The organism is Cytobacillus sp. FSL R5-0377 (assembly GCF_038004385.1).
Taxonomy (GTDB): Bacteria; Bacillota; Bacilli; order Bacillales; family Cytobacillaceae; genus Cytobacillus.
In genome coordinates this window covers 288,358-346,028 of the sequence record NZ_JBBORA010000002.1, presented here as the reverse complement: position 1 = coordinate 346,028, position 57,671 = coordinate 288,358, and the positions used below count along the sequence as shown (strand labels likewise).

Genomic DNA, 57,671 nt, shown 5'->3' with positions numbered 1-57,671 from the left:
GAATGCGGTAGAGGAACCATTAATTCTAAAACCAGCATTAAATGAGGAATCAGAAGAATTATTTATACAGATTGAAAAAGAGATAACAGCTGTTGATGAAGGTGATATTTGTCACCTCCAATATGAATCTGGTGAATTACTATTAGGTGGTGTCAGCCAAGAAGCAGAACAAGAAGAAATTTTCGTTTCTGAATGGATAGAGGACGACGACCTGGATGAAGATTGTATTCATATGAATGACTTAATGATTGAACAGGCAACACCCTCACAAAATGGTTTTGAATCATTTGCCTCTGCAAAAATTATGGATTGCCTAGAAGGTGCACAACAATGGGTAGTTTCTGTAGTTGGTATTGAAGAAAACTATATCCATATTTCAGACGGAAAAAGGCTTTGGGTAAATGTGGGGGAAAAAGCAAAAAAAATAGGCAATGGGGATATTCTCATTCTAGATGTAGTAAGGACTGGTAAGGAAATCAGTGTACAAAACCTAGTAAGAGTTGAAGCATCTGTGTCAGAGGAGTACATGATTCCAGATGAAGAGCATCTTATTCAAGACGATAGAGTACTAGCAATATAAGAACTCCAAAAGAGCGACTTTTGTCGCCTTTTGGTCCAAGCCTGGGTGCAAAACCTTGGTTTGGACCAAAAGAATAATTCTTTTGGTAATAAAGACCCTCATATTTTACATTTTTAGATAAGATAATCAGATTTTCGACACTTTTCGACAGAGAGGATGAGTCTATTGTAATATAATAATGGCAGTTTTAGTTTTACTTGGAAATGTTTTCATTAATAGCTTTTTTTATCCAAAATATAGAGATTGAGAATATATGGAGATTTATAAAGGATTTTAAATTAAGGCTTAGCTACAATAAATGAGAGGAGATTTATCCAATGATAATTCAACGGTTAGGCGAAAAGCAAATTATAGAAATAAAGCAAGAAATTAAGAAAAAACAAATTGGACTAAATAAACTGCATATCAATTTCAGGTTTGTCAAAGGGGAGTTATACATCAATGCGATGGGGGTAGAAGGAATACCTCAAACAGAAGAATATTATGAATCAATTGAAGATAACCTAACCTATGTAGATTTAGCCTGGTTGACCCCACTAAGTAACCATTTAAATGTAAACCTGGATGCTTCTATAGCAGTTAACCCGGATGGATCCTTTGAACATAATAGTATTGATTTAGAATTACATACAGCTCTTCCAAGTGAAGTTCAAGATAATCATAGAATACTAAGTTATATTACGCCACTGTTTAAGAAACTAATTCCATTTAGAGCGTTTCTTACCCAGATTGAATTTGGATGGCATAATTACCGATTAAGCAATATTCGATTTAAGTTGAACTTGGATGGTAAAAAGGTTAATACCATTTTAAGCAATGAGCAAACTGTTAACACACAGGTTCTTGGTCAATGGCTATCTTCTCTTTCTCAAGTGCTGGATTACAATCAAGGAAGGTACAAGCACTTAGTGGACCTTCCAATCATTAATGGCCGAATTAGTACAGCAACTTTTGAAACGGGCCTTTGCTTCCGCTTTGATGGAAAAGGGAAAAGAAGATGGTCTTAAAATTTCGTTTCCTATTACTACTCTTTGCTTTAGTGATTTTGATACCCTCTGCTGCAAGCGCAAGTCCGTTGCAGCAGGGTAACGGTATCACATTAAATGAACAGCTCAATGTTTGGTCTACAAATCTAAATAATACTGCACCAAAAATATCCTTTTTGTTCTCTGCCATATTTACAATAATGTTTCTATTTGGAGTGGTTAGGCTAGGTTACTCAATTGTTACTAAGACTGGCCAGGTGATGAAAGGATCCACCGGGCTTTTAATCTGGGTTCCAATCACTTTCTTTTTCATCAGAATTTTAATACTATTATTATTTACAACAAATAGTGAAAATGTTACACTACTCGCAAGTGATTTTATTCAGTTAATCTCTGCTGCCAGTCACTCTACTGTTGATTGGATGATATCAATTGGATTAGTATTTTATCTACTTTATCGCTTGATAAAACATCCTGAATTCGGCAGGTGGAGCAAAAGAATGTGGGTCTTTGCTGGCGGATTAACCTTATTGACGTTTATTTCTCCAATTGTATTAGGTGCTGTATAACAAGCTATTAGGAAAAGGGTGAATGCCATGTTAAAACTTGTAATAGATAATAGTAAAAAGCAAGTAAATCCTGCAGCGGTATCATGCCGGACATCGTGTGACCTATTTGATGAACTTACAGAAACTTGTTCGATCAGTCAAAACGTAAATGTCGATAGTTCTTACGAGGCAGCAAGGTGCGGCTTTTTCTTATCTAGAGATATAATGGCCTCTCCCCCGCTAAACAATAATCATATTGGCTTTAAATTCTCACTAATAGAAGAAGAAGCTGATTATTTATTGGACGATCCGAATGTGTTTCATGAATTAATCGGAAAGCCGGTACAAAAGGAAAAGTATACATATCCAAATGAGCCTGACTTTCCAGCTCAAAGAGAAGACGCCAGATGGTATGTATCTTCTTGTGGTACTTACGGTTGCTGGATAGTCAATTTGTGCAAAAAACCATTGCTACATCCAAAAAGCCTTGAAAATGCAGTAAAAGGCTGGACTTCAAAAGTATATAAGTCCCCAATTCCACTGCACGATCACAAATCTTCTCTCACATTGGCCTCCAAAGTCGCGTGGATAATAGACGCAGAAGGATACGGGCAGTATGGATTACTAATTAATGGCCAAATTTCTTCAATTTCCTCTCCTAAACCGGTAAATTGGACGAAGTGATATTGATAATTATGCAAAAGTATTGATATAATTAAATCAAACAAAATATATAAAGGGACCACCCTGTTGTAAATGCATACTTCTACTTGTATGCACTTTTACAGCAGGGTTTTTTTATGTAGGAGGGGAGATAGTGAACAGAGATACCATTATGGTGATACATGAAAAGTCACCGTTTCAGGATGGGTTGGTTAAGCTAATTGATCTGAAGTTTGGACATTTGTTCAAAGTTATTAAAACGGAGACTAGTAAATTACAACTTTATGAAAATGGTTGTGTTCCCAAACTAATTATTCTCGAGAAAGTAATTAATCCAAAGACAGTTGAGTTTCTTATCAAAATGAGGAATATGGGTTCCAAATTAATTTTAGTTACCTTAGATGCTTCAGAAATAACTGAATTAGAGTTAAACCTTTTTAACGCGTTTCTTGTTAAGAATATGCGTACTTTAGAAATGCTGAAAGTCATGGAAGATTTACTGGATTATAAAGAAAGCTATGTGCACCCAGACTTTGGTGATATATTTTTGAAGAAGTTAATAAACGCCTAATTAAATTGGAAAAATATATAAGAAAATACTTGTTTTTAGTGTAATATATGTTATATTTATTTGTAATTCAAACACTAGATATGAGGGATTTTTAATGAGAAAAACTGTCGCAATTTTCGGAGGATCTCAAGAGGCTACGTACAAGCGAATAGGACAAAAAAATAACGTAAATATTATCTTCCATAGTGGTAAAACAAGAAACGGAGGTAACAAAAAGGAGTTCAAAACGCTAGTAAAGAAGGCAGATTGTGTAGTCGTATTACTAGGGGCAGTTGGACACGTAAGTATGGATATTATAAAAGAAGTTTGTAAAGATCTTGGTAAAGATGTGCTTTATCATAATGGGTTTGGTGCTTCTGGCGCTATTCAAAGGTGTGTAGAACACTTAAACACCGCAGCTTAAGAGGAGACATGACTAGTATGATTTCAGTAAATGTTAAAGAGCTAACTCAAGGAGAATTATTGTTGATTGAAACTTTGCGGAATCTTGAAGATCCTGATGAGTTGGTTCGCGCCTGTTGTGATGTTCAATCAATCAATATCAAGAATTGCTTGTTAAATATAGCTGCAGAAAAACTTAAAGGCATTTGTTGAATAAATGATTAACCGGAGGATTTGCTAATGTCTGATAAAAGTGGGAAAAAGGCTTACATAGTTTTAGGGGTTTTATTAGGAGCCTTAATCATTACCGGATGTGGTAGTCAAGAAATTATGCCTGGAACAGAATTTAATGATAACCATAAAGCATTTTCAAATACGGCTTAACTTAATAAAAATATAGCTTATTCTTCGTATATTAGGGGGGAGAGAAAATTGGATCAGCTTCAGTATCAAAAGAAAATTATAAGAGAGGAATATGGAGACCTAAAAAAGCCGACTGAAGAAGAAACAGTTAAAAAAGAATCCCTTATTTCCAGGCCAAAAAGGAGTAATAATCAATTTCTTTTTAGGAAGGGAGGAAGGGTCTGATGGGGAAAGCACTCATTTGCGCTGAAAAGCCCAGTCAAGCAAAAGCGCTTGCTGCTCCATTTCCTAATAAGAATATGAAAACACATATAGCCATTGCACCTTGTGTCATGTTCCCCGAAGGTGCAGTGGTTATTTGGGCTGTGGGACATATTCTAGAACTTTATCGTCCTGAAGACTACTCAAAAGCGTACCAGGAATGGAGTTTAGATAACTTGCCTATTATTCCAAAAGAGTACAAGTTAAAGGTTATTGAAAGTAAAAGAAGCATTTTCAATAATTTTAAGAAGTTCTTAAAGGACCCCGACATTTCAGTTATCATACATGCTGCTGATCCTGGAATTGAGGGATGTTTATTATTAGATGAGATTTTCTACTATTTGAATAATAGAAAGCCAGTAAAAAGATTGTGGACTAGTAGCCTGACCAAAGATAGTGTGGTTGAAGCATTTCGTAGCATGAAGGACAATAGGCATTATCAGCATTATTATTATGCGGGATTAGCCCGACAAAGAGCCGATTGGTTAGTGGGCATGTCTGCTAGCCGAGCCTTAACTTGTCTGCTTAATCAAAAAGGAATTGAAAAAACATTTAGTGCGGGACGAGTACAGACCGCCTTAATGAGTATTATTTATCAGCGTGAAAAGGAAATTGAGAACTTTATTAGTAAACCATATTTCGACCTAATCGGTGAATTTCAATTTGGAGAGGCCAAATTAAATGCCAAATGGTTTAGTAATGAATCAGAGCACATCTTTGACATGGATGAAGATATGCTTGAAGCCTTTTCTAAGTATTGTCAAAGTCAACCAGCTATTGTTAATACCATTAAAAAAGAAGAAAAAAAGAAACGACCTCCTATGTTCTACAACTTATCTTCCCTTCAAATGCATGCTAATCGTTTATATGGAATGACTCCCGCTAATGTTTTAGGTTTTGCTCAAGCATTATATGATAAATCCCTGATTACATATCCACGTTCCGACAGTCAGCACTTAACTCCTGGGGAAGCAGCTTGGATGCCAGTCATAATAAAAAATTTGGGAGAGCTGGAGAGCTATCAAGATTTAATAAAGGGAGCAACTCGAGATATTTCTCAAGATAAAAGATATGTGGATTCTGAAAAAGTAAGTGATCATTATGCAATCATATTGACGGAAGAAAAGGTAAACCCGCTTACTTTGCCAAAAGGGGAACAACAAATATATGACCTAATTGCTAAATCCATTATTGCCGCACACTATCAAGACTACATATACGATACTACTGGAATCATTATTACGGTTGCAGATAAATTTGGTTTTAGAAGCAGCGGGACCCTTGTTAAAGAAGAAGGGTGGAAAAAGATATATATGGGCCTTTCGACAAATTCGGGGGAGGAAGAGAACCAGTTACCAGATATAAAAGAAGGGGAAGTCGGAACAATGCTTTCAGGCCAAATTAAAGCTGGATCAACAAATCCCCCTTCTCGTTTTTCACTAGGAGACTTGATCAAAATTATGTGTAATCCCGCCCCATATTGCGCTGATAAAGAAGATTTTAAGAACTCTGAGTTGCAGCTGGGAACGGAAGCAACCAGGAGCGGCATCGTATCTATTATCACCAAGCGGTATGTAAATGTAAGCAAAAACCTAGTTTATATGCTGCCCGAGGGCCGTGTCTTAATTGAAGCATTAGGGGAAAACAACTATCTAACTTCTGTATTAACCAGCGGTAGGATGGAACGTTATCTAAAACAAATCCAAAAAGGAGAAGGTTCTGTTTCCTCCTTCGTTAAGAGAACGGAAGACATAACGAAAGAAATAGTTGAAAAACTTATTAAGGATGCCGCTTCTTGGAATTTTGTTGAATATGCCAAAGATATTCAAAAAGCTGAAGAAGTAGGTCTATGTAAAAAGTGCGGTGCACCAGTTTTAGAGCGTGAAACGTTTTACAGTTGTAGCAACTTTAAAAAGACAAACTGTGATTTCAGAATAAGCAAGGTTGTCGCGGGAAAACCGATCAGTAAGGAGAACATAAAGAAATTGTTTACTACTGGTCAAACCTCTTTAATAAAGGGATTTAAAAGTCAGAAGAAACCAGATAAAATGTTCGAAGCCTTTTTAGGTTGGGATGAGGATAAAAACAAACTTATATTTAAATTTCCGCAATAAAGAGAATAGGAGGAATAAAAATGAATTCAGCCCTGCTTCACAATGGCCAAATTATTACCGCAGCTGAGTACAATCCAGATAAGAATGGCCAACGAATTAGATGCATTGATAAAAGTTGTCATACCGACCTAATTTTTGTTCCTGGAACAGATTCATCTGTGCCTTACTTTAAAACAACCGGCAAGAACGATCATTCAAAACACAATGAAAAATGCGGATTTTATAGAATATTAACTTTTGAGGAAAGTATAAAAAAGGTAGAAGAATATCAATCTGACTTAATGGAGAAAGGCATAAAAGAAACCCTAATTCGGCTAAATTTAAAAAAATTAGATCCTGATTATGTTGCAAGAACAGTTGAAAAAGAGGAGAGTATAAAAAAGGCGAAAGATCCAAATGAGGTAAAAGTGAAGCAGGAAAGCAAGACGCCTAACAGTATTGGTACTTTAAAGGCTATAGTTAAACTCCTTACTTCATATGAACCAGATACTTTGGCAACAATATTGGTTAGCATTAATGGGCGAAAAATTCCTCTTTCCCAGATTGTCATTAGCCATGATAAAGCACATGAATTAGCATGGTACGACCGAGCAGACCCTAACCTTAGTTATTTTGTATACGGGGTTATCCAGAATGTTGTAAGAAGAGAGTCAGTGTATTATATTAACTTCGAGCCAATTAATGGGGTGGTTTTTAGTTTGGTTATATTCTCAAAATACTTTAAACACTTCACTTATAAAGATGAACAACTTATAGGAAGAAAAGTTTTAGCTTACGGTTCCCGATTAAAAAAGAATGAGTATAAGGGAAAAAATACGTCAGAACTTGTAATAAAATCAAATCAATACATAGAATTCTTAGGAAAGAACTAAATAGCTTATAGAGGTAGATGAAATTATGAATTATCCAATGGTAATAAGAAGAGAGCCTTTGTTTACAGGCTGGTTAATCGTTGTTTTCGCATTATTATTTTATAAATTACTTACACTACACCTTATTATAGGGCTGGCTATGGGAGCAATTTTTGCTGGTATATTATACTTAATGCTACAACACAAAATCATTGTTAAAGATGATCATTTTATTTACAAAGATTTTTCGCGAAACCGTGTTCAGTACCAGGAAATAAATAAAATATTTTTAAGGGTAGACAAGCACTATGGTAACAATAATTTAAGAAAATTTTGGATTGATGTAATCTTGACTGATGGTAATCAATTCTGTATTCCTTCCTACCTATTTACAAACGAAGAAATCTAAAGATTTTTTCAATGTGGCTCTAAGTAAAAACACTGATATTATAATCAATTCGAGTTTAATCGACTATATTTCCTCTAAGCAAACAAGTATAAAAAAGATAGGAAGCATACTTATAATGACCTTGTTTACATTAATGGTGATATTTTATTTGGTTAATGCTAATTAGTGTTCTAACAATCACATTTGGTTCAAGACATCTAGTGTTTCCCCAATAATAAAAGTGAAGAAATTCTTCACATTTTTAAGTATAATTGGAGTTATTGTCTTAGGGCATTAATTCTAGAGGCATATATACAGGGGGCAACCATGGAAAAAACAACTGAAGTTTTTATAGACTTTGATTTCGACAAAATTTATGACTATAAAGAAATGCCAGATAAGAATAGCGGTCGATGTGATAACTGCAATAGTGCTCACTTCAAGAGTTCAGTGGGTGAAGGTAAATTTATTAGAGAATGCTCAAGTTGTGGATTAAAGAAGTCAATTTAATTTATTAAACGTATACTTATTAATTTTAGTCCATATGAACCCTTGGCACTTTAGCCAGGGGTTCAATTTTTATCCCCAAAACGGCTCCCTATTCATATTATTGAACTACTAAATGATATTTGTGGCTGTCATAATGAATATATCAATAAAACAGTGCTATTATTTGAATATTTCAATAAAATGCCAGTTTAGCATGACAATTCTACTATAATGATAGATGTATCTATAGATAAACAAGGAGGGTTAGAAAGGAAATATTTTAAATTTATGATTAAGGATGTGTTTGCAGAATGAAAAAGTGGTTAAAGCCTGGTTTTTCAATTTTTCTAGCAAGTTTATTAGTTTTGAGTTTGGCTCTTCCTGGATATGCTGCAGGGAAAGATGGTAAAAGTAAAACTAGCAATTTAGCTTTAGAAAAAATAAGTGAAATGCCTAAAGAAAAAAAACAAAGGGTTGAAGCAGCTCTTGATAATCCTAGCTTCAAAAACCGATCTGAACTATCAAAATCAGAAGCTGGTTTAGTAAATAAGGTTACTAAGTCACCTTCTACTTACCTAAAAGATGCAGATATTGTTAAGGATGAATCTGTTTTAATTTACGGAACAGAAAATCCAAATGTTGTAGTTTCGAATACAGATGGTTATGTTGAAGTGATTGAAAAAGTAGACGAAAACTCCTTTACTATAAATGGAGAGGTACATAAAATACAAGTCACTTCAGAAGAAGATCAAGTGAAGAATAAAGAAGAAGAACAAAATGCTATCGAAGCATATAGCAGTAGCAGTTGGGTTTCAGGTGGTAATCCAGGAGGTAATTGGTCTGTTATATGGTCAGGGTGGCGAAATCTTCATTTTGAGAACACTATAGGGACTTACACAGTAGGTGCCCTTGCAACAATTATTGGTCTGTTTACTTTACCAGTATTAACCTCTGCAATGATAGGCATTGCTTCAATCTTGTTAGGTTCTATATATACAAACTCGAGCGCAGCGCGACTTTACCAAATCAACTACAAACATCAATATCCGATTTACAAAAGAGAATATTATCAAGCTTATGCAGTTTGGGAAGGTAAGCAAATATATTTGGGTTACAAAAATATTTATTATCATAGAACTCCAGGTGTTTAAAAACCTAAGCTGATAAAATATGGGAGAGGAAACCCTTTCCCATATTTTTAATAATTTGAATATTAATACCAATAGAATCCACTTTTTATGCTACAATTTAGAAATACAACTGGGGAGGAGATTTTAACATGTATGTTTACGCAGTGTTAGTATTTCTAGCCTATTTAATTACGTACTTTATTTTAAAAAATAAGCTTGATATTAAAAGTAACGAAGGAAAATTACACCTTAATAAAACACATAAAATTACTGAAATAATAGTTGCTGCAATTGCATTAATAATTTTATTTTTAATTGGCTTTGTATTTGAATATGGTTTAAAACCACATTATCCTGTTGTTATCCTTTCAGCTATTTTGCTTGTTCGTGCATTGTTTGAAAGAAAGTATTTGAAGGAATCTAAACGGCATATCTTAAGCATTTTAACTAGTTCAGCGTTATTTATTATGTTTATAGGGATTGAATTATTTTTTATATAAAACTGCTTTTGATAAACACTAATTATAAAGAGGCTGGGACAGAACTAAATTGTCCGTTGTTAAAGCCGAATGATTTCTATTTTAAAAAGTAATAAAAATAAAAAAAACGAACTATTACGAAACTCTAAATCAGAATTTCGAATAATAGTTCGTTTTTTTCTTTGGTCGAAATGCTTTTGTCCCAGCCCCTTAATCTTTATCTTTTTCCACCGGTCTATACTTACCCTCTGAAAGTTTCTCAACTAAATTAAACTCGATCAACTTCTTCAAGGATAAATTACAGTAAGCAGCTGCATCGTATTTATCTCTTCCTACTTTAAGTCCTATCTCAGATGGTCCTACACCTGACTGCTTTTCTTTGTATAACTCACATAACGCTTTAAGGATATTCTTATCTTTTTCAGTAATTTGTTTTTTGGACTGTTGTGACAAAATATACCTCCCTAGATATGGTTATAAAGGAAAAGTAAAACAATAAGGGCTTATAAATCAAGTCATTTAGCAGATCTACATCAAATTGGGGAGGTTCGACTTACAACCTTTCCAATATATTCAAAAGGAAATATAATGATATCTAGTTAAAAATTATAAATCTTTCCAAAGGAGTGTTAAGAATGAGTAACAGAAATAGCAAATACGAACCGCTACAAAATTTTTTAAAGTCCCAAAAGACCAAGAGTACTAAAATGACCTTTTAGAGGTGGAAGACATTCTTGGATTCACACTCCCAAAATCAGCCTATGAACGTGAAGCATGGTGGGATAGATCTGACACACACTCAGTCCTTCGCTTGGAAAAATGCTGATTTTATTGCAAAACCAAACTTGAAAGAAAAAAAGGTAGAGTTTATTAAGCACATAGAAGATTAGTTTTATAAAATAAGCTTCGTTAATTAGGCTACAATCACAAATAACAGTAGGGGCGAACAATGATTAGAATAAAAAGTATAAATGAATTTAATGAATATAGAAAAAATAAAATTGGTTATTTCCTTATAGAGGATAAACCAACGAAAATTAAAACATTACATAATGTAAGTTGTCCTCATATTAACATTAGATTTTTTGAACAAAAGGTCATCAATAATCAAGAAAAGAATGGAAGTTACTACTGGTGCGGAGGTTTTAAGGGAATCATAAGTGAAGAGGGCATACGTGAGTGCCTAGTTTGTAAGAAGTAATTATGCGACTACATACATCTTCAACGAAATGATCCCCTTAAATGGTATAAAAGTAGAAGACACAAAAATCATCCAGAAGAAACTGCGCAATTTAAAGAATTTTTTTAAATACGCGAATCCGATAAGAGGCAAATTTTAAGAACAGCTACCAAACAAGGTAGCTTCTTTTTTTGAGCAAGGGTATGTCTGGAATACGTATACCAGTAGCAATTGTATATTTAGATCTATATTATCATAATAATTTAGACTAAAAGATGGTGGTGATTATTAGTTTCTCTGTAGTTCGAACTAGATACATTGGTACTATTAGTACTATATCAATAAAGGTTTATGTTAAAATTAAATTATAATGGTAAATATTAGGTATTTCATTTTCGTAAATACACGAATTGCTTGTTCTAATTAGTCAAAAAAAACTATGCCATATTCAATGTAAAATGTGAAATCCTGGAACTCAAATATAAAATTATTAGTAGGTGATTTAATTGAATTTTGGTCAAGTATTAAAACTACATAGGATCAAGCTCAAAATGACTCAGGCAGAAGTAGCTTCAGATATATGCTCAATTCCTCATTTAAGTAAAATAGAGAATGGTTCTAAGGAAGTAAATAAAGAAACACTTTTTCTTTTGCTGAAAAAGGTTGGTCTTAAATATGAGGATATAATAATAGACCAAAAGTTAGCTGTGGAAAAAATTAAACATTTGTCAAAAGAAATTTATTTCTGCAATTATAATGAGGCAAAAACTATATTAGATAATATTCGTCTTAAAGAAGAGCAGTACGTTAGTTATGGTCTTGGACCAAAAATATATTTGGAAATGTGTAGATACTTTATTCATGAAAATAATATCGAGTCGGCAAATAAATATTATAAATTATTAACAAAAATGAAAAAATCCCTATTACCAGAAGAATTAGAATCCTTAACATTTATACAAGGGCTTTTAGCTTTAAAACAAGGTAACTTGATAGAATCCTTAAGGTATTTCAATAAATGCTTGGATTATAACTCCTTAGACCAGGGTGATGTACAATATTATTTTGGGCTTGTAAGTGGTAGGACCGGAAACTTTGGTGAAGCTATAGAGGCAGCGATTAAAGCAAAGGGATTATTCATGCAGACTTACAACTATAAGCGAATTAACCACGTAAAGTTACTACTTGGAATAACATTAGCGGAATTAGGGACTTACAATAAAGCAGAGTTATATTTTAAAGAAGTAATTTATAACTCGAAGATATTAAAAGATAAAGAAATAGAGTCTATAGCTAGTCATAATTATGGACTTATTTTGAAAAAAAAGGGCGACTATAAGCTAGCTAAAGAAATATTAAATGAAAGTTTAAATTTTCATAAAGATAATAACAAACAAGAGAGATACCTGGATAACCTAACCGAACTGGCTGAAATATATATTATAGAAAAAGAAGATATTAGCAATTCTTTAATTGAAGAAATACTTTTATTATCTGATCTTCACAAGAAAGATGAGTATTTTCATATTTTTTATATCTACAAACTTTTATTAAAAAAAGAATATGAGAAGATGGAGGAATATATCCTCAAAGAAGCGATTCCCTACTTTGAACTACACAATCAAAAAAAACACTTAATATTTTGCTATAGAAAACTAGAAAAATATTGTATAGATAGTTTTACACTCAGTGAAATTAAGAGCTTATTTAAAAATTCAATTTCTTTATTCGAATGAAGACAAATATATCTCTGCCCTAATTAAAATTTTCCCAATATGAAAATTCATAATTTTCTATTATTCTCAAGTTATTAATAGTATTAATATTAAGGAGGGAAAAATTTGCAATTTGAGTTAGAGAATGATGAACACGACCTTTTTAAACATTATGTGACGGTATTACCATTTAATAAAGAATTTGAATTATGTCTTGCTGGACCAGCCAAATTACCGGTTGAAATAGAAGGAGATGTATATGTATTTAACTGGTACACATGGTTCAAACAGCCGCAAGAGAATAATAAATCCTATAAAAAAGTATCTGATCAATACCCTTTTAATAGAATATGTTCTTCTATACTAACCTATGGAGATTTTAAAGATTCAAATGAAGCTTTTGTGAGACTTCATAGTGTCTGCCAAACTGGAGATATATTTCATAGTCAAAAGTGCGATTGTGGGTATCAGTTGAATGCTTCTTTAAAAGAAATAGTAAAAACAGGAACAGGAGCTCTATTTTATATTGGTTATCAAGAGGGTAGGGGTATTGGATTATTCAACAAAAACTTAGCTTATATTTTACAAGAAAGAGGTTTTGATACTGTAGAAGCTAACAATACCTTAGGTTTAGAAGATGATTACAGAGACTACAATGAACCGATAATAATCTTAAAACACCTAAGGACCAAACCAATTTCTCTTCTTACCAATAACCCACTAAAGGTTGAAGCCTTAAAAAAATATGGGGTTACTATTAGCCAAAGAATTCCTCTGTGGGGTGGAGAAAATTCTTTTAATAGTAAATATCTTACTACCAAAAGGGTTAAGAATAATCATTATAAACAGGAGCTGATAGTAAAATGACACTTCTTATTAAAGAAAATGAAACAATCCTTAGACATCGTGGTCCGGTAACAAGTGTGGTTATTAATGAGGAAATTTCTCGCGTTTTTACTGCTGGTTATGATGGAGCAGTTGGAGAATTTAATTTTACGACAGGCGAATTCAAACTATTAGGAGTACATAACCATCTAGTAAATAAAGTGGTTTCAAATGGGAAAACTCTATTAGCAACTTGTTCTTCCGATTACTCAATTATAATTTGGGACGTTGAAAAACAACAAAAGAAGAGTACCTTACTGGGACATAATGATGATGTGGAAGATTTTGTTTTTATTAACCATAACAAAGGTATAAGCACATCCCGCGATAAGAGAATTATAATTTGGAATTTAAACAATGGTTCGATCGAAAGAATTATCTATGGTCATGATAAAGATATTTTATCTATTGCAGCCTTTGAAGACAAATTTGTTACTACAGGAGATGATAAGACCCTTAAACTATGGAGTGTAAAAACTGGGGACTTACTAAAATCTTGGGGCCCTTTTGACGTTGAAACAGATACTTGTGCAATAGATATAAAGAATAAAAGAGCAGTTTTAGGGTGTGATGACGGGGTTATAAGGATTTTTTGCTTAAATTCAGGAGAACTATTAAAAGAGATACATGCACATAAATCGGCAATAAAGAAAGTAGCAGTGTCGCCTGTTAATGGTAATATTTTATCAGCAGCATATGATCAAAAAATATATTTATGGAATTCTAAATCATTTGATATGGAAGTGAGCTTTGAAAATATTAATACTAAATGGGAAAGATCCTTGACTTTCTCTCCTTCCGGTAAATATGTTTTAGCGGGTTCTTTTGATGGTACAGTCATTCTTTGGGATTCGCTAACAGGAAGAAAATTAAAGGAATTTGGAGATATCGACAACTCAGGAAACCCCTGTTTTAACCAGGTTTCTGTGAATGATAACCTACTTGCTACTGTCAGTGATGATGGGTATGTAAGGCTAGGAGACATAAGTTCAAATGATTTTGCAAACAAGTTTGAACCCCAAAGTGGTAGATATCTAATGAATGCTGTCCATTTTACCCAAAATAAAATCTTTACGGGTTCGCATAACCAAAAACTTCATATATTCAACTTAAATCAAAACTGTAACAAAAATTGTACAAAGACATCTCATTCTTGTATTAACCACCATGAAGTCCTTATAAACGAAGGCCCCATTAATATAATTAAGTCTATTGGGTCAGGAGAAGATGAATTAATTTTTATAGGTTGCTATAGCGGCAAAATTATTATTACAGATTCAAACGGAACAAAACGTAATGCTATAAAAATTCATGACGGAGCTGTTAAATCACTAGTGTTGCATCCAAATGAGCAATTTGGTATAAGCTGCTCAGCCGGAGGAGAATTAATCTCATGGGATTTCAATGGAAAGATACTAGATAATTTTATAGGTCATTCAGCCATTATCAATGATATTGATATCGATCCAACCGGAAATTATTTAGCGAGTGTATCACGGGATTTCACCCTTAAAATTTTTGAAATTAATACAGGGAGAATATCTGCGATCTTTGATTTAGGTAATAAATCATTAAAATCTGTGAAGTTTATAGATGAGAAAAATCTAGTTGTGGGAGATTATTGGGGCAACCTTGTAAAAGTTGATCATATTTCAGGATTATCTAAAAAGAAAAGTATTGCTCAAAACGGTATAAGTAGTATAGATGTTTCTAATGGTCATATTGCAGCTAGTTCTTATGATGGCAGTATTTATATCTTGGATACAGAGCTTAATTTAACAAACAGAATTAAGGCTATGGAACAGAAATTTACTAATGATTCTACATGGGAGAGATAGTGATGAAGAAAGTACAAAGAATTGTGGTCTTAATAGTTTTTGTAACATTTCTAAGTGGTGGAGTAAACACGCATAATATAGTTCAGGCGGAGAGTATAAATAGTGATCCTAATGGTCCTATTTGGCCACCTGCACCTGAAGAAATAAGATAGATAATGATTATATATTTTTGAACCCTCCAACTTGTAGACAAAGCCTAGTTACTAGGTCGGTCTACAAGTTTTTTTATTATTACTTGGCAGTTTAATTCACTCTATTTCATAAATTTAAAAATTTTCCCAATTGTTAAAAGTATAAATCTAAATCACAATAAAGTTGTGCTAGCATACAAATTTTTTACAGGGGGTGAAATCATGAAGAGAAAGCCTTTCAAAAAACCAAGTCGTTCAATCGCAGTTGCTGAGAAATAAGAAATGATTCTTTTAACATCTTAAGATTAAAAAACTCGGATGAGATAGGGTTATTACTCTATCTCATTTGATAATTGAGGAGGAGAATTGTGAATATATCTGATAGACTTACTAAATTACTTTATGTTAAAGAACTTGATTTAATCTTATGTGCAGATATTAAAGGGAGACTTCACTATCTTAATAAGGATTTATCCGTAGTAAAGTCATCACCTTCTACTCATTACAATAACATGATTAATGCTATAACTTTTGATAATGGATATGTATTCACCAAAGATATTAGAGGGGTAATAGGAAAGTGGGACTTAGCAACGTTAAAACCACTTGATTTCCATGATGACTATTCTTTGAGAAGTGAGGAATACCTTTTGACACTTGATGAGGAACCATCGCCAAGTCTTTCTAGAGGAATTGGTACTTTTAATGGAAAGTTATACACAAATAATGGGTACTCACAATTTGTCGTCTTAGATCAAGAAACTTTTGAGCCTTTAGATATACTTCCTCCATTCAATGAAAAATCATTTATTGATTGCATATGCACTGAAAACGAAAGTATTCAAGCCATTTCGGAAACTTGTGGAATACTTCATTTAGGTACTATCGATAATCTTAATTTTGATAAAAAAGTTCCTATCGATAGTGGAAATGTTCACATCATAAAATACGACCAGCTGCACAATCGTTTTGTTGCTACTCAGGATTATGGGCTGGACGCTGATAGAAATGTAAGAAATGGAATAGTGACCATAAATCCAGATAACTTAGAGAAAAAGGAATATCATTTCACAACAGACGATGTGGAGTTCCTTTTGTTTTCTGAAGACTACAAAAAGATAATAACTGGTGGTTTTGATGGAAGATTATATATTTATGATAATACAAATGAGGAAATAAAGTTAGTTGATGTTATAGGTCCATTTAGGTACCAATTTGTAAGTGCCACTATAATTCAAAATGAAATTTTCTTATTGATGCAAAGTGGAGAGCTTGTTAAAGTGGATTTTTCCGGAAAAATTTTGTCAAATGCTATCTTTGACTATTCTTGTATTTGGTCTATTGAACAACATCCTGAAGATAAACAAACACTTTACTTAGCTACTGGTAAAGGCGTTAGCATAATAAATTTCGAATCAACTAAATACAATAGTGTGACAGTTAAAAAGATAAAACAAAATGTACATTCCCTTGGTATCACTTTTAGGGTTTGTCCTCTCAAAGCGGGGTCTTATTTAGCTGTCACCAGGGATAATATAGTTTATAAAGCGGATATGGATGGAACAATCATATGGTATAAAGACTTTGGTGACCTTACTAGATATATTTCAATAAATGAAAACTTTGAAACCGCGTTGCTAGGGCTAGAAAATGGAGATGTTTACGAATTAGATGTTTCTACAGGAAGCACATTAAATAAATTAACTTTCAATGCACCAATTTATGTAACAGGTTATAGAACGAATGGAAATAAAATCATTGGTTTAAAAACCGGTGAAATTATTCAATATAATAGCAGCTTTGAAAAACTCAATGCATTTACACTAGATGGATATCCAAAGCGCATTGTCCAAAATGAGAAAAAGGAATTTATTACAGGTACCTTTGGTTTCATTGAAATCGATTTTGATTCGGGAGAATCTAAAAAAGTCTTTACTGAGTTATTATGGAATACCAATGAGAATGGAACAAAGATTAACGATCATGTATTTGTTATTAGTTATGGTAAGCAAATAGGAGCCTATGATTATGCAACTGGTGACATGGTTGACCTGGTTGAACCACTATATGATTATCCTAAAGGATTATATGGTGTTTCATTAGAAGGAGAAGAAATTCTTTTTGTAGGTGGTAATGGAGGGTTTGTAAACATCTATAGAATAGTCGATGGATCACCTATAAAAGTTCGTGAGTTTTATGCTTAGTAATAAGCAGCAACATGACGGAGGACTGAAAATGAATTCGTGCTTTTACGATATAAATTGGATATACATACCAGGGGGCAAAGCCAGAATAGGGAGTTCTTTGGAAGAAATTGAAGAAGCACATGACTATTGGAGGACTCGTTTGTTATCAGATTCATACAAAGATGAATTTAAAAACTGGTTACTCAAGGAATATCCAATAAATGAGGTTTATTTAAAACCCTATAAAATTAGTGATATCCCTGTCACAAATGGATTGTATTTAGAATACTGCGAACAAACTAGTCAGCCTTTCCCAGAAAGTATTTCTGATCAAGTCTTGGGAGGTGGCCATGAAAATCCAGTCTGGGGTGTCACCATCGAAGAGGCTCTAAGTTTCTGTGAATGGTTGAGCTCAACAATCAATAAGAATATTACAATTCCTACTGAAGCTCAGTGGGAATTTGCAGCCAGGGGGGAAACCCGGCGAATATATCCATGGGGAAATAATTTTTCTCAAGAATTTTGTAATACTTATGAATCAAAGATAGAGAAAACCACTCCTGTGCGAAAATACGAAAAAGGAAAATCATATTATGGGCTTTATGATATGGGTGGAAATATTGAGGAATGGGTTCACACCAAATATGATGCATATCCTAATGGGGTTGTTATAGATGATGACCTTTTACAGATTCTCGGAAAGGATTATTTTATCCTAAAAGGGGGTTCCTTTGCTCGAGGTGGAGATTTGTGCAGGGTTGCTAGAAGACACGGGAGACATCCAAATCCCGAATTTCGCTTTACAGGTTTTAGATTAGCTATAAGTCTATAGACTATGGTGGTGAAAAATGTCACAAAATCGCAAAATGAGTTTGCTATTACTAGCAAATATAATTAGTGCCATCGGGAGTGGAATATCAGCTTTTACTATCCCTTGGCTAATTATTAATATGAATGAAGGCGAAAAAATATATGGACTACTTTTCATTTCAGTTACAATAACAATTTTTTTCTTAAGCCCATATATTGGAGTCATAATTGATAATTTTCCTCGAAAAAAAATATTATTATATTGTGAAATCTTGGCAGCTATAATATTTGGTGTATTATTAACTAATTATTTTTTTTCAGGTGAATTCAGTTTATGGATCCTAATAATAATGACGATTGTTAGCTCTTTATATAATGCTATACAGATTCCGACATTAATGGCATTTACCCAGAGTATATTCACTCAAAAAGAATACAAGAAAGTAAATAGTTTAATGGAAGTACAAGGTCAAACAGCCACTTTTTTAAGTGCCGGCCTTGTAGCTTTGCTTTTAGGCAAAGTTGATATATGGTTAATATTTCTATTGGATATTTTCACATTTATCCTAGCATTTTCAATACTGTTATTTATTCCCTACCAAAATAATTCAACCTCTAGAGAAGCTGTTATTAATGAAGATAAACCTATTTTAAAAATGTATAAAGACATAAAAGTAGCATTAAAATATATACGAGAAAATACAGCTCTAATGATTTTCATATTATGTACTTTCCTTCCTTTTATAATGGTCATAACTGGAAATTACATAAATCCTGTGTATGTATATAAAGAGTTAGAAAAAGGTCCAGAAATAGTTGGTTATTCCAGTGTTATATATGCATTAAGCGCTATGACGGGAGGAGTAGTAGTAGCCTATCTATCAAAACGATTCGGTGATTACTCATCGACATATATTACTTATTCTATTTTTATTATTGGAATAGTTGGAATAGTGATGTTTCCTTTCGTATCCGCATTTTTATTAATGAGAGTGTTTGCAGGAGTCGGTAATGCAGGGACTAGAGTCTTGAGAAGAAATATTATGATGGATAAAATCCCTAATGAGATTATGGGGAGAGTTAATAGTTTTATTAACTCCTTCAGTCTTTTAATGCAGTCTATTATAGTTGGATTTTTTAGTTTTTCTATTGGTAGTTTTGGTGCTTCAACCTCCTTTATTACGATTATTTTTATATTATTAATAGGTTTAATTCTTATGATATCCTCTCATCATTACTATAAGAGGAAAAGTTCAGTTTTACAGCATCAAAATAGTGTGGTTCAGCATAAGAACTAATTCATTATAAGGTGGCTATAAATCTATGGGGAACGCTAGAACAATAACAATAAACAGACAGAAAATTATAGAAAATTTCAAAAAAGGCTTAGGTAATACCTCTGTTCTTGAAATAAAAAATAATAATGGAGGAAAAATATTTGCTAAATGCGAATGGGAAAACCCCACAGGGTCAATAAAGGATCGAGCTGCATTAAATATGCTAGAAAAAGTAATAAATGAACATTCGTCAAATAATGAAGAAATGCATATTTTAGAATATAGCGGTGGAAACTTAGCCATTTCCTTAGCTCACCTTTGTAATTTACTTGAATTAAAACTAGATTTGGTCTTAAGCGATTCAACTAGCAATAGTATTATTCAAAAAATCAACCAGTTAGGAGCAAATATACATCTTGTAGATAAAAATCTAGGCTTCTGGGGCGTTATAGAATTTGCTAGAAAACTACATGAAGAAAATGATAAATTTACTTTTTTATATCAACACGAAAATAGCGCAAATATTGAAGCGCATAGAAATGGCACTGGCGAAGAAATTGTTGAATTTATGAAGTTGAATAATATTAGTAAAATTGATGCATGGGTTAGTGCTGCTGGAACAGGAGGAAGTTTAGTAGGCGTATATAAAAAGTTGTCGGAAAAATTAGATGATTTTGAAGTGCATCTTGTAATGCCCGCCGAAGCACCTTACGGTAGTGAAAACCCACCAAGCCCAGGGAAGAGGTTAGCTGGTACTGGAGGGTTTGGGTTAGGCAGAAAACAGAGTTTCTTAAAGAGTATTGAGCACCTCATTAAAGAGCAATCATTATGTTCATATGAGGAGGCTCTTTCAGAGATGAAAGATTTTTATTCTGAAACAGGAATAAAGATAGGAAGTTCGGCCGCTGGAAATTTAAAAGCAGCAAAAAAAATTAGCGAAAAATTAGGAGAGAATTCAACTGTTTTTACCATTTTTCCTGATAGTGGAACTACTGAGGAGTGGGAGACAATATTGGGGGAAAAATTAAATGAGTGATTCACAATATATGAAGTTCGCTATGGAATTAACAAAATACACAGTGGGTCAGACTAGTCCGAACCCAGTGGTTGGAGCAGTATTAGTTAAAAATGGAAGAATTATTGGGGTAGGATCCCACCTGAAAAAAGGTGAACCACATGCCGAAGTACATGCAATAAAGATGGCTGGAGAGGAAGCAAAAGGTGCAACATTATATGTAACCCTTGAACCGTGTTGTCACTACAATAGAACCCCGCCTTGTACAGATTTAATTATAGAAAGTAATATAAAAAAAGTAGTGATTGGAATTTTAGATCCAAATCCACGAGTTAATGGTAAAGGTATAGATAAACTGAGAACAGCTGGGATAGAAGTAGATAGTGGGTACTATGAAAAAGATATATCAGATATAAATAGGTTTTACCTGCACTTTATTAAAAATAAGATACCGTACGTTACCATTAAATCTGCTACTAGCTTAGATGGCAAAATCGCAACAGCTAATTACGAAAGTAAGTGGATCACATCTGAGAAATCAAGGTTGAACAGTCATAGCTATAGAAGTAGTCATGATGCAATACTTGTTGGCGTAAATACAATATTAAAGGACGATCCCTATCTTACAGATAGGGTTAATGGTTTAAATCCTATTAGAATAGTTCTAGATAACAATCTAAGAACCCCTACAGATGCAAAAATAATAAAAGATAACTCTACAAGGACAATAATTTTTATAAGTTCCAAAGTGACTAAAGAAAGAATGGATGAGTATTCAACAAATAACAAGGTGGAAATTATTCAAGTTAATAATCCTAGGATAGTAATCAGAGATGTGCTAGAGAGGTTAGGTAACCTAGGTATAATTTCAATCCTTGTAGAAGGGGGCGGTACAGTTATTGAAAGCTTTTTACAAGAGAAGTTAGTCAATGAGGTAGTTAGTTATATCGCTCCTTTAATTATAGGAGGAGAAAAAGCTCCAACATTTGTAGAAGGGAATGGCTTTAGAACATTAAACAATGCAATAAAGCTTCAATTTAGAAGCATAGAAAGATTGGAAGAAGATATTAAAATTGTTTCAAAAGTAATTTATTAAAAAGATAAATGGGGATAATTCTTATGTTATTTGTATGCAAGAATCACGTTAAACATGCAGTGAATATGTTGAAAACCCCACATGTAAGTTATAACTCTATTTATATAAAGTGTTTATTTTGTAACGCAGAATCGCTATATAAAATTTTTTATTACGACATTGATATAAGCCGAAGAAACAGAACAATTTACAAAAATGTAAAACACCTTAGACAATTAACGAAAAGCGGAGGGGAAATATGAAAGATATTCCTAATTTAGGTGTTGGACTAATGCTAAAAGAAACATCAATGTCTTCATACCTTAAAAACCAAGAAAAGATTGATGAGATTTGTGATATATATGAGATTTTGGTGAGTAAATACTTTTTAGGACAGAATTCCAGCCTGGATGAAATAAAAGGTAAAATTACTAAACCTTTATTACTACACGCCACATGGAGTTCATTAGGTACCGATGAAGAAATAGAAAAAAAAAATTTAGAAGAATTAAGAAATAAATTAAATTCATTAGTCCCGCTATGGTGGAGTGATCACCTGTGCTTCAATGGTGTAAAAGGTATTCAAACAGGCACTCTGCTGCCCCCAATTTTAACTAGTCACTCTAAAGAGATTTTTATAAAAAAAATTAAATTTCTCAAAAAGGAATTCAAAATCCCTTTCTTAATAGAAAATGTACCATTCTTATTTAATCCAATCGGAGAAATAGACTACTTTAGTTTTATAACAGATATAATTTCTGAAACTAATAGTGGAATTGTATTAGGAATTGATAATTTAGTTGAAAGTAAGAAATTCTATAATATTGATCCCTTTAATTTTATAGATAATCTCCCATTGGAAAATATTATACAAATTCATTGCCCTCTTGAAGAAAATAAGAGTACTCAATATGATGAGATTCTGGAATATATTTCTACAAAGAAAGAGATTAAACCTAGGGCTTTAATTTGGCAGCCAAAAGATGAAGTACTGCTGGATTTTAACGATGAAGTTGTAGATAAATTAAAGTGGAGTAAAAATATCTTTTTTGAAGAGAGGGAAAGTATTGGATACAATCATTAATATTCAAAGCTTCATTTCCCATTACCTACGAAATTACGAAATAAGAAAAACATGTAAATTTAAAGAAAAAAGTGTATTATTTTCAAAATTCAACTTCAGTGAGATAGAAATAAAATTATTTAATCAGATAGACTTTATACTCTTAGAGAGACTTGCAAATAAGTTGCAAAAAGAAAGGATAAATAATCTAAAAAACAATTTCCATGAATTCTATAATTACTTGAAAGAACAAAATAAAGAAGATATTTTTAGGAATTTTGTAAATAATGATACGGGAAGTTTAAATCCAGTAAAGGAAATTGATAGGTTTTATACTTATGCCAAAGATTATTTAAATAAAACCGAAAGTACTAAGTATATAAAAGATCTATTAGATTACACCTATAATTTTACATTGGTTTCAAAAAGCAAGTTAACAGATTCTAATAATGTTATAGAATTAGATTTTGCGGCTCCCATATATATAAAAAAACCTTATAAGGTTTTTAGCTTAAATTACGATGTAGAATCTTTTTCGATGAATAATATGTCTAAAGAAAAACCAACTTATCAAAAAACATATAAAATGCTTATTCAAAAGAACTATTTAGAGCCTACCGAAATTCATTTTTTTGAAATAGAAGACGATGACAATTTTTTTGTATTTTTAGAACAAGGCATAACACCAATTGATTTAATACATAAAGCTTATACCTCCGAACAAGGTAATGAGTGGAGAGAACAAATCATTGAATTATACGAGTTAAATGTGATTGGACATTGATACAGGCAAGGAGGGATTTTAGGTGGAATATAGGCTCGTTGGAAATAGTGGATTAGAAATTAGTGAAATAGGGTTAGGTACTTGGCTAACTTTTGGCGGTTCACTAAATGAGAGTGAGGCAACCAATTTAGTTACTGCAGCCATGAATATGGGTATTAATTACTTTGATACTGCAAATGTTTATCCACTAGGTATGCCTTCTAATAATTCAACACTTACAACCCAAGCTGCAGAGATAATATTAGGCAAAGCATTAAAAAGGTTTTCTAGAGATTCATATGTTGTATCGACTAAAGCCTATTTCTCTATGGGAACGGGACCTAACAGAGAAGGGCTATCAAGAAAACATCTAATCGAGCAGTGCAACGAAAGTCTAAGACGGTTAAATTTAGAGTATATAGATATATATTATTGTCATAGATTTGATCCCTACACCCCCATTGAAGAAACTTTAATGGCATTAGATTATCTTATTAGAAGTGGAAAAGTTTTATATGTAGGGGTGTGCAACTGGGACCAAAATCAATTAGCAGAAGCTAATGAAATAATTAAAACTAGAGGACTACACCCAATAATAACCAATCAATTAAAATATAATATGTTTGACAGAGATATCGAAGAGGAATTACTGCCTTTTTGCGAAGAGGTAGGTATAGGAATCACAGCATATTCCCCATTAGCAAATGGAGTATTGTCTGGTAAATATAAATCGTTTCAAAAACCACCTCTTAACTCGAGAGCATCCAGACCCGAAACACAAAGTATGATGCAAAGGTATCTCGAATTGGAATACCTAAGAAAAGTTGAAAAACTTAATGAATTTGCCATTCAAAATGGAATGACTCTACCTCAATTAGCGTTAGCTTGGAATTTAAGAATGAAGAATATTTCTAGCTGCATAGTTGGTGCTACCTCAGCAGAACAATTATCTGAAAACACAAAAGGTTCGGATATCGATTTGTCAGACGAAGACATAAATGAAATTAATTTATTTCTTATGAATGAAAAACAATATATTTAATATAAGTTAGGGGAGAAAGTTAATGATATTGGTTATTTCAGGTAGTTCAAGGAAAAAATCTAATAATAGAGGATTTGCTAAATATATTTTCGAACAATTAGAGAAAAAAGGTGAAAATGTGGCTTATTTTGATCTTTTTGAGAATCCTTTGCCGATATATTCAGACGATATAAATTTATATAAAAATGAAAATGTAGAAAAATTGTATAATCTAGCTTATGACGCAGACGGATTTTATATTTGTACTCCTGAATACCACAATGGAATGAGTGGAGCTCTAAAGAATGCCCTTGATTTCTTAAATAAGGATCAGTTTATTCATAAACCAATCGCTATTTCTTCTGCAGCAGGATCTGGAAAGGGCGGTGTTAATGCATTAAATAACCTTAGGTTAGTACTGAGAGGGCTGCACGGAATAGTCCTCCCACGCCAGCATATATCGGATAAGATATCTTTTGAAAATAACATTTTGGTGAGTGGGCAATGTAAAGAATCAATTAACCAAATAATTGATGATTTAATATTAGAATCAAATATCAGAATGGCATATTCCTAAAAACTTTTTAAATGAAATAATAATAAATTAATACTTAAGTATTATACAACATCATTCAAAAAGCTGACGTGTCCTCCTTATCATTAATATATCTTATAATTATAAGGAGGTTATTGAAATGATAAAGGGGTTATATGAAGCACATCTTCCGGTAAGTAATATTGAAAAGTCTATAATATTTTATGAAAAATTGGGTCTTCAGTTAGCAATAAAATATGAACAAACAGCTTTTTTATGGATAGTTAAAAATGAAAGTTGGCTAGGCTTATGGGAGTGTGAAAAATATAAAAGTCCTTTCCATCCTTCAATAAGACATGTTGCATTTCAGGTGGATTTTAATGATATAAAAAATGCAAAAATTTGGTTAGAAGAACGAGGGGTTAAAATAAAAGGAGAATTTGGATTTGATGCCACCGAACCCATTGTAATGCCAGATCAAGCTCATGCAATGATTTATTTTAATGATCCAGATGGTAATTCGCTAGAATTTATTAGTAAATTGCCGGCAGATCCAGAGAATAAAGCTGACATGTATTTGAGTGAGTGGGAAAAATATAAGTATGGATCAAATAATAAATGAATCTTAGAGCCAGAGATAACTTCAACTCGGTAACAAGAAGAGCGATTGGCAAAACAGAACTCACCCGATCTGCCACTGCTGAGTTTCTTGAGTCATGTACCTATAGAGCGATAAGGCATACATTAAAACAAAAACATGAAATTCTATGACCTGATAAGGAGAAACTTATCAGGTTTTATTTTTTATGAGACAGCTACAGAGTACACATATAATCACTCCAATATTCCTATTCAAACAAATCCATAAGTCTTTTAAGATGATAGTAGAAAAAAATGGAACTAAAAAAAAGTAGGCAGATGGAGCTGATAAGGTTGAAAGTATTAGATGTGAATGAACTGATAACAAGTACTCAACAGATAAGAAATCAACTGAATATATTTAAGGACCAAATAACACAAATTAGAATAGCCATCGAGGAATTAATTTCTCTTGAAGATTCTTTCAAAGGAGAAGGTGGGCGGTCAATACGGACCTATTATCAGGAATGCCATCTGCCCTTTTTACTTTTTTTTGAATCCTGGATTAAAGACTATCAATCATACTTGGACCGACTAGGAAATTCACTCCATGAACTTGAACCTTCACCAACAGGATTCATCCGCCAGGAATTTTTAGAACATGAGCTTGAACAAGGTTTATCAAAAACAATTAGGATAACTACCGAACTAACAAATGAAGCGAATGAGATTATGACGACAGTAAATGATATTGTCCAGCTGCCTCCCTTAAAAGAAGAACAGTTTAAGCAGGACTCAATTCGTGCTTATAATTCTGTGCATGAGACAGTTGAAAATCTTAATATACTTGACTATCAGCAAACAGTTACCTTAGATCCACTTTTAAATGAGTTAAATATCATGGACCAATACATTCAGAAAATGGCTAATATGTTCCAAGGAGCCGGACTCTCCCTCACTAGTTTTCAGGCTAAATCCCTTAACTGGAAGGATTCTCTTGAGGAAATATCGAATCTAAATCCGGAAAGCAAGCAAAGTCTCCTTCATGATATGGCTGAAGGAGCCATTGAGGGGGCTTCTAAAGCTGTAGGAGATACTTGGGAAGGCCTGAAGTCTACCTATGAGCTAGGGCAGAAGATCATGGGGCCATTCAGTCCGCTGTATTTAGGTAGTGAATTGCTGTTTAATCGTGACCAGCTGTTAGAAAACCAAAAGAAGCACCATGAATTTTATTTAAGTATTTTAAATGACCCCATAGGAAAAGTGCGCCAAGCTCTGGATATGCCGAAATACATATGGTCTGCTGTCACTACTGCCTGGAATCGGGATGTTGTAAATGGGGACGCCCAAAGCCGGACATCCTTCTTTACTTATGTTCTGACCTCCCTTGGAATTGGTATTCTCGGGGATAAAGGGATTAGTAAAGCCGGTACAATCGCCAAGACGGTAGGTTCCGCTACTAAGGGAGGTAAGGGACTTTCTTTTCAGACACAAGGACCAGCTCCTGCAATGGTGGGAGGTGCCGCTCACGGTCCAGTACCTTACAATGTACTTTATAACCCCTTGATACAGATCAAGAAGCTAGCAGATAAAGAGTATAGAGCAAAGCCTAATAAAATTGAAAAAGATAATTATTTTGTTGGTACTTTAAAGGGAGAAAAAGTCCACTTAAAAGGCGTAAAAGTAGAAGAGATTATATACACAAAAAGACATCCGGAAGAAACTGCGCAATTAAGAATAACCTTTAATAATTCTGTTAAGAAAAGTTTTCTTAAAACGTTTGCTAACGATCCGATAAGAGTACAATTTCTTCGAAGGGCAGGGTTAGATGATAATGATATTGCCAGAATGAAAGATGGCCTTAATCCAAAGGGATGGCAAGTCCATCATAATTTACCTTTAGACGATGGTGGTACCAATGATTTTACTAACTTGGTATTGATAAAAAATGATCCATATCATAAAGCAGTTACCAATGAACAAAACTCTCTAACAAGAGAATTAACACCTACACAAAGTAAGAGGATTAATTGGCCAATTTTTGAAGATGAGGTTTACCCACCGGAACCTTTTAAATAAAGAAGGGATGAGCAGATATGGCCCAGTGGAAAGAATTGTTGATTGAAATAAAGAAAATTGAAGAGAAATATGGCAGTTCACTAAGGAACCCAGTTACGGATGTAGAGATAAGCAAGTTGCAGCTGGACATTCAGGAGAAATTAGGGAAATTGGAATTACCAAAGTCTTATGTAGACTTTTTGAAAACTGCAAATGGGTTAGACTTTAATGGACTGGTCATTTATGGTGTTGATGTAAATCTACTTGATGACCACGAAGGTGAAGAACTTCAGGGGTTTGTAGAAACTAATAAGATTTGGCATGAAAATGATTGGCAAAAGCAATACATATTTTTTGGGGACTCTGATACAGCCTGGTACTGTTTAGACCTGAAGAAGGAAATATATCATGCACTAGACAAACCCTCCGGAACCCTAATCCAAGCATATGATAGTTTTGACTCCATGTTTAACGAGGCACTACAAACTGCTTTGTTGTAATGACCAAATATGTAAAGAAAAAGCTCTCTTGGAGAGCTTTTTAAATAATGTTCTTACTCATTGTGTACCTTTATAAAGTCGTAAATAGCTTGACTTAACTTCTGAGCTTCTTCACTTAATTGATCATACGTAGAAATATGGTTAATAGCTTTTTTGCAGAAGTCTAATTTATTTACTATGGTTCCTGATTTTGCAGCATAACTACCTCTTCTTTTCCTAGCCCCTACCGGAAAAAGAGAGTTTATAAAGGTACCCAAATGAATGTTATTGTAATCTTCTTGAGTAAAGTCTTTGTTGGTTAAGTGTTCTAGAGTATCGGTCTTTTCATATTCAGCAATGACTTCTCTTATTATGTCTGCTGAGAGTATATTCTCAATTTCTTTACATTCCAAACAATAATATCTTTCTCCTAGGACTTCTTTTAACTTTTCTTGCCGAGGCAGCTTATCATCGCCGTCTTTGTCTGAAATCAGAAAAAGGGTGCTGCAGATTTTTTCAGCGTTCATTGAAGCATGTCCTTCTTCAGCTTCTGTTTCATCTTCATCTAGGAATGACCAATGAGTTATATTACCACCACTATATTCAACAAATGAATAATGAATATCTTCTTTAAAATTCTTTAAACCCGATTGAGATTCTTGAAATACTTTTAGAAAACGTCTTATATAAAACCTGTCTGTGATCCCTTCAACCCATATGGTACAGTTAGATAGAAGAACAGCTGAATTTTTAACCCCAAGCTCCTGTAACACGCTTTTGTCCTCATTACTTACATTTTCTATAGAGAAAGTTGCATCTAGTTCTTCAGTAGGGTTTCCGGAATGTTCTCCTAATTCTTTTTTGAATTTATAGACTGATATCATATCCATATCAAGTGTCATATCTAAAAAATGATTTGAATGGGTTGTAAAGAAAATTTGGTGATGCGCAAATTGCTCATCCATTATAATTTCAATAAATTTTCTCTGCATACCTGGATGTAAATACAGCTCAGGTTCCTCAATAAATAATAGCAAATTTCCCCCCAAAAACTTAAATAACGGGAATGTTAGGATAATTAATGATTGAATACCATCCCCTAATTCAAATATGTTTTTTTCCTTTTCTGCACCTATTTTAACTTTTATTACATCTGAATTCCTATCGGGCGTAAGTGTAACTTCTTGACCATCAAAGAAGCTTACCGACAAGAATTCTTGAAATTTTATCATGTTGTACCTTTGCTGAACACTTCCTAATAACATATCAGTTATTTCATCATATAGATTAAGTCCAGTATGTATTTCTAATGGATTAATTGCTTTTTTAAAGTAATCATTTTTCGTTCTTTCTTTATAAACATCTTTCTCTGAATCGTTTGTATCTACATATCCTCTAAGGCCACGTAAAGTCGGTATATAAACACGTTTAAAATTTATTTTATAACTTGTACTACTAGGGGTTAATTCATCAAATTTTGATTGGTAATCATTTAATAATGCTTTTAATTTAGTAATAACATGATCTCTTGCATTAGCTGCTCCTGCAGCGCTTGATTTTAAAGTTACTGATGATGAACTATTTAGGTTATTTATTTCATGAACTAATATTTGAAATTGCTCAAATAAATCCCTATCTTCCTTCAAATATGGAATTCTTTCTAAATGTTGTATATCACTAATTAAATTGTTTACATTAAGATCACCGATACCCACAATAGAACGTTCTGTTATAGCGCTAATTATTGCATCTATAAAATCTATTAGTAATTTGTAATTCCTCTCAACGTCTATCATTTCTTCTGGAGGTATAAAAGAGAGACTTCCATCGATTGCAAATAATCCTCTAAGGAATCTACTTTTACCTGAATTATTAGATCCTACAAAGATATTGACTTTAGACAAATTATTAATGACATTCAGTTTATAGTCGGAACTTAAATTATCATTAACAACTAGACTTTTTATGTGATATCCCAAATTATTCACCCACTTCCTGTAAATGTTAATCTTATTATAAGATATTTTCCGTAATTTATCGTTAGTGTGAGTACTAATTAAATCTAGGGTTAACATTTTTGTTTCCCCGCGGTGACCTCTAAAACATTTTAGGATTAGTAAGTGTGAGGGGTTCTGCTTAAAATATAGGGTGCTATTATTTTATAAGCTTATATTAGTAAAGACCACATTAATATTAAATCTTATTAATAATATCGGAGTCCTTCCAAGAGTGAGCAGCATTATTCTTCCGTTGCATTTTTCTTTGTAAATAAATCTGGGTCGTCTTGATGTCAGAATGGCCAAGACTTTCCTTTATGGTCAACAAATCCGCGCCCTGGTCAGCACTAATAAGAGCAAAGCCATGTCTGAAGCTATGAGGCGTAATAGGATTTTTACGCATTCTAATAAAATCCAAATCAGCACTATTTATTTTTTTGATTAAATAATTCGATAGATACTTATATCCATATGCTTTTCCCTTTGAAGTTGTAAACAAAGGGGAGTTATCGGAAGGATCGAGTTTAAAATCTAGCCTTCTTCTTTTACGAAACCCCTCTATGGCCTTTAAAACGTTTGGATGAATTAATACCTGGCGCTCCTTTTGACCCTTTCCCATAACTGTAAGCCAGTATTCTCCATCTAAATAAACAAGATCGCAAACTTTTGCATTACAGAGCTCCTGTATACGGAGCCCAGTTGTGGCCAATACTGATATCAATCCGTAAAGGATGGGATGAGTTCTGAAGTAATTGACTAAGCTAATTACCTCCACAGAACTCATCTCTTTATTTGGTCTATCAAAGGATCGAACATTGCTGCTTAACATTTTTTGATGAAGCGGCACCTTAATGTATTGATTTTCGTACAGGAACTTTAAGAACCCTCTCATTACAACTGTTTTTCGACTTAGGGTAGCTACAGAATATTGCTTACCCCCATTCCCAAGTGGAGCTTCCTTCAACCACTCCTGGTATTTCCTCATATTCCGTGGTGTTAGATTCTTCAATAGTCGATACTCTTGAACATCTCTAATTTCGACTTCTAGCAATTCTGCTTGTTCCAGCAGCTGCTGATAGAACAGAAGAAGATCCCTAAGATATTCCCGCTTTGTATTTTCTGTTCGATTTTTCTTCTCATTTAAATCCTTTTTTTGGTGTGCGTAAAAATATATCATTTCGATATCGTTAAAAAGTGAAAAGTTAGCCTCACCGTCTTTATCTATAATATCGCTCATTTTTTTATGTAAGGAATCATCTAAAAGGTATGTTACCAAAGAAGAAATTGTTTGAGCTTTATTTATTAAATCAGGAGTTAATAATTTATTAATTTGTTCAGTATAAACTAATTCACTAGATTTCATATTTTATTTTACCTCCTTTAGATGAAATATATTTATTAACAATTTTATTTAAAACTATTAATTTTATTTAGATTTTATTATAAAAAACCAATTATATAAGGAGTTATTAAGTTATTATCTTACATTTATTATAATACAGATTACGAGAAAAATAGGTTATTTGTCTATATATAATAAGTATTAACTGTTTTATATTTATTTATTATTTTATTACATATTTTATAAATAACTATACAATAGTAGTTTAGTTTGTTATATTCATTTCAAGGAAAGGTTTTCCATCAACCAAGGCTAAGGTTTTAATTGGAGACTTCCCTAACACACTAAAAAATTTTAAGAAGGGCTGATTAGGATGAAAAAAACATTAACATTCCATCTTCCAGCAATTTCGGTTGAAATTAATGGAAGTGAGGGGCAAACTCAGGACGGACTAAGAAAGTTAGGCGAAGAAGCGGTTATTAAACAACTAACAAAAGATTTTCCTCGATACCAATGGTCAATGACAGAAGGAACTGTGATTAAGGATGAAGATGTGGTTTGTGGACGTCCAGTAAAATTGAAATCTTCTGGAGAAGTAGGCGTTATCTATGAAGTAAAACCAGGAACTAAATATCCTGTAAGGATCCTAATAAATGGTGAGAAAGAAATCCAGTGCACCCAGGCGGCGATTGATAAAGTGTCCAAAAAAGCAAGCATCGACAAATTAATTAAAGGGCGTCAAGAATGGGAGAAATCAACAGGGGAATGGCTTGGTGTTCGAACGGGTTATTTTGTTAACGGGCAAGATATTATTCCAGTGGTACTCAATGCGCGAGGTAGGGGCAAAATGAAAGCTTATAAAATCGATCACGAATCGAAGGGAAGTTACTATCATCTTACAGCTTCTAATATTCTAAGACTATTTGACACAAAATTAGAAGCTGAAGATTACGCCTCTATGTTACAAAATCGTTAGTTTATAACGTTTTAAGAGGCAGTTTACACCATAGTTCATAATAACTGTGATGTAAATTGCCTATGGAACTCAAATATCTAAAACCCGATAATAAGAACGCCTTGTTAATTCATCAGAGGACTTCGGATGGTAAAGGAAGAACGCTTATGAAAGAAGAATTTGAATTCATTGATAAACAGGTGCGAGAGGGGAAAGTTAATATAAAAATAACAACTTATTACCTTTCTGATATCAAAGCAGGTCTCAGAATAGAAGTACGGAAACTATCCACAAAAAGGAAATCAACTGCAGAGATTGAATTAGTTTGGGGAGACGATAACATAATTCTAAAAAAGTCCCTAAGAAAAGTGGTTCTTGAAAATCCAAAAACCAAAGAAGTAAACGCATACATTGACGATTTTATAGAATATAGCAAGAAGAAAGGCTTGCTAAAAAACAGTGATACATAATGCTGAAAGGCAAGTATATTGGCAGTGATAAGGTGTGTTCTTTAAATAAAGAATATACATACTTTTTATTTCCTAATGGACCAAATTATTATTATGTATCTAGATTTAATAACCCCAATGCACATTTTGGATGTTTCGACTGTGACTGGTTTCATATCCTTGAAGAAGAGGATTCCCTTCTGAGCCCCCACGCACGAATATAGATCTTGAACAGGGTAAGATTTATAAAGCTAAATTGTTTTGGAGAAGAGCAGGGTATTGTAATATCCTGCTTTCTCACTATTATCTATTGCCTCAAATTACTCACGCTCATTTCTATGAAGATATTGAACTAACTAAATGTAAGGGATGCTTTCCTCTGCACTGGTTCAAGGATTTCAAAGAAGTATCTTATATAATAGAAGAAACAGGTTCAAATCATTCTCCTTTTACCTTTTCAATAGCTTCCGAGGAAAGTTCGGATATTACATTTAAGCAACTCACACCTTTCTAACGGCAGGAGGGATACCTTTGAATATCGTATTTACTTGTCAAATTTGTAATTCTATTGTGGACGATGGAGGGTATATCACAGTAAACGGATCTCTTTATTGGATTGGCATCGTATGTGGATGTGATAATAAAGTTATTAAAGAGTTAGAAACCTCTATAAGAAAAAAACAATTAAAAGTGATTAGGAAATAATCTCCACTTAAAACTTATATAAAAAATTGTATTATAGTATGATTATCTTAGATAGAAAGAATTGATAACCAGCGACATTGCTGGTTTTTTTATAGAAACATTAAAAAGTAAGGTGAAACTTATGGATAAAGAAAGAGAAATGATAACAACAAATGAAGCTGCAGAGATACTTAATGTTAAACCATCAACTATTCATAAATATGTAAAACAAGGTGAATTAAAGCCGGTTTATGAAGATAACTGGCACATTGATAATACTAAATTATTCTACAAAGAAGATGTTGAGGAATTAAAACAGAAAAAGGGAAAGCCAGGAATTACTACTGGAGAAGCTAGCAAATTACTTGGCCTCCATACAGCAACAATTTTTCAATACATTCAACAAGGATTACTTGCTGCCGAGAAAAAGTTATATAAAGGAAGAGAATTTTATTTCATTGCCCCAGAAGAACTTGAGCGATTTAAATCTTTTTATGAGGAACAGAAAAGGAATGAAGGGAAAGATTTTTACGATAAAGATAAAAACTATGCCTGGTACCAGGAGTTTCTTTCTCCGGAAGGTAAAGACAGTAATTTTCTTTTACTAAACGAAGAGTTGCAGCCTTATCTTCAAAGCCAAAATGGAGAGCAAATTCCGTATGAAGAAATAGAAAAAGCAGGTTATAAACCGGTTAAAAAGATTCCGGATATAGGATATAAAACACAGAAAGGCTTTGCTAAATTCCAATTTACAGAATCCCAGGAATTCTATAGAACAATGGGTCTCTTTTACTCTACACTAGGGCCAAAAAACATAAAGGTTTTTTTAGATAAAGAAAACAAGATAACCGTTGAAGTAAAGCCCATTTTAATTAAAGATGATATACCAGGTTACATTTTTTCCTTACTTGAAGAATCTTTGATTGAGGGAGATATTTCGAAGAGATTAGAAGGAGTGTTTATTGACAGTGACTTGGAAGTTCTCGCTATCGCTATCCCTTCTGAACTAAAGAGAAAAATTAAGGAAGATGCTGCTATATCAAAAAATACAATTGAGGAGCTAGTAATTTCAATTTTAGAAGAAAAGTATGGAAGACTACAATAGTAAGGGTGAATTGGAAGTTTAATCCTCCTAAAATAAAGTTAGCCAAAAGAATCTCTCCAAAAAATAGCAAAACTCGCCCCAAAACTGGGCGAGTTTCTTTGTAATAAATACCGGCTCTTATTAAATTAAAGCCCCGTTAGCTTAATAAGAATCACTCCATTATTCTGGGGTAATCGTTTGGTCGAATTAATTAAGCAAATAAAAAGGCAACTCAATAAAGGTTGGCTTATTTTATGAACTGATTATATAATCCGATATCGTTCATTATCCTTAATTACATTTGCATCATTTTTAATTTCTTGTTTCACAACATCTAATTCTTTATTTTTTGCCCAATTTACATGTCCCTCGTGAGGCTCAGTTTTCCCTGTAGTAATAATTAGTTGACCATTTTTCATGTATCCGAAAATCTCGTTAATCTGTTCTTTATTCAGTCCGTCTAAAGTATCCAGAGTTCTTTGCACATCATTACCTACCTCTGTTTGAACTAATGGTATCTCATGGATAATCGCCCAATTTAGATGCCCTTCTTGTGGTTCAGTTCTACTTTCGGTTGCCATTAATCTAGCGTTTTTAACATATCCAAATAATGCTGCTAACCGCTCTTTAAACCCATCGGGGTAGAACATAAGTGCATATTTTTTATCTGTTTCTGATAACCGAGTATTCCACTCAGTTTTAAAGTCTCCGATTGTTAATTCTTCAGGAACTGAATATAGCATAATTGAATGTGGGTCAAATTGAGAGTAATTTGTATTTGAGTCTTTATACTTTTCAAATAAATTCTCATCGACTTTCTTTCTATCCCATTTTTGCGTTCTCCAATAATATTCATACACTTTTTCCTTATCCCAAGGTATATTCCCTGCGGGACTTTGATGTTCATGACCAAAACCTAAAGCGTGTCCAAATTCATGTAGTACAGTCCGCGAGTATTCTTCATCTGAAGTGTTTAGGTCAAACCATCCAAAATTCATGGTGGGATTACTTTTCGGGGTTGAAAGACAGTCGGTTCCTATATACGAATATGAACCCGCACCTTTTCTAAAAGAAATCCTTATCTGGGCATCTTCTTTATAATTTCCAAAGTCAAAATGAATGTTTGCATAGTTTTCCCACTCTTTAGCAAATTGTATCACCTTGTCTTGAATATGCTTTTCTCCTTCTAAAAAGCTAACTTTAAGTGTTTGTCCGGGTTTCCAAAACTTATTGCGCTGACCCCATAATTCTAATGTATCATTACTAGATATTGGTGTTTCTAATAAATCGTTATTAGGTATTGACAAAACTGTACAGAATTTAAAATTCTCCATTAACAGGGCCCTTTCTCAAATGTTTTTATTTTTATTATTTTGTCCTGGTATGGCTTTTATTATTGTTTAATCCTATCCCTTATTTAAATAACGTTATAAAAAGTTAAATCTAAAAAAAGGTTTTTTGTTTACAGCTATTCGAATGAAAATAAGAAAAGTCCTTATTGAACTAACCTGCCACGCTTGTTCAACTTGCAATATAAATAAAATAAATGGTAAAATAAACTAAATTTAATAAATTAATGGGAAGGCCCCAATCAGCGAATTTAAATGGCTGTATTGGGGTCTTTTTGTATTGGGGGGATCGTATGTTTGCTTGTGAAAAGAAACGTGAGGAGGAGCAAAAAAAGAGATTAGTTGAGAAAGTTCTATCCTATCAATACCAAGGGGAGGTTTATATATTAACCCATGGACGAATATGGAAATCACTTGTTTTAAAATATTTTAAAAAAGTTGATAGTGGAGAATTATCTATTGAGCAACTTTTACAATTACTAGAAGAAAAAGGTGGGGTAAAGTATGGCCAAAGCTATAAATTAGTCAGATACCCGATAGAAGAATGTTTGAACTACATAGCTAAATTATCAAAGAAAAAATAGATAATTAGGTTTGCTAGGAGGGAAAGGGTATAACTAAAATACAGATAACCAAAATCATGTTAATCGTTTCAACTGCTTTAATTTTAATCTCCTGTTCTGCCCCAAGTCTTACCTATGAAGATGCACCAAAGTTTGAAATAAAACACACAAATGATGATACACATGACCAATTCTTCGATAGTATTATATACCCAGAGTATGAAGAAAACGGAAATTTCGAGACAGAAACCAATCTAAAACCAATTAATAATACTGAATCCGCAACTAGAAGGAAAGTGACAGTAACTTCCATAACTGACGGTGATACCATTCGTTATTTCGATCCTCTACTAAACAAAGAGGTAACTGGAAGATTTCTGGGAATAAACGCACCTGAAGCAACGAAAACTGTTGAAAAGTTTGGACCTGAAGCCACAGCCTTTTTAACCAATCTAATAATGGGTAAAGAAATTGAGATTGAAAGTGATCCCAATGCTGATATTACGGATAAATATGGGAGGTACTTAATTCACGCCTTTATTAGTGGAAAAAGTATACAACAAGTTCTTATATTAGAAGGATTAGAAGGATTAGTAAGGGTCGCTTATTTATATGATGAATACAACTATACCGATCTATATCTTGCAGCGGAAAAAAAAGCAAAAGAATCCGGGCAAAATATTTGGAGTATCCCTGGGTATGTAAATAAAAGTAATGGTTTTGACATGGATATTGTATCAGAAGATATGAAGGAAAGCATTGTAGAAAAAGTAGGAGAACTCATGAATATATTTAAATAGAAAAGAGGGCGTGATATGAGAGAACTCAAGATAAATCTGATGAATCTAGATGAGTCAAATAATCAGGAGATTATAATTGAGATAAAAGGAAAGTCCAAAAGTGAAATTGAATTGACTTTGCAAGCCATTGAAGTTCTAATTCATTCTGTTGAGGATACTTGTAGGGAAGATCCAGAATGTTACAAAGAAGCTACTACAAGAATAAAATTTGCTTTAAAAAGTACAGATGAATGGGTGAGTTAAAAGAATATATAGGGAAATATTGATACAGCTAGAAATTTATAGTGAAATTTTTCTGTAAGTATTTTTTTCTATTAATTTTTTTGCAGTCTCTTGAAGACTAGCGGGAACGCTTAAAAGTTACGGCCTTTGTGGTCGATGGAACATTACTTTATTTGTAATGTCTTTCTATCGCCCAAAGGTCGTTTTTTTGTGCAAATTTTCAAGACAAAAAACGAAAGGGTGAGGTATTGCATTATTAAGTATACAATTCCTGTTCTGCTTTAGACATGATACATATAAATATTCCTTTACCATTTACATGACAATTTATATCGACATGAAAAGGTATTTTCTACTAAAATCAGTCCTCCGGGTATGTTTCCTTTTCATAATCAACAACGGAGAAGCTAGCAAGCCATTCAGCTTATGTTTGAGCAAAAGGTTATATTTAATAATCGTAAAGGCAAATGTTCTCAGTATCAAAAAATAAAAGTGGCCGAAGACTTCTTAATAAAAGGGAAGTCCAAAGATAGAAAAGTGGCATAACAAGTACTTTCTTGAAAGCGAAGACTTTGTTACAGATGCACCCTGTACTTTAATATTTCATTCATAGAGGCCCACAGAGTAAAGGGTATTTGAGAAGAACTGGGGCAAGAAATTCAACGTACAGTTTCCCCTGAATGGACAGAGAACCATGCTTCATAAACATCTAGGTAATTTTTCTAAAAACATAGTATTTGAGACTAAGTAGGCAGTTTGACTATTTCAAAAGTTTATTAAATAGCGGCCGATGCATAATGTGCGGATTACCATTAAAATCAACTAGACCTTAATATAATTTAGAACGGGTTTATCTTTCTTGTCCCTTCAGAAAAATAGTGTAACAAATAAATACTATCTCCTATGCTTTCTTTGTAAAGTATTCTTTTAGCCCCTCCCCAAGTAGGTTGAATGTAAAAATAGTGAAAGACATAAATAATGCTGTCCATAAAGGAATCCAGATTGCTGTTTTTATGAATAACAATGAGTCACTCAAAAGGATTGGCCAGTTATTAGAATTGTTAAACCAAACCCAACTCCCAGTTTCATTTTGTTTAATGACATGTGTAATAAATATGTCTGCGAATCCGAGTTGTGCCAATAATAACATGTTTCTACCTATGTCAAATGTGAAGTGTACAATAATTTGCTTTCTAACTGGAAACAAAAAGTATTTTAAAAATAGTTTAATTGGCCGTGTGCCTATGACAATACCAGATGTAACGTATTCCTTCTTTCTCACCTGAGCAAAGAGTTCCTTTTTGATTAAAGCAGCATTCCCAACCTCGATAAAAGCAATTAATATGATCATTAATAAGAGCCGAGAGCTAGAGTATAATACAAAGGGAATAAAGGAAATTAGTAAGACTACAATAAATGTGGGTACGTATGTAAATAACCTATTCCAGAGTATTAGAATGTTATATATATACTTATCCCTAGAAGCCAAGAAACCTAGCGGAATTGAAATTAAATAACGAATAATAGAAATAAATAAAATAAAGCCCAGCGTTTCTTTTGCCCCCAGAATTAAGACACTAAGAAGATCCCTCCCCTCCTTATCTGTCCCAATTATAAATTTATCAGAGGGTGGTAGAGGAGGAACTAAAAGATTATTATTACTATCTTTTATAAAATGTTTCTTATCTAGATTATCTTGTACAAAGGGCAAATACGGACCTATGAATGATAAAAATAATAATACTATAAGGAAGGCGATACCTATAAGGAGTATTGGGTTTAACTTATTCATCAAGATTCTCCTTTATCTTTTAAAAGTCCTATCTAATTTAAATGATTTAAACATAAGTAAATTGAGTTTTAATGACCTACTATTTATTAAGTGATTTATTAATTGAATAAAACAGGAACTAATAGTCATAGTTATTAAGAAGAAAAAAAGATATCCTATCGTTAATTTCATATTATTATCTTTTAAAGCAATCATAAGTTGATAACCAGCACCGTTATATGCTGACAGCAACTCTATAATTGGGAGACTTGACAGAATGATAATAAATACTTTTTGGAAATTAGAGGTAATTATAAACAAGCAATTCATGAGTATGTGTCGATGAACTATCCAGAGTCTTCTTGTACCTTTCGCTGCAGCTGTTCTTACATAGTGGTTATCTTCTTCATCTTTTATGCATGTATAGACAATCTTTGATAAATAGAAAATTGGATATATACTAAGTGCTATCATTGGTAAAATTACGTTATACCAATTTTCATGTCCGTACAAATCTATCTTTATTAACCCAGAATTAGTAATAGAAAAAATCAAATATTGCAAGACAATTAAAATAAAAAAGTCTGGTATAGATATAAAAAATATATTTAAAATTCTATTACCTATTGTTAAAAATCTTTTTTCGAAGTAATAATTTATTAAACCTTTTAGCATACCAATTATTAAGCAAATAATGAAAGTTGGAATAATTATTTTAAGGCTCCTTAAAGAGTATCTTTTTACATGATCAAGCACTAGTATACCCGTGTTTGGATCTCCCCCTAATGTTCGTTCAAATATTAATTGATATATTGTACTTTTGATATTGTTAAAATAAACTTTCCAATTGAATGACCACTCCATTTTATAATCAACAATATATACCTCGAGTCCTGTAGGAGTTAGTACTAGAACTATTAAAAGTATTGCAACAGAAGAAAAAATTACTATATTTCTTATTAAGTTCTGAAGTAACTTCATTAACTTCCCCCTATTTTTAAATAATATAGCTCCTACAAATATACTCTTCCAAATATATTACAATAACTCCCGTAATTCAATAAATATACCAAAAATACTGAAAATTGGTAATAATCCGTTGACATTATATCTTCATTGTTTTACCATTTAATCACAGATGAAATTCACACCTAGAATAATAACCTATTAGGGAGGAATTAATATGACTAAGGAAATGTTTACTCTTGATTTAAATGTAACTGTTCTAGAGCCAGAGAAGGTTCAAGATCCCCAAGCAGTTTCAGGAACTTTAGGATGCACAACATTAGGTTGTCCAGAAACTGGTGTGTGCTCTACTAATTATTGTAATGTATCTTGGAACCCACCTTGCCCTACTACATAAGTTACTTTTAAAAAATTTAAAAAAAGAACCCGGAGCCCTTTATTTATTATAAAGGGCTGTTTAAATCATTAAGAATAATGATTTGAATTTTATAACTAATAAATAGAATAAGTATTATTTACATATTAAGAAGTCAATACAATAAATAAAAAGCAGGTATTTTAATATGAATAAATTAAACTTCTCTAGTTCATTTAGTGTAGGTAATTTCTTTATGCTTAGAAGTCCTCTCTTTCCATTACAATCTTTCATCGAATTAAATAAAAAATTAAATAGCTTGCATGATAATGAACTATTATTTATTGATGATCTTATCATTGAATTAAAGAATAATAGAATTTTTATGGAATCAATACTTATTTCAAGTAAAAATTTATATAAAGCTCTTATAAATTTTAATAGTGAGACAAACAAAAAGAAAAAAAAACAAATATTCTCCAGTGTTATCAAATATATAAATAGGATTTCTACTCGTTCAACTCCTTTTGGAATAAATGCTGGTTTCGTTATGGGTGAATTCTCAGATTCATCATCTTTAAATATTGGGGAGATTGAGAGCCATAGTACGAGAATTAGACCTGATATGGAATGGTTATTAGGAGTTGTTAAAATTCTAGATGAAAACATTTTATATTTAAAAAATATAAATGTTCAAACAAATAATATGATTTATAAAAAATATAATAAAGTTCATTTACCTTATGTAACTTCATATGGGCAGAAAAAAGAAGGGAAATACTCACTTGAAGGTAATACAATCTCCCAAAACCCTTTGATCCTTTTTATTCTTGAAGAATTAAAGGTAAGAATGAGTCTTGAGACAATAGCACATAAAGTAAGAGATGAGTTTGAAGGGGCGGAACTAGAAAACATATATGGACTGTTAGTAGAACTTATAAAAGCTGAATATATACTAACCGAACTCAGACCTCAATTAACAGCGGCTCATCCCTTAGATAACTTAATTAAAGTCTTAAGTGGATGTAATCCGCCTACTAGCTCAGTCCCGGGTCAAATATACAAAACGTTGGTTGATTTGGAACTACTTATGAGAAAGTATGATAAATTATCAATTGGTCAAGGCATAGAGTTATTAGAAGAGATTGAAATTTTGATGAAATCGTTATTAGATCATGGTAACGATTATTATCAAATTGATTTAAGGATAAATGAAAAAGCTCCAATGAAATTAAATGAACAATTAAAAGAGGATATCTTAATAGCTGCAGATATTCTTGAAAGGTTACATACAAGTAATAATTCGTTTTCTCATTTGGAATTATATAGAGAAGAATTCATAGATTTGTACGGAGAAAAGAGTGAGGTTCCTTTACTAGAATTATTAGACGAAGATATAGGATTAGGTGCTCCATTAACATATGAATATCCGGTTAGTAAGAAAAGATCTAGGTTTCCAGCTGCTAATAAAAATAAAGTAAATCCAATACTAATAGACTTGTTTAATAAAGCTGTTTTTAGCAATGAATTTGAGATTAATTTAACTGATAAAGATATAATGAAGTTCAATGAAGATTTTCAGCCGAAAAAGCCACTGTCATTAGAGTTAACATTTTCAATTATGGCGAATTCAGAATCCCATGTTGATAGTGGAGATTACAAGTTAATTATGTTTGGTGGGGGACATTTAGGCTCGAATGGTGCTGGTAATTCAATTGGCCGTTTTTACGACATGTTACCTCAGAAATATAAAAAAGATATAAAAAAACTTGGACAAATAGTTGAATCCAGGATAGATGAAAAAGAGGTACTAATTAGTGAAATTGTTTACAATCCGAGAAAAGGGAAATCTACAAACTTAGTTATTACTCCTAATATACACAATTATGAAATATCATTAGGCACTATTGGCTCAAAGGAATCTAAAAACATTCCACTAGATGATATCTTAGTTGGTTGTACTGATGAGGGGTTTTATCTTCGTTCTAAAAAACATAATAAGAGAATTAAAGCTTTAAAATTAAATGTACTCAACCCCAGTTTTGCTTCACATAATATTTATCGTTTTTTATATGAAGTTGGAATGGAGAATGAAATAATAGAGAGAGACATTAACTGGGGCCCATATAACTACATGCTCTATACACCTAGAGTTACTTATAAAAATATAGTAATACTACAGGCAAAATGGAGGATTAACAATGCAGTTTTAGACTTAGATAATAAAAATAACAACTTCAAAATATGGAAAACGGGGTTCTTGAAATGGAAAGAAAAATTAAGTTTGCCGCGATTTGTATACCTAGCGGAAACAGATAATAGGCTGCTCCTTGATTTAGAGGAGGATTTATCTTTACTAATTTTACATAGAAGACTTAGGCAGATAACCACAGATAAGTTGACTTTAGTGGAATATGGAAGTGAACAATTGAAATCACCTATTTCTAATAAAAACAGTATCTTCCAAGGTGAGTGTGACTGCTAAACTAAAGTAGACAGTTTTTGCTAGATAAGATGAAACACTTATTTACCCTAATATACCAGTAAAATATATAGCTCCTCCATTGTATGATGATGGTTTGATTCTTAAATCATTGGAGGGCTGAGAAAAGGTGGATAAGTGGGAAATGTATATGGAAATTCAGCAGTTACTCAAGAAAGGTTTTAGTAAATCCAAAGTAGCAGATAAACTGGGGGTATCCAGGGCAACTGTATATCGGCATCTTAAGAGATCTCCTTCGGAGATGGCAGAATGGGTTGAATCTTTACAAACAAGAAAGAAAAAGTTGGATCCTTATAAAGAGTTAATCTTGAATTGGTTAAGGGAACATCCTGATCTTTCAGCAGCACAAGTAGAAGATTGGTTGATGGAAAGGTATAAGGAACAACTTGAAGTGGGTGAAAGCACAGTCCGTGCTTACGTAAGGGAGCTAAGAGTTGAATATAAAATAGCTAAGGAATCTTCACCAAGGGATTATGAAGCAATACCTGATTCACCAATGGGGGAACAGGTCCAAGTTGACTTTGGGCACACCAAGCAGAAAACGTCTGATAATAAAGAAGTAAAGCTGAACTTTATTGCCTTTGTGCTATCTAACTCGAGATACAAATATAAAGAGTGGTTAGATCGCCCCTTTACAACTCAAGATGTCATTCAAGCTCATGAAAATGCTTTTCAATGGTTTTGTGGGATCCCAGGAGAACTCGTGTATGATCAGGATAGCTTAATTGTGGTGAGCGAGAATGGCGGAGATCTCATTTTAACGAAAGAGTTTCAGCACTATAAGCAAACTCGAAATTTAAACCTTCGGGTTTGTAGGAAAGCCGATCCAGAAAGCAAAGGGAAAATAGAGAACGTTGTAGGATTTATTAAGTACAATTTCGCCAAGTATAGAGTGTTCAATAATATTGATTCTTGGAATGAGCAAGGATGGGAATGGCTAAATCGTACAGGTAATCGAAAAATCCACAACACAACAAAAAAAAGACCGGTCGAAGTGTTCTCCTTGGAAAAGCAACACTTAAGACCAGTCTCAGGAAACATTAATTTCCTAAACAATCATGAAAATAGTATAACAAGAAGCATCCATAAGGACAATACCATACGGTATTTATCCAATAGGTACTCCCTTCCACTTGGAACTTTTCATAAGCATGAAATGGTCTCAATAAAAGAAACAAAAGACAGAGAACTATTAATCTATAACTCTGAGACAGGAGAACTCCTGGCCAAACATCAGATTCCGGATGGTAAAGGACAATTAATTAAAGACAGAAAGCATACAAGAGATCGCTCAAAAGGAATCGATACATTTATTGATACTGTGGCAAAACGATTCGAAGAAACAGAAACGGCCTACGATTACTTGGATAAACTTCGTGAGAAGTACCCACGGTATATTCGTGATCAGTTACAAATGATACTAAAAGAAACAAAACAAAATAACGAGCAGCTTCTAACAGCAGCCCTCTCGGAATGTATCAAGAGAAACTTATATAGTGCAACAGATTTCAGCGATATCATTTTATACCTCAAGCGACAACGACAGGTTCATGATACAACAAACGACAAAGCTGAGACTGTTTCACCATTAAATAGCATATCCGGTTGGATAATAGAAACAGAAGCACAAAAGAGAAATGTAGATGCCTATACGGTTTTACTGGAAGAAGGTGATCAAAGTTGAATCAGCTTCAGGAGGTCCAAGATAAATTAAGGTCCCTTCGGTTAGCTGAAACAGCTGATCGATTGCCAGAGTTAATAAGAGAAGCTGAGAAAAGGGACTTGTCCTTTACTCAGTTTCTACTAGATGTAGTAACCTATGAACAAAAACGCAGAGATGAAAAGCAGCTGGAAAGGCGATTTAAGTGGGCGACGTTTCCCTTCCATAGTACTGTGGATGAGTATAATGTGAATGAGCAAAAGTCTTTGAGCAGTAAGAAGTTAAACCAGTTAAAAGATTTAACATGGATTGAGCAGCTATATAACATCATTTTTCTAGGACCGCCAGGTGTCGGTAAGACCCATCTTTCGATAGGTTTAGGAATAGAAGCTTTAAACCAGGGATATAAAGTGATCTTTACCACTATGGGAGATTTAATTCAGGCATTAAAGACTGAAGAAATAACGAGGAAATCCAAAACAAGAATGAAGCGAATAAGAGAGGCAGATTTGGTTATTATTGATGATTTGATGTTTATGGCAATGGATAAACAGGAAGCTAATATGTTCTTCCATCTCATTAACACCCTTTATAACCAAACCTCGATTATACTTACATCTAATAAAGGGCCTAAAGAATGGGGTGAGCTATTGGGCGACCAAGCCATCACGACAGCTATACTGGACCGGATCTTACATCGAGTGGAAATAGTTCATTTAAATGAAGATAGTTGGAGAATGAAACATCGAAAAACGATTTTTGGTGAACAAAGTGTCTCAAATTAATCAGCAAAAATTGTATCATTCTACTTGACGGTCACAGTGAGTTCATTGTTTCACTAATTAGAAATGAAAAGATTAATAAATTTAATAACGTTTTATTAAAAGATTTAAAAAATTATCCCGTGCGTAGAGTTTACTTACCAGGTTCTGAATGGTTATATCTTAAAATTTACATAGGAAATACAGTACAAGATGAATTTTTAGTAAATTATTTATTTCCTTTAATTAGTGAATTGAATAATGAAAATTTATTTGAAAGATATTTCTTTATACGTTATTTGGACCCAGAGCCTCATATAAGATTAAGGTTTAAGGGTAAACCCAATGTGCTAATCAGCGATTTATTAAAAGTTATTAGTTTGCAATTTGAGAGGTTGCAAGAAAGAGGAATAATAAATCAAGTTGTTATAGACACCTATAAACCAGAATTAGAGAGGTATGGTGGAATAGAATACCAAGAACTATTCGAGAGTTGGTTTAACATGGATAGTCACACTATTCTTTTATTAAGAAGTAAAAGTATGAATACTTTACTGCTTGAGGACTTTGCCATTCTAAGTATTTTGGATATTTTGGAGAAATCAAAAATATCGTTAAACAAACAATTAGAGTATTTTGACAGTGTTGTTTCATACAAAGAGTATAGGAAAGAATTCCGAGAAGAAAAACGACCTTTATTAGAGTACATTCATAATAAAAAGGAACACAGTAATAGTCAATATTTCACTCAAGTCTATAAAATATCCAACGAGATTTTTAATTTTAGAAAGGTTGTTTTAATGGATTATTTAGATTCATTAACTAATAGTAGTTGCCTGCACAATGGTTACTTTAATATTATTAACTCTCTAATTCATATGCATTTAAATAGATTATTTGGAACCGATCGTCGGAAAGAATTAAAATTACTAACAATGGTAAGACATTCAATAGGTTATAGAATAGGAGTACTTAGAAATATGAATATGAAAGAGGAGGTAAATAGATGAATTATGAATAATACATTAGAAAAAATAAAGTTTTTGGAAGCTGCAACTGATGATTTTGCAAATTCTTATAATAGTATAGATAAAATCCGTTCAGTTTATCAAAATAATAACGAGTATTGGAATGAAACCTCCTTAGATTCTGGATTACCAGCTTTTATCCTCTTTTATTCTGAATTGAATAGAATTAATTCAACAGAGAAATATGACGAGTTAATATATAGGTATATGACCGAGTTAACTAAGCACCTGAATAAAGGGATAACATCCATGTCTATTTGGAATGGAATTACATCGGCTGCTATACCATTATTAAGTCAAAAAAATAAACTAGTTTATGCCCATTTTATTGACCAAATAAATGAGTTTATTATAAATAATGTTGATAACAGTCTTCAAACTTTATTTTCAAATATTCATAATAAAAATGTAAGAATGCAAGATTATGATGTTATTAGTGGTATTTCAGGTATAATGAGATATTTGCTTGAGTTTAAAGATAATCCCAAAGTTGATAAAGTAATTAAAAGAATACTTAGATATTTTATCGAATTATCAACTATTAAAAAGGAAAATGGCATTGAAATACCCAATTGGTATATTAGTATAGAAAATCAATTTTTGGATAGTGATAGGGCCTTATTTAAGAGAGGGAGTTTTAATCTTGGTTTATCTCATGGAATAGCAGGTCCAATGGCTGCAATGGCCTTGGCGGTCAAATATGGGTATTTTTCCTCTGAAATTAATCAAGCTATATCTAGAATTATAAATTGGTACTCTGAGTGGAAGGTTGATTTAACGAATGGAGGAATTACATGGCCTAGAAGAATTTCATTCGAAGAATCAGGTGAGAAGAGTTTGTCGAAAACGAATAAAGTTAAAAGATATGAGTCTTGGTGCTATGGTGAACCCGGAATAGGAAGAGCTTTATGGTTAGGAGCTGCTTCTATAAATGATCTGAAAACCAAGAAAATTATTGAAGAAATGTTTAAAAACTATCCAAATAAAACACATGATATATCTCTTAATAACCTTGCTATATGTCATGGTTTTACAGGGTTGTTACTAATTCTTGACAGAATGTATAAGGATACTGCACTCAGAAATATAGGCATAGCTAGAAAAAATTTAATTGAATACTTAATAAAATGTATAGAAGAAGATAAATTTACCAACGAAAGAGAGGATCTTCCAAAACTGTTAACAGGGAAAATGGGTGTTTTGTTAGTAGTAATAACACTATTAAGAAATGAAAATATCTATTGGGATTTTTCATTATTGATTAATTAGATTAATAGCCTCCTTTATAAAGGAGGCTATTATAGAGCTACAAATAAATTTGATTTGAAAATAAAGGTGAATAATGAATTTTAATGATGATATAAATAATGTTAATGAAATAAGTATTAAGAGCATATTTAAAGCATTCTCCTTTTGGCCAAGAATCTTTGCTTTGTTATGGAGTACGGATAGAAAAATATTCTTATTAGTTTTAATATTACAAATAACATTAGGTGTACTGCCTATACTATCTGTATTTACTTTACAAGAATTGATAGTAAGCCTAGAGATTATGGATAGTGATAGAGAGTTATTAATAATACCGATAGTTTTATTTTTAAGTGTAAGGGGAGGCTTATACCTACTTGAAGCGGTTAATGCCTATTACCATGGAATCTTCCAAAAACTATTAAGTAATAAAACTAGTTTATTAATCTTATCAAAAGCAAATACCTTAGAACTACAAGATTTTGAAAACCCTAATATACAAGATAAATTACATAGATCTCAACAAGAATCTGGACATAGAACCTATCAAATACTTCAAAATATCACGGTTATAATAGTTGAGTTAATAACAATTATTTCAACATTCGTATTTTTAGCTAGTTGGAAATGGTGGGTAGCATTCCTGGTTATGTTAATACCTGCGTTGTCTTTTTTCCTTACATTAGGATTGGCTAAAGAAGAATTTAGGGTGATTTGGAAGAGGGCGCATGATCATCGGCTTTCATGGTATTTAGGTCTAATATTAACCCGCGACAGAAGTTTTAAAGAAATAAAGGTATATAACCTCGGAAACTATATACTTAACAAATTTTGGACCATAATTTCTAATTTTTATTTTGAAGATGTAAGAATCGCTAGGAAAAGATTAATTTATTCCATCTGCTTTAACTTTCTGAATTTTTTAGTGTTCTCTTTCCTCTTTTTATATGTCCTCTACTCAATTATCGAAAAGAATATTTTAATAGGAATAGGTGTAGGCATAATCCAAGCATTAATTCTGAAAATTACTAGTTCTCAAAGTTTAAGTAGCAAACTTATAAATCTCTGTGAACATAACCTTTATATTGAGCAATTGTTTAATTTTCTGGACTTGAGGATAAATTCCGATTCAAAAGAAAATAAAAATAAAATTCAAATTAAAACATTAGAATCAATTGAATTAAAAGGAGTATGGTTTAAGTACCCTAAAAGTAATGAATACATATTAAAGAATATTAACTTCAAAATAGAAAAAGGGAGTAATATCACCATTGTAGGAAGAAATGGATCAGGTAAAAGTACACTAATTAAAATAATTTCATTATTATATGAGATAGAAAAAGGAGAAATATTAATTAACAATATCCCAATAGATGAAATTGATGTCGAACATTTTAGGAAGAAAATTGGTATACTATTCCAAGACTTTGAATGCTATGAAATGTCTTTAAGAGAAAATATAGGTTTCGGTAAATTAGAATTTATAGAAAATGATAACAAAATAATTAAAGCATTAGATTTAGCTTCATTCCATGAAGATAATCTGGATAAACAATTAGGCAAATGGTTTCTTAATGGTACACAATTATCTGGTGGACAATGGCAAAAAATTGCCCTTGCTAGGTGCTTCTTTAGGGAAGGTGACATGTACATTCTTGATGAACCTAGTTCAGCTATGGATCCTATTGTCGAAAAAGAAATCTTTGGAAAATATAATGAATTGGTAAGAGGCAAAATTGGTATTTTTATTACGCATAGGCTTTCAACAATAAATTATGCTAGTAATATAATTGTTATTGATAAGGGAAAAATCATTGAAGAAGGAACACATAAAGAGTTGTTAGAGTTAAAAGGAGAATATGCAAAGCTTTATAAATCACAGGTTTCTACAATTCACTTAGAAGAAAGTATTAGAGGGTGATTTTTTATGATTGGATGTAAACAGCATCTTAGGAAGTTCTTATATGAAAAATATAATATGACATATGATATATGTATTAAAACACAAAAAAATAATTTTATAGATATAATTTTTTTAAATGAGACTATTGACTTAAGCATAATCCAGAATGATCTTAAGGAATATATAATTTCTTGTAATTTGACACATTTAAATATAAGGATAACCAAAAGGAATAAAAGATTCGAATTTAATAAAACTGAAGAAAATGTACAAATTTTCCACCGCATTTTAAAGGTAGTGGATAAAAGTCTTACTTTTACGCCTGGAAATTTTAAAAATGCGCTGGATATTGTTTTCCCTGAATATGAAATCGATATTTTTAAAATTGAAAACTCAATCCTATACCTATGGATTCCTAGTCATATTAAATTAACCCCCCTTGAGGTAGAGGTAATAAAGAGTAGTATATTTGAATTGGTTCCACTCGGAGTTGAGTTTGAAATAATATAATACATTAATTAGTGTGGAAATGAACAAGAACATTTTGGTTGCTTAAAAGCTTTCAAGGTTTTTAGCTAGCGTTATAAAAATATACTATTACAAATTCTAATACTTAATACTACTAATGCATTTGTGACGTGATTTTTTTCAGAAAATGGACTTTAAATTTAATTCTAAGGCTTGACTACTCAATAGAATTCTAATGGATATGATTATAACCGTTTGATAATCACGTATATATGGATTAAGTAAACTTAAGGAGGTTTAATATGGCAACTATATTAAAAAACTTTTCTAGTGAACACAATTTAAAACTGTTTGTAGTCGGATTATTTTTTTTAATAGGAGGCTTTCCATTAAGCTTTATTATTATTATCCTTGTTCAGGAGGCAATATTTCACCCTAATACTTACTTAATATTTAGCACCCCAATAACCTCCAATATTATATTTTCACTTAGCTTGGTAATATTAACAATTGGGTTAGCTTTAATAATTAACTATACTTCAAAGTTAATAAAGAGTATTGGTGCTTTAGTAATTCTGCTCAGTACAGTTCTACTCTTACTTTCCTTTTATAATTATACTTCTTTTGATAAGGATGGTTTACACATAAATAGATGGGTTACTTTTAATGAGCAATTTTATCCGTGGGAAAGTGTAGAGAATGTAACTCAATTAAATAAAAACGGTCATCCCAGTAAGATAGAATTTACCTTTGAGAATGATAAAGTATATATTTACTCAATTGATAGTAAGTGGTTCTCAAAAAGGCATGAGTTTACTCAATTATTAAGGAATAATAATATAAATTTTAATTATAGAGACTTAGAGTAAATTGTACTTGAAGTTCAAATGCCATTCGATGCCTTCAGATGTTTGATATTTATGATTTATATTGTGTTTTAGATAGCGGTGCCTTTTCTATCTTTAATAAGAATAGAAAGACATTAAAGCAATTATTGCAACAAAGTAATTTATTCGATAATGAAAAGTTGGATGAAATGACTTTAGAGGGATACGATCAATTCATAAACTCTCATAAGAGGAACAAACGAATACTAGGTTTTTTCCCATTAGATTGTATTGGAGATCCAGAACAGACTAAAGTAAACTATGGAAGATTAAAAGAGCTTACAGATGCTAACATCTTTCCGGTTTGGCAGATTACAGACTCTTTAGAGGCTTTGGATCAATTGGTTGAGGAAGAGCCTGAGATAATTGGATTAGGCGGTTGTATACCTTTTCTGAGCAGCAGAAAACATATTGTTAGGGGTATACTCGATCAAGTAACAAAGAGACACCCTAATGTTTGTTTTCATGGATTAGGCTTAGCAGATGAAATGCTCCTAGAGTTTAATCTATTCTCTGCAGACTCCACAAGCTTTCTTAATGCAAGAAAGTGGGAAGGGGGAAACAAGATATATCTTTCAAATGGCGAGCGGATTAATGCTCCTGAATCAATGTCCATAATAGATATAATCAAACAAAATATTCAGTTTTTATTAGGACTTGAAGAAATAAAAAGCAGGCAGTTATCTTTTCCAGAACTGCTAGTGTGTTAAATGCCAATTTTGCTGACCTCTTGGTCGGCTTTTTTTAATACCAAGAAAATTTTATTGTGAAATTCTACAATAAAAATTATTAGTGTTCTTATGATGAAGATAGGAGTTAAAACTCTACACTTAACCTTTGGGAGGAAATATGAACATGAACAAGAAATTATTGAGCATTACTCTGGCTTCCGCAATAACTTTTAGTGGAGCCGCAGCATTACCAACAGGAGCTTCTGCTGCCTCAAATTTATCGAGTAACTTAGGAGTAGTTGAAATTAGTACCAGCCTAATAAAAACCGAGGTAGCAGCATTTGATGAGTTTCAAAAAGCAACCTGGGAAAATATTAATATTGGTACTAAAAAAGCGGGTGAAATGAACAAATTCCAGATCGAACTTGCAGAGATTCAAAAACTTGCGAAAGTAAAAGACGCTGAAGTAAATCTTGAAAGAGCAAAAGCAGAGTTCAATCAATTAAGAACTAAAAATCCTCAATTAGCGAAACAAAAACTTGATGAAGCCCATAGGAAGTTTGAGCAAGCAAGAGTAAGAGCCGGAGAAGAGTTTAAGCTTCAAGCACAGAAAATACAGACTGATTTCGCAAGAGAGAGAAGCAAAATTAAATCAATGACTTCACAAAACGATAAAGTGATGAAAGATAAGGGCACTAAGGTTCGGAAGACAACTGGCGTTGAAGAGGTACAAAATGCTATTGTACTAGTCAATGAGTATAAAAATAATAAGGTGGATAGTATTCAGGATTATGCAGTAGCCGAAAAAGAAACAAATAAAATCTCTGCTCAAATTTTAGAGCGCGAATATTTTATCAGCAAATTAGATACAGAAATCATGAAAATAAAAAATAATTTAAGTGATAAAGGGTACCGCGCTAAAATGGATGCTTTGAATAAAGAATACCAGCTGCAGAGCAATAAATTGCAAGAGCAATATGCAAAAATTAGAGTTAATGAGAATCAGCGTTACCAAGCGGTCAATAAACGGGCCCAAGATTCAATTTCCTTATTAAAACTAAGGCTCAAGACAATTAGTAAGTAATTATTGTTTTATCCTTTATTAGATATATGGTAATCTAGTTTTAATTAAACATATCTAATGGGAGAACCCACATTACAGAATGCATTAACCTCATTCTGTAATTGTGGGTTCTCTTTTTTTGTATTTAAAACGAGGATAAATTATAGGAGGATAAAGATGATAAAAAAATTAGATAGAAAATCGAAGGCACAAGTCGGTGAAGAAATCTTATTCACAAGACAAGGAAAGGAGCATGAAGGAATAGTTTATAAAGTACAGGACAACAGTGTCCTTGTGGTAATTTCAAATGATTCTAAGGAGTGTTTAGGTTACGAAAATAACAACACTGTGGTTGCTCATAAAAACTACTGTGTGTTGAAACCAGCTAAAAGATTTCACAATTAAAAAACATCACATTATGATATTTTAATAAGATTATGAATTTGCGTTTTTGGAGGCAACTGTGGAACTGAAAAAACAGATTGATCATTTAGATCATAAAAGAACTAACGAGAATACTGAAATCGTAAATTTAAAAGAAATTCACAGGAGAAAATGGATAAGGCTGCAGCTCGAATTGAATAATTCATCTATTCCCCGAACAATGTATGAGTCCTTAGAGAGAATATATTTTTTCCTTATACAACACTCGAATCTCAAAAGCATTGATTTTATAGATACTGATTGTCTTATCAAGTATATAATGCAAAATGCAAAGAAAGAGTTCAAAGACGTTACCCTTAAACAAACCATTAAAGATATAAAGCATCTACAACATTTCCTATAAATATTAGAGGGATTAAGCACCCACCCAAAATTGATCTCTCTCTCCAAAATATAGACTTATGGACAAGACTATAATACTCTCGATCTTAACAATCATTCCAAAAGGACCAATCTTGTAGGTGGATGTAATTTACGCTATGATATATTTAATAGAATATTAAACTATAAAATGGGAATCCCCCAAGAGTACGCAGTAACCACCTTACTGTGTCTCTTGGGGGTTTTTTGTTTGGAGGTAAGTCATGAAAAGGTTAGCAACATTATCAGCTGCCCTTGTTATAGGAGTAGGCAGTCTCCCGGGTCCTGTCCTTGCCGAAACAAACAGTACTGTTTCTAGGATTGAGAACCAAATTGAAGGTATACAGCAGCAAATAGTTAAAATGGATAGCACCATTAATCAATTTCAAAATGAGAAGGCCGTTTTAAAGAATCATATCGAAAGATTAAAAACGGCCATATTAGATAACCGCGCGAAGATAAAAGAAGCTAGAGAGGAGAGCTTTCGACTAGAAACTGAAATTCAAGAGCTGAAACTAAATATCAAGCCCCTGCAAGACAGAGTTTCTATAATTCCAACTTATGATTCAACACTTTTGCCAACTCACCAAAGGATCCAACCGATTCCTTCAGCATTGGAAACGACCAAACAGATTATAACTGAAACTGAAACACTTAATCTGTTAATAGAGAAAGAAGAAGCAATTACGCCTAAATTAAAACAGCAACAAAGCCTGGAACTCGAACTAAAGGGTATGGCTGATCTTTTAAGCGAGCAAATAGCTGAAAAAGATAAGCTTCTTTCGGAATTAGAAATTAAGGAAAAACAAAATCATGAAGCTAAAGAAACCTTGGAAAAAGAAAGAGAAATACTCTCTAAACAAAAAACAAGTATTGAAAAGGCGATTGAAAATGAAAAAGCACGGAAGAATGAGAATTTAGGAGATTTACAAGTGGATAAACCTAGCACATCAATTTTTGTTCCATCGTCTCCTAAAGGCCAGGTTCCTCCTGAATACATGAAGTACTACCTTCATGCTGAACATGAATATGGGATTCCTTGGTACTACTTGGCCTCCCTACACGGAATAGAAACTGATTTTTCTAGACACCCAACAATGATTTCATCAGTAGGAGCAGTCGGTCACATGCAGTTCATGCCGGCAACTTGGGTAGGTCATAAATATGAAACAAGCGGCGGGTTAGTTGCCCCAGACATTGATATAACGGATATAACCCTAATTAAAGCGGGATCTGGGTACGGAGTAGATGCAGATAATGACGGTATAGCAAGCCCTTGGAGCATCGCTGATAGCGTGGCCTCTGCCGCTAAATATCTTGCTAGTCATGGATTCAAAAAAGATGTGAGAAAGGCGATATGGCACTATAACCACGCTGATTGGTATGTAGATAAGGTCATTGCACAAGCAGAAGTATACAAAAACAGCATGAATGTTAATAAAGATGGTGAAATAAATATTACTCCTGGTGCAGACAATGATGTAACCACTATAGGTAACCGGTGGATAAATAACTCAGTATATGTCTTTGGGGGTGGAAGAAACCAAAACGATATTAAAATGGGAAGATTCGATTGTTCCAGCTTTGTCCATTGGGCATTTTCTCAGGTCGGTGTTAAATTAGGGGAGTTAACATCTGTCAGCTAGAAACACTGAAACACTTAGGTACAGCCATTAAGGTGGAGGATATGCAGCCGGGTGATCTCGTATTCTTTGACACATACAAAAAGGATGGCCACGTGGGTATATATTTAGGTGATGGGAACTTTATAGGGGCTCAAAGTTCTACTGGAGTAGCGATTGCAAATATGAATGATGGCTACTGGAAAGAAAAATTTAATCATAGGGTAAAACGCATTGATTACGCCAAAAAATAATATTGTATAAATAGTTGTTAGAAAGCAGGAGGAGCATTTAAAAGCTTCACCTGTTTTTTTAGTTGAAAAATGAAGAGGTGCCTCTGACGGGATTCGAACCCGCACTCCTTTCGTAAGCATAGGCTAGGGGAGAACACGCTTCCCTACGGACTTTCACCGGCTAGGAATTTCACCTGCCTCAGCTAATTTGCTTTTCGGTGCTTCTGAAACCCTTGCCTTGCGACCCGGTTACTACAATGTTTTCCGGCGCTCTTCCCTTCTAGAGCTACAGAGGCATTTTTGTATTATATTCTTTAACTTTATGGAGTATCAATAAATTTTTCTTTTATTAAATTTAGTTTCCTATGAGTAAAAAAATTACAATTATCAAGCATAATAGCGGAGTACCATATCTTTTCTTGATTTTACGATTAGTTCCAGGAATCAATGTAATTAAGTAGTAAAGGGGCATTATAATTAACAGGGGAAGCAGGGACTTTGCAAAGAATGGGAGATTTTCAATGCTTAAAAAGAACCTACCAATAATCAAAAGAGGGATTACAGTTATTAAATAGGACAGTGACACCATCTCACACCTTTAATTTTCCTAAATTGTACCAAACAATTATTTGAATCACAAGGTATATTAGGTATCTTAGCAGGTAATGAAAGTCGGGGAGCTAGTACACTTGGATGACATCTTTAATATGAAATTTATGTTGACCTTGGTATAGTACTTAGCGTTTAAAATGTTTAATGGAATCTATAGCGCTTACGCTGGTATTAGGCTATTTAGGGCCAAATGATATTGTGTTTATATAATAAAGGGGCTATTTTCCTCGTATAAACGAACTGTTTTATTGAAAATTCGGAAAATAAATTTACTTTATCTACCTTCCTAAAGATAATAGACATAACTAAATGAATAGGAGGGAAACATTGTGACCAAAAAAGTACTCATCGTATTTGCTCTTTTTGCATTATTGATTACCGGAGGGACAAGCCTGTCACTTGCCGACAGTATAACCGAGCAGCTTGAGTTAAATGGAAAGACGTTAAGCACGGTTACTGTAAATGGAAAGCCTTATGTATCAGTGAAACAGGTAGCCCAAGCTTCAGGAGGGGAAGTACATAAAAATGCCAATACATTCGTCATTGGCTCAAGGCTCGACCATATTTTAAAGAAGGGTGTGATTCGGGTAGGAACAACTGGTGATTATAAGCCATTTACGTACTTTAATCCGGAAACAAAAGAGTATGAAGGATATGATATCGAAGCGGCTAAATTAATGGCAGCAGACCTTGGGGTGAAGATCACTTTCGTTAAAACTTCCTGGCCAACCTTAATGGAGGACCTCCATAAAAATAAGTTTGATATCGCGGTTGGCGGAATCAGCCGCAATACTGAACGGCAAAAAACAGCACACTTAACACATCCTTATATAAATGACGGAAAGGCTCCTTTAATACGACAGGAAGATAAAGAGAAATATACAAGTTTGGAAGCGATTGACCAGCCAAATGTCACCATCGGTGTAAACCCAGGGGGAACCAACCAAAAATTCGTGAATGCCAACATTACACAAGCAAAGGTTGTCGTAATCGAAAACAATCTGGATATTCCGAACATGGTTGCTGAAGAAAAAGTAGACGTGATGATTACGGACAGCATTGAGGCCATCTACTATGCAAGCCAGGATTCCAGGCTTTACGCGGCTTTGACGGACAATACGTTCACGAAAAGCCAAAAAGGCTACCTTATGCATCGTGGGGATGCAGTATTTCAGAACTGGGTTAATCTCTGGATGGAGGAGATGGAGCTCAATGGAGAATTTGACCGATTAAAAGAAAAGTGGATATACAATAAGG

At 32.9% G+C, this 57,671-nt stretch carries 60 protein-coding genes (2 of these 60 only partly in view); 54 read left to right on the top strand and 6 right to left on the bottom strand.

All coding sequences use genetic code 11. From position 1 onward, the window contains the following. The 15 genes from NSQ49_RS26630 to NSQ49_RS26560 form a co-directional block, all read left to right on the top strand. On the top strand, positions 1 to 580 hold the 3' portion of the coding sequence (locus tag NSQ49_RS26630; RefSeq protein ID WP_159866701.1) for a hypothetical protein. The gene continues 185 nt to the left of window position 1, outside the view; the window shows 580 of its 765 coding nt (coding positions 186–765); the start codon falls outside the window, past its left edge; the stop codon is at positions 578 to 580. A 317-nt stretch (positions 581 to 897) separates the two neighbouring features. Continuing rightward, positions 898 to 1,587 carry a hypothetical protein gene (locus tag NSQ49_RS26625; protein WP_159866704.1) on the top strand — a complete coding sequence of 230 codons (690 nt, stop codon included), beginning with the start codon at positions 898 to 900 and terminating at the stop codon, positions 1,585 to 1,587. Continuing rightward, positions 1,578 to 2,135 (top strand): hypothetical protein, encoded by a 558-nt coding sequence (locus NSQ49_RS26620; RefSeq protein ID WP_159866707.1) that lies wholly within the window; start codon positions 1,578 to 1,580, stop codon positions 2,133 to 2,135. The genes NSQ49_RS26625 and NSQ49_RS26620 overlap by 10 nt, the downstream gene beginning before the upstream one ends. 27 nt (positions 2,136 to 2,162) lie before the next feature. Continuing rightward, positions 2,163 to 2,798, top strand: a complete 636-nt coding sequence (locus NSQ49_RS26615) for a hypothetical protein (protein WP_159866709.1) — start codon at positions 2,163 to 2,165, stop codon at positions 2,796 to 2,798. Between the two features lie 133 nt (positions 2,799 to 2,931). After that, a complete protein-coding gene (locus NSQ49_RS26610) occupies positions 2,932 to 3,348 on the top strand; it encodes a hypothetical protein (RefSeq protein ID WP_159866711.1) in 417 nt (138 codons plus the stop codon). A 94-nt stretch (positions 3,349 to 3,442) separates the two neighbouring features. Next, the gene (locus NSQ49_RS26605) at positions 3,443 to 3,751 is read left to right on the top strand and encodes a DUF2325 domain-containing protein (protein WP_159866713.1); all 309 of its coding nucleotides are present in this window, start codon (positions 3,443 to 3,445) and stop codon (positions 3,749 to 3,751) included. A 17-nt stretch (positions 3,752 to 3,768) separates the two neighbouring features. Next, on the top strand, positions 3,769 to 3,942 hold the full coding sequence (locus NSQ49_RS26600; RefSeq protein ID WP_019379900.1) for a hypothetical protein: 174 nt from the start codon (positions 3,769 to 3,771) through the stop codon (positions 3,940 to 3,942). Between the two features lie 27 nt (positions 3,943 to 3,969). Beyond that, positions 3,970 to 4,113 (top strand): hypothetical protein, encoded by a 144-nt coding sequence (locus NSQ49_RS26595; RefSeq protein WP_159866715.1) that lies wholly within the window; start codon positions 3,970 to 3,972, stop codon positions 4,111 to 4,113. Positions 4,114 to 4,161: 48 nt separating this feature from the next. Further along, positions 4,162 to 4,317, top strand: a complete 156-nt coding sequence (locus NSQ49_RS26590) for a hypothetical protein (RefSeq protein WP_159866717.1) — start codon at positions 4,162 to 4,164, stop codon at positions 4,315 to 4,317. Continuing rightward, positions 4,317 to 6,467: a type IA DNA topoisomerase gene (locus NSQ49_RS26585; protein WP_159866719.1), complete on the top strand. Its 2,151-nt coding sequence runs from the start codon at positions 4,317 to 4,319 to the stop codon at positions 6,465 to 6,467. The genes NSQ49_RS26590 and NSQ49_RS26585 overlap by 1 nt, the downstream gene beginning before the upstream one ends. Before the next feature lie 20 nt (positions 6,468 to 6,487). Continuing rightward, complete coding sequence (locus tag NSQ49_RS26580; protein ID WP_159866721.1) at positions 6,488 to 7,339, top strand: DUF7828 domain-containing protein; 852 nt, start codon at positions 6,488 to 6,490, stop codon at positions 7,337 to 7,339. A 25-nt stretch (positions 7,340 to 7,364) separates the two neighbouring features. Further along, entirely contained in the window at positions 7,365 to 7,727 is a 363-nt protein-coding gene (locus tag NSQ49_RS26575) for a hypothetical protein (RefSeq protein WP_159866723.1), read from the top strand. 306 nt (positions 7,728 to 8,033) lie between these two features. Beyond that, on the top strand, positions 8,034 to 8,216 hold the full coding sequence (locus NSQ49_RS26570) for a hypothetical protein (RefSeq protein WP_159866725.1): 183 nt from the start codon (positions 8,034 to 8,036) through the stop codon (positions 8,214 to 8,216). A gap of 290 nt (positions 8,217 to 8,506) precedes the next feature. Beyond that, positions 8,507 to 9,346, top strand: a complete 840-nt coding sequence (locus tag NSQ49_RS26565; RefSeq protein WP_159866727.1) for a hypothetical protein — start codon at positions 8,507 to 8,509, stop codon at positions 9,344 to 9,346. Positions 9,347 to 9,474: 128 nt separating this feature from the next. Beyond that, positions 9,475 to 9,825 (top strand): DUF4181 domain-containing protein, encoded by a 351-nt coding sequence (locus tag NSQ49_RS26560; protein WP_159866729.1) that lies wholly within the window; start codon positions 9,475 to 9,477, stop codon positions 9,823 to 9,825. 189 nt (positions 9,826 to 10,014) lie between these two features. Here the strand turns inward: NSQ49_RS26560 and NSQ49_RS26555 are convergent, their stop codons facing one another. Further along, complete coding sequence (locus NSQ49_RS26555; RefSeq protein ID WP_159866731.1) at positions 10,015 to 10,257, bottom strand: hypothetical protein; 243 nt, start codon at positions 10,255 to 10,257, stop codon at positions 10,015 to 10,017. A gap of 496 nt (positions 10,258 to 10,753) precedes the next feature. On the opposite strand from NSQ49_RS26555, the gene NSQ49_RS26550 reads away from it, so the two are divergent. The 17 genes from NSQ49_RS26550 to NSQ49_RS26470 all read left to right on the top strand — a co-directional run bounded on the left by NSQ49_RS26550 (position 10,754) and on the right by NSQ49_RS26470 (position 28,435). After that, positions 10,754 to 11,005, top strand: a complete 252-nt coding sequence (locus NSQ49_RS26550) for a hypothetical protein (protein WP_159866733.1) — start codon at positions 10,754 to 10,756, stop codon at positions 11,003 to 11,005. A 485-nt stretch (positions 11,006 to 11,490) separates the two neighbouring features. Continuing rightward, positions 11,491 to 12,720 carry a helix-turn-helix transcriptional regulator gene (locus tag NSQ49_RS26545; protein ID WP_159866735.1) on the top strand — a complete coding sequence of 410 codons (1,230 nt, stop codon included), beginning with the start codon at positions 11,491 to 11,493 and terminating at the stop codon, positions 12,718 to 12,720. A 105-nt stretch (positions 12,721 to 12,825) separates the two neighbouring features. Next, positions 12,826 to 13,566 (top strand): GTP cyclohydrolase II, encoded by a 741-nt coding sequence (locus tag NSQ49_RS26540; protein WP_159866737.1) that lies wholly within the window; start codon positions 12,826 to 12,828, stop codon positions 13,564 to 13,566. Further along, a complete protein-coding gene (locus NSQ49_RS26535) occupies positions 13,563 to 15,422 on the top strand; it encodes a WD40 repeat domain-containing protein (protein WP_159866739.1) in 1,860 nt (619 codons plus the stop codon). Before NSQ49_RS26540 ends, NSQ49_RS26535 begins: the two co-directional genes overlap by 4 nt. 2 nt (positions 15,423 to 15,424) lie before the next feature. After that, positions 15,425 to 15,574: a hypothetical protein gene (locus NSQ49_RS26530; RefSeq protein ID WP_159866741.1), complete on the top strand. Its 150-nt coding sequence runs from the start codon at positions 15,425 to 15,427 to the stop codon at positions 15,572 to 15,574. A gap of 347 nt (positions 15,575 to 15,921) precedes the next feature. Further along, positions 15,922 to 17,757: a hypothetical protein gene (locus NSQ49_RS26525; protein WP_159866743.1), complete on the top strand. Its 1,836-nt coding sequence runs from the start codon at positions 15,922 to 15,924 to the stop codon at positions 17,755 to 17,757. Between the two features lie 31 nt (positions 17,758 to 17,788). After that, a complete protein-coding gene (locus NSQ49_RS26520; protein WP_159866745.1) occupies positions 17,789 to 18,571 on the top strand; it encodes a formylglycine-generating enzyme family protein in 783 nt (260 codons plus the stop codon). Between the two features lie 16 nt (positions 18,572 to 18,587). Further along, entirely contained in the window at positions 18,588 to 19,847 is a 1,260-nt protein-coding gene (locus NSQ49_RS26515; RefSeq protein WP_159866748.1) for an MFS transporter, read from the top strand. Positions 19,848 to 19,872: 25 nt separating this feature from the next. Beyond that, positions 19,873 to 20,862, top strand: coding sequence for a pyridoxal-phosphate dependent enzyme (locus NSQ49_RS26510; protein WP_159866751.1), 990 nt, complete (start codon positions 19,873 to 19,875; stop codon positions 20,860 to 20,862). Continuing rightward, positions 20,855 to 21,937: a bifunctional diaminohydroxyphosphoribosylaminopyrimidine deaminase/5-amino-6-(5-phosphoribosylamino)uracil reductase RibD gene (gene ribD / locus NSQ49_RS26505; RefSeq protein WP_159866754.1), complete on the top strand. Its 1,083-nt coding sequence runs from the start codon at positions 20,855 to 20,857 to the stop codon at positions 21,935 to 21,937. The genes NSQ49_RS26510 and ribD overlap by 8 nt, the downstream gene beginning before the upstream one ends. Positions 21,938 to 22,175: 238 nt before the next feature. Then, a complete protein-coding gene (locus NSQ49_RS26500) occupies positions 22,176 to 23,000 on the top strand; it encodes a multinuclear nonheme iron-dependent oxidase (protein ID WP_159866757.1) in 825 nt (274 codons plus the stop codon). Next, the gene (locus tag NSQ49_RS26495; protein ID WP_159866760.1) at positions 22,984 to 23,763 is read left to right on the top strand and encodes a hypothetical protein; all 780 of its coding nucleotides are present in this window, start codon (positions 22,984 to 22,986) and stop codon (positions 23,761 to 23,763) included. Before NSQ49_RS26500 ends, NSQ49_RS26495 begins: the two co-directional genes overlap by 17 nt. Positions 23,764 to 23,785: 22 nt before the next feature. Further along, positions 23,786 to 24,784 (top strand): aldo/keto reductase family protein, encoded by a 999-nt coding sequence (locus tag NSQ49_RS26490; protein ID WP_159866763.1) that lies wholly within the window; start codon positions 23,786 to 23,788, stop codon positions 24,782 to 24,784. A gap of 22 nt (positions 24,785 to 24,806) precedes the next feature. Beyond that, positions 24,807 to 25,340: an NADPH-dependent FMN reductase gene (locus NSQ49_RS26485; protein WP_159866766.1), complete on the top strand. Its 534-nt coding sequence runs from the start codon at positions 24,807 to 24,809 to the stop codon at positions 25,338 to 25,340. Positions 25,341 to 25,458: 118 nt separating this feature from the next. Then, positions 25,459 to 25,920, top strand: coding sequence for a VOC family protein (locus NSQ49_RS26480; protein ID WP_159866769.1), 462 nt, complete (start codon positions 25,459 to 25,461; stop codon positions 25,918 to 25,920). Between the two features lie 311 nt (positions 25,921 to 26,231). After that, positions 26,232 to 27,956 carry a T7SS effector LXG polymorphic toxin gene (locus NSQ49_RS26475; RefSeq protein WP_236566244.1) on the top strand — a complete coding sequence of 575 codons (1,725 nt, stop codon included), beginning with the start codon at positions 26,232 to 26,234 and terminating at the stop codon, positions 27,954 to 27,956. Positions 27,957 to 27,973: 17 nt separating this feature from the next. Continuing rightward, entirely contained in the window at positions 27,974 to 28,435 is a 462-nt protein-coding gene (locus NSQ49_RS26470) for a YrhA family protein (RefSeq protein WP_159866775.1), read from the top strand. Positions 28,436 to 28,488: 53 nt separating this feature from the next. On the opposite strand, the gene NSQ49_RS26465 is transcribed toward NSQ49_RS26470, so the two are convergent. Together NSQ49_RS26465 and NSQ49_RS26460 are read right to left on the bottom strand one after the other, a co-directional pair. Continuing rightward, on the bottom strand, positions 28,489 to 30,489 hold the full coding sequence (locus tag NSQ49_RS26465) for an AAA family ATPase (protein ID WP_159866778.1): 2,001 nt from the start codon (positions 30,487 to 30,489) through the stop codon (positions 28,489 to 28,491). A 118-nt stretch (positions 30,490 to 30,607) separates the two neighbouring features. Then, complete coding sequence (locus NSQ49_RS26460) at positions 30,608 to 31,774, bottom strand: tyrosine-type recombinase/integrase (RefSeq protein WP_159866781.1); 1,167 nt, start codon at positions 31,772 to 31,774, stop codon at positions 30,608 to 30,610. A 352-nt stretch (positions 31,775 to 32,126) separates the two neighbouring features. Here NSQ49_RS26460 and NSQ49_RS26455 point away from each other — a divergent pair, with 352 nt between their 5' ends. The 4 genes from NSQ49_RS26455 (at position 32,127) to NSQ49_RS26440 (ending at position 34,946) form a co-directional block, all read left to right on the top strand. Beyond that, positions 32,127 to 32,729 (top strand): hypothetical protein, encoded by a 603-nt coding sequence (locus tag NSQ49_RS26455; RefSeq protein WP_251283963.1) that lies wholly within the window; start codon positions 32,127 to 32,129, stop codon positions 32,727 to 32,729. 146 nt (positions 32,730 to 32,875) lie between these two features. Beyond that, complete coding sequence (locus NSQ49_RS26450; protein WP_159866784.1) at positions 32,876 to 33,178, top strand: hypothetical protein; 303 nt, start codon at positions 32,876 to 32,878, stop codon at positions 33,176 to 33,178. 510 nt (positions 33,179 to 33,688) lie between these two features. Further along, a complete protein-coding gene (locus NSQ49_RS26445; protein WP_251283964.1) occupies positions 33,689 to 33,862 on the top strand; it encodes a hypothetical protein in 174 nt (57 codons plus the stop codon). A gap of 121 nt (positions 33,863 to 33,983) precedes the next feature. Then, positions 33,984 to 34,946, top strand: coding sequence for a helix-turn-helix domain-containing protein (locus tag NSQ49_RS26440; RefSeq protein WP_251283965.1), 963 nt, complete (start codon positions 33,984 to 33,986; stop codon positions 34,944 to 34,946). A 242-nt stretch (positions 34,947 to 35,188) separates the two neighbouring features. Here the strand turns inward: NSQ49_RS26440 and NSQ49_RS26435 are convergent, their stop codons facing one another. After that, entirely contained in the window at positions 35,189 to 36,259 is a 1,071-nt protein-coding gene (locus NSQ49_RS26435) for a M12 family metallopeptidase (RefSeq protein ID WP_251283966.1), read from the bottom strand. Between the two features lie 308 nt (positions 36,260 to 36,567). Here NSQ49_RS26435 and NSQ49_RS26430 point away from each other — a divergent pair, with 308 nt between their 5' ends. The 3 genes from NSQ49_RS26430 to NSQ49_RS26420 are packed head-to-tail and all read left to right on the top strand — an operon-like array spanning position 36,568 to position 37,880. Beyond that, positions 36,568 to 36,858, top strand: a complete 291-nt coding sequence (locus NSQ49_RS26430; RefSeq protein ID WP_251283967.1) for a hypothetical protein — start codon at positions 36,568 to 36,570, stop codon at positions 36,856 to 36,858. 56 nt (positions 36,859 to 36,914) lie between these two features. Then, on the top strand, positions 36,915 to 37,637 hold the full coding sequence (locus tag NSQ49_RS26425; RefSeq protein WP_251283968.1) for a thermonuclease family protein: 723 nt from the start codon (positions 36,915 to 36,917) through the stop codon (positions 37,635 to 37,637). 15 nt (positions 37,638 to 37,652) lie between these two features. Further along, a complete protein-coding gene (locus NSQ49_RS26420; RefSeq protein ID WP_251172280.1) occupies positions 37,653 to 37,880 on the top strand; it encodes a hypothetical protein in 228 nt (75 codons plus the stop codon). A gap of 880 nt (positions 37,881 to 38,760) precedes the next feature. Here NSQ49_RS26420 and NSQ49_RS26415 read toward each other — a convergent pair. Beyond that, complete coding sequence (locus NSQ49_RS26415) at positions 38,761 to 39,651, bottom strand: ABC transporter permease (RefSeq protein WP_251172279.1); 891 nt, start codon at positions 39,649 to 39,651, stop codon at positions 38,761 to 38,763. Positions 39,652 to 39,663: 12 nt separating this feature from the next. Then, positions 39,664 to 40,611, bottom strand: coding sequence for an ABC transporter permease subunit (locus NSQ49_RS26410; protein ID WP_251172278.1), 948 nt, complete (start codon positions 40,609 to 40,611; stop codon positions 39,664 to 39,666). Positions 40,612 to 40,813: 202 nt separating this feature from the next. Here NSQ49_RS26410 and NSQ49_RS26405 point away from each other — a divergent pair, with 202 nt between their 5' ends. The 15 genes from NSQ49_RS26405 to NSQ49_RS26335 all read left to right on the top strand — a co-directional run. After that, a complete protein-coding gene (locus NSQ49_RS26405; protein ID WP_251283970.1) occupies positions 40,814 to 40,993 on the top strand; it encodes a hypothetical protein in 180 nt (59 codons plus the stop codon). Positions 40,994 to 41,159: 166 nt separating this feature from the next. After that, positions 41,160 to 43,436, top strand: coding sequence for a lantibiotic dehydratase family protein (locus NSQ49_RS26400; protein ID WP_341071785.1), 2,277 nt, complete (start codon positions 41,160 to 41,162; stop codon positions 43,434 to 43,436). 127 nt (positions 43,437 to 43,563) lie between these two features. Next, positions 43,564 to 45,138 (top strand): IS21 family transposase, encoded by a 1,575-nt coding sequence (gene istA / locus NSQ49_RS26395; protein ID WP_174752390.1) that lies wholly within the window; start codon positions 43,564 to 43,566, stop codon positions 45,136 to 45,138. Beyond that, on the top strand, positions 45,135 to 45,899 hold the full coding sequence (gene istB, locus NSQ49_RS26390; protein ID WP_174752389.1) for an IS21-like element helper ATPase IstB: 765 nt from the start codon (positions 45,135 to 45,137) through the stop codon (positions 45,897 to 45,899). Before istA ends, istB begins: the two co-directional genes overlap by 4 nt. A gap of 119 nt (positions 45,900 to 46,018) precedes the next feature. Further along, complete coding sequence (locus NSQ49_RS26385) at positions 46,019 to 46,885, top strand: thiopeptide-type bacteriocin biosynthesis protein (protein ID WP_341071784.1); 867 nt, start codon at positions 46,019 to 46,021, stop codon at positions 46,883 to 46,885. 3 nt (positions 46,886 to 46,888) lie between these two features. Then, positions 46,889 to 48,172 (top strand): lanthionine synthetase C family protein, encoded by a 1,284-nt coding sequence (locus tag NSQ49_RS26380; RefSeq protein ID WP_251172276.1) that lies wholly within the window; start codon positions 46,889 to 46,891, stop codon positions 48,170 to 48,172. 73 nt (positions 48,173 to 48,245) lie between these two features. Further along, the gene (locus NSQ49_RS26375; protein WP_251171442.1) at positions 48,246 to 50,072 is read left to right on the top strand and encodes an ABC transporter ATP-binding protein; all 1,827 of its coding nucleotides are present in this window, start codon (positions 48,246 to 48,248) and stop codon (positions 50,070 to 50,072) included. 6 nt (positions 50,073 to 50,078) lie between these two features. Then, on the top strand, positions 50,079 to 50,564 hold the full coding sequence (locus NSQ49_RS26370) for a hypothetical protein (RefSeq protein ID WP_251171443.1): 486 nt from the start codon (positions 50,079 to 50,081) through the stop codon (positions 50,562 to 50,564). 260 nt (positions 50,565 to 50,824) lie between these two features. Continuing rightward, a complete protein-coding gene (locus NSQ49_RS26365) occupies positions 50,825 to 51,391 on the top strand; it encodes an EbsA family protein (protein ID WP_251171444.1) in 567 nt (188 codons plus the stop codon). A gap of 38 nt (positions 51,392 to 51,429) precedes the next feature. Then, a complete protein-coding gene (locus NSQ49_RS26360) occupies positions 51,430 to 52,119 on the top strand; it encodes a hypothetical protein (protein WP_341071783.1) in 690 nt (229 codons plus the stop codon). A 145-nt stretch (positions 52,120 to 52,264) separates the two neighbouring features. After that, on the top strand, positions 52,265 to 53,164 hold the full coding sequence (locus NSQ49_RS26355) for a hypothetical protein (RefSeq protein WP_159866830.1): 900 nt from the start codon (positions 52,265 to 52,267) through the stop codon (positions 53,162 to 53,164). A 156-nt stretch (positions 53,165 to 53,320) separates the two neighbouring features. Next, positions 53,321 to 53,548, top strand: coding sequence for a DUF2187 family protein (locus NSQ49_RS26350; RefSeq protein WP_019380836.1), 228 nt, complete (start codon positions 53,321 to 53,323; stop codon positions 53,546 to 53,548). A 623-nt stretch (positions 53,549 to 54,171) separates the two neighbouring features. Further along, a complete protein-coding gene (locus NSQ49_RS26345; protein ID WP_268891664.1) occupies positions 54,172 to 55,593 on the top strand; it encodes a lytic murein transglycosylase in 1,422 nt (473 codons plus the stop codon). Positions 55,594 to 55,634: 41 nt separating this feature from the next. Then, a complete protein-coding gene (locus tag NSQ49_RS26340) occupies positions 55,635 to 55,823 on the top strand; it encodes a C40 family peptidase (RefSeq protein ID WP_268891665.1) in 189 nt (62 codons plus the stop codon). Between the two features lie 920 nt (positions 55,824 to 56,743). Beyond that, positions 56,744 to 57,671, top strand: partial view of a transporter substrate-binding domain-containing protein gene (locus tag NSQ49_RS26335; protein WP_236566245.1) — the 5' portion only. It continues 8 nt past the right edge of the window; only the first 928 of its 936 coding nucleotides appear in the window; it begins with the start codon at positions 56,744 to 56,746; its stop codon lies off the right edge, out of view.

Excerpts from the sequence above, each read along its gene's own strand:
- NSQ49_RS26580 (WP_159866721.1), top strand. The coding sequence starts at position 6,488 with ATGAATTCAGCCCTGCTTCACAATGGCCAAATTATTACCGCAGCTGAG.
- NSQ49_RS26480 (WP_159866769.1), top strand. The coding sequence starts at position 25,459 with ATGATAAAGGGGTTATATGAAGCACATCTTCCGGTAAGTAATATTGAA.
- NSQ49_RS26535 (WP_159866739.1), top strand. The coding sequence starts at position 13,563 with ATGACACTTCTTATTAAAGAAAATGAAACAATCCTTAGACATCGTGGT.
- NSQ49_RS26420 (WP_251172280.1), top strand. The coding sequence starts at position 37,653 with ATGAGAGAACTCAAGATAAATCTGATGAATCTAGATGAGTCAAATAAT.
- NSQ49_RS26415 (WP_251172279.1), bottom strand. The coding sequence starts at position 39,651 with ATGAATAAGTTAAACCCAATACTCCTTATAGGTATCGCCTTCCTTATA.
- NSQ49_RS26520 (WP_159866745.1), top strand. The coding sequence starts at position 17,789 with ATGAATTCGTGCTTTTACGATATAAATTGGATATACATACCAGGGGGC.
- NSQ49_RS26530 (WP_159866741.1), top strand. The coding sequence starts at position 15,425 with ATGAAGAAAGTACAAAGAATTGTGGTCTTAATAGTTTTTGTAACATTT.
- NSQ49_RS26450 (WP_159866784.1), top strand. The coding sequence starts at position 32,876 with ATGAAAGAAGAATTTGAATTCATTGATAAACAGGTGCGAGAGGGGAAA.
- NSQ49_RS26405 (WP_251283970.1), top strand. The coding sequence starts at position 40,814 with ATGACTAAGGAAATGTTTACTCTTGATTTAAATGTAACTGTTCTAGAG.
- NSQ49_RS26380 (WP_251172276.1), top strand. The coding sequence starts at position 46,889 with ATGAATAATACATTAGAAAAAATAAAGTTTTTGGAAGCTGCAACTGAT.
- NSQ49_RS26500 (WP_159866757.1), top strand. The coding sequence starts at position 22,176 with ATGAAAGATATTCCTAATTTAGGTGTTGGACTAATGCTAAAAGAAACA.
- NSQ49_RS26410 (WP_251172278.1), bottom strand. The coding sequence starts at position 40,611 with ATGAAGTTACTTCAGAACTTAATAAGAAATATAGTAATTTTTTCTTCT.
- NSQ49_RS26345 (WP_268891664.1), top strand. The coding sequence starts at position 54,172 with ATGAAAAGGTTAGCAACATTATCAGCTGCCCTTGTTATAGGAGTAGGC.
- NSQ49_RS26550 (WP_159866733.1), top strand. The coding sequence starts at position 10,754 with ATGATTAGAATAAAAAGTATAAATGAATTTAATGAATATAGAAAAAAT.
- NSQ49_RS26595 (WP_159866715.1), top strand. The coding sequence starts at position 3,970 with ATGTCTGATAAAAGTGGGAAAAAGGCTTACATAGTTTTAGGGGTTTTA.
- NSQ49_RS26575 (WP_159866723.1), top strand. The coding sequence starts at position 7,365 with ATGAATTATCCAATGGTAATAAGAAGAGAGCCTTTGTTTACAGGCTGG.
- NSQ49_RS26485 (WP_159866766.1), top strand. The coding sequence starts at position 24,807 with ATGATATTGGTTATTTCAGGTAGTTCAAGGAAAAAATCTAATAATAGA.
- NSQ49_RS26565 (WP_159866727.1), top strand. The coding sequence starts at position 8,507 with ATGAAAAAGTGGTTAAAGCCTGGTTTTTCAATTTTTCTAGCAAGTTTA.
- NSQ49_RS26600 (WP_019379900.1), top strand. The coding sequence starts at position 3,769 with ATGATTTCAGTAAATGTTAAAGAGCTAACTCAAGGAGAATTATTGTTG.
- NSQ49_RS26400 (WP_341071785.1), top strand. The coding sequence starts at position 41,160 with ATGAATAAATTAAACTTCTCTAGTTCATTTAGTGTAGGTAATTTCTTT.
- NSQ49_RS26560 (WP_159866729.1), top strand. The coding sequence starts at position 9,475 with ATGTATGTTTACGCAGTGTTAGTATTTCTAGCCTATTTAATTACGTAC.
- NSQ49_RS26570 (WP_159866725.1), top strand. The coding sequence starts at position 8,034 with ATGGAAAAAACAACTGAAGTTTTTATAGACTTTGATTTCGACAAAATT.
- NSQ49_RS26435 (WP_251283966.1), bottom strand. The coding sequence starts at position 36,259 with ATGGAGAATTTTAAATTCTGTACAGTTTTGTCAATACCTAATAACGAT.
- NSQ49_RS26360 (WP_341071783.1), top strand. The coding sequence starts at position 51,430 with ATGTTTGATATTTATGATTTATATTGTGTTTTAGATAGCGGTGCCTTT.
- NSQ49_RS26455 (WP_251283963.1), top strand. The coding sequence starts at position 32,127 with ATGAAAAAAACATTAACATTCCATCTTCCAGCAATTTCGGTTGAAATT.
- NSQ49_RS26375 (WP_251171442.1), top strand. The coding sequence starts at position 48,246 with ATGAATTTTAATGATGATATAAATAATGTTAATGAAATAAGTATTAAG.
- NSQ49_RS26460 (WP_159866781.1), bottom strand. The coding sequence starts at position 31,774 with ATGAAATCTAGTGAATTAGTTTATACTGAACAAATTAATAAATTATTA.
- NSQ49_RS26510 (WP_159866751.1), top strand. The coding sequence starts at position 19,873 with ATGGGGAACGCTAGAACAATAACAATAAACAGACAGAAAATTATAGAA.
- NSQ49_RS26470 (WP_159866775.1), top strand. The coding sequence starts at position 27,974 with ATGGCCCAGTGGAAAGAATTGTTGATTGAAATAAAGAAAATTGAAGAG.
- NSQ49_RS26365 (WP_251171444.1), top strand. The coding sequence starts at position 50,825 with ATGGCAACTATATTAAAAAACTTTTCTAGTGAACACAATTTAAAACTG.
- NSQ49_RS26355 (WP_159866830.1), top strand. The coding sequence starts at position 52,265 with ATGAACAAGAAATTATTGAGCATTACTCTGGCTTCCGCAATAACTTTT.
- NSQ49_RS26625 (WP_159866704.1), top strand. The coding sequence starts at position 898 with ATGATAATTCAACGGTTAGGCGAAAAGCAAATTATAGAAATAAAGCAA.
- NSQ49_RS26370 (WP_251171443.1), top strand. The coding sequence starts at position 50,079 with ATGATTGGATGTAAACAGCATCTTAGGAAGTTCTTATATGAAAAATAT.
- NSQ49_RS26615 (WP_159866709.1), top strand. The coding sequence starts at position 2,163 with ATGTTAAAACTTGTAATAGATAATAGTAAAAAGCAAGTAAATCCTGCA.
- NSQ49_RS26425 (WP_251283968.1), top strand. The coding sequence starts at position 36,915 with ATGTTAATCGTTTCAACTGCTTTAATTTTAATCTCCTGTTCTGCCCCA.
- NSQ49_RS26340 (WP_268891665.1), top strand. The coding sequence starts at position 55,635 with ATGCAGCCGGGTGATCTCGTATTCTTTGACACATACAAAAAGGATGGC.
- NSQ49_RS26585 (WP_159866719.1), top strand. The coding sequence starts at position 4,317 with ATGGGGAAAGCACTCATTTGCGCTGAAAAGCCCAGTCAAGCAAAAGCG.
- NSQ49_RS26440 (WP_251283965.1), top strand. The coding sequence starts at position 33,984 with ATGGATAAAGAAAGAGAAATGATAACAACAAATGAAGCTGCAGAGATA.
- ribD (WP_159866754.1), top strand. The coding sequence starts at position 20,855 with ATGAGTGATTCACAATATATGAAGTTCGCTATGGAATTAACAAAATAC.
- NSQ49_RS26350 (WP_019380836.1), top strand. The coding sequence starts at position 53,321 with ATGATAAAAAAATTAGATAGAAAATCGAAGGCACAAGTCGGTGAAGAA.
- NSQ49_RS26605 (WP_159866713.1), top strand. The coding sequence starts at position 3,443 with ATGAGAAAAACTGTCGCAATTTTCGGAGGATCTCAAGAGGCTACGTAC.
- NSQ49_RS26430 (WP_251283967.1), top strand. The coding sequence starts at position 36,568 with ATGTTTGCTTGTGAAAAGAAACGTGAGGAGGAGCAAAAAAAGAGATTA.
- NSQ49_RS26515 (WP_159866748.1), top strand. The coding sequence starts at position 18,588 with ATGTCACAAAATCGCAAAATGAGTTTGCTATTACTAGCAAATATAATT.
- NSQ49_RS26620 (WP_159866707.1), top strand. The coding sequence starts at position 1,578 with ATGGTCTTAAAATTTCGTTTCCTATTACTACTCTTTGCTTTAGTGATT.
- NSQ49_RS26465 (WP_159866778.1), bottom strand. The coding sequence starts at position 30,489 with ATGTTAACCCTAGATTTAATTAGTACTCACACTAACGATAAATTACGG.